A 56,932-nucleotide genomic window follows, 5' to 3' on the forward strand; every position below is an offset into this window, starting at 1 on the left:
GACCGGCTCATGGGTATCCCAAACACAGCGCCCAGCGGTGCCCGGGCGTGTGGTGTCAGTGCGCGACGGGTGTTCTCGGCGTCGTGTGCGCGGTCTTGGTCGAGCGCGCCGCGCTACGTGCGGCGAGCACACGACGCCGCTGGCGCTCATCGCGGTTCATGCGCCGGCAGAGCGCGCGCAGCTTGCCCGCGGACAGCCCCCGGTGGCGGTCCACCAATTGGTCGAGCTGCTCCCAACTCAGGCCGTCCAGATCGCCGTCGGCATCATGGCTGGCGATCACCACGGCGCCACGGAGCAGGGGCACGTTGCCGGCGCCCAGTGCGGTGGTGGCCATCAAAAGCTCGGTGGCGGTGCGGTTGACGCGCCGTTGGCAGCCGCCGGCCGAGGGGCTGAACCAGAAGTCGAACTGATGATCGGCGCTGGTCAGCGCCTGAAGTCCCTGGGCGTTGACGAGTTCGGTGATATCGGCGGTGGTGTAGGCGCGGGTCTCATAAATGGCGCCACTGGCGCTGAGGAAGAGGACTGTGTTCATGGTGGTGATCCATTCGGCTCTTTCGTAGTTACCGGTGTGACGCTTTGCTGCGCCTGTTACCAAAGTTACCCGTGTGACAAACGGGCCAAACCTTGATAACAATCCGGTTGCCGAGAAATTCCGCTGCCGGGCGGCGGTCAGGGCACGGGGCCGGTGAGCGTCGCGGGTCGGCACAACACCGCCACCGTCAGGGTGAGCGCGGCCGCGACCGCAAAGGCCGCCTGCACATTGACCGCATCTGCCGTTCCGCCCAGTACCGCCGCCGCGATCGGACGTGACCCCAGGAAGCCGACCATCCAGAGCGCCATGATCCGGCCGCGCAGATCCTGTGGTGCGCGCTCCTGCACAACCGTGGTCAAACCGGTCAAGGCCCAGCCGAAGCCCAGCCCGGCGAGAGCGAAGCCGCCCATCGCGACGGCCGGTATCAGACTGCCGGCCAGTACGGCACACCCCAGTCCCAGCCCGGTCAAACCGAGGAATGACACCCGCGCGGACGGGAGCCGGCCGCCGATGATGGCGAGTGCGCCCATACCCACCGCTGCACCGACTCCGAAGATGGCCGAGAGCATTCCGACGAGCTGGGTGCCTCCGCCGAGCGCATCGGCCAGCGCGGGTGCCAGCGTGATCGACGGATCGGCAGCGACGCCGACGGTTGTGACCGCCAGCAGGGCCATCAGCAGCGGGCGATCACGCCAGACGTGCCGCACCGCGGCCCGCACCCGGCGGTCGGCGTCGGCGGCCCGTGCCGGGGGTGCGGGCAAGCGCACCGCGATGATGAACACCGCGAAGACCAGGTGCAGGCCGGCGCTCACCGCGAATCCGGTCGCTGCACCGAAATGGGCCGCCAGGTACGCCCCCGCGGCCGGCCCGGCGATGCGACCGATGGTCATCGGAATGCTGTTCAGCGCCATCGCCGTCGACAGCTCGCCCGGCCGGATGAGGTCCGGCACGATCGACTGCATCGCCGGCCCACCCACGACGAAACCGACGCCCACGATCAGCGACCCGAACAGGACCGCCACCGCCGCCGGCGTGCCCTGTTGCTCTGGTTCCAGGAACATCCAGCCCGCAATCGAACCCGATCCGGCCATGCACAGCACCCGGCCGAGCAGGATCTGCCTGCCGGGATTGCCGGAATCGGCCCAGCGGCCGCTGACCGGGCTGAGCAGCAGCTGCGGCCCGAATTGGAAAACCCCGACCAGACCCACCATCAGGGCCGATTCGGTGGCCTCGTACACCACGACGGCCGCGATGATGCTGTGCGTCCACACCGCGACGATGGAGAACATCCGGCCCCAGAACAACGTTCCGAAAACCGGGTCCAGCAGCAACCGGACCGGTCCGCGCGGGCGCGCTTGCGCAGCAGGGTCGGTGAGCTGTGGCACCAAACATGTTTAGCAAACGTAGCTAAATTCACACAGTCGGTGCGATGGCCCTGGTCGGCCCGGATACGCAGTGACCCCGCGCCGTGCGGGATTCGCCGGCATAGCTTGGCGATCGGCCAACATGGGTATTCGTGGCCGGCCATGCAATCCCCGGAAGGATCTATGACCGCTTCGCATCTGCAGCCCTCCGACGGGGCGATCGGTGATGCCAGAGATGTCGCCGCTGCGGTGGCATCCGAATTCTCCACCAAGGTCGTCGGGCAACATCAGCTACGGGAATCCCTGCTGCTCGCCCTACTTGCCGGCGGTCACCTGTTGGTCGAAAGCGTCCCCGGCTTGGCGAAGACCACCGCTGCCCGGGTGGTCGCGGAATCCATCGACGGCAGCTTCCGGCGCATCCAGTGCACCCCCGACCTGCTGCCCAGCGATATCATCGGTACCCAGATCTACGAGGCCGCCAGCAACTCCTTCACCACCAGACTCGGCCCGGTACACGCCAATATCGTGCTGCTCGACGAGATCAACCGGTCCAGCGCCAAGACCCAGAGCGCCATGTTGGAGGCCATGCAGGAACGCCAGACCACCATTGCCGGCGTGGAGTATCCGATCCCGGCGCCGTTCGTGGTGATAGCGACCCAGAACCCGGTCGACCAGGAAGGCACCTATCCGTTGTCGGAGGCGCAGACAGACCGGTTCATGCTCAAGGAACTGGTGCAGTACCCCTCGGTCGCGGACGAGGTCGAGATCATCGAGCGGATGGATGCCGGACTCTACGACCGCGACCACCCCGCCCGTGCCGTGGTCACCGTCGATGACATCCGCCGCGCTCAGACCGCCGTGCGCGCCGTGCACATGGATCGGGTGCTCGTCGAATACGCGGGCCGGCTCGTCGGCGTGACCCGCGACCCGGACGGCCACCTCCCCGCGAGCGTGGCCCGGCTGATCGAATACGGTGCCAGTCCGCGTGCCACCATCGCATTCTGCCGCACCGCAAGAGCTTTGGCGGTCCTGCGCGGGCGCAATCACGTGCTTCCCGACGACATCGCCCGGCTGGCACACCGCGTTCTGCGACATCGGATGGTCCTCGGGTTCGAGGCGGCCAGCGCCAGGGTCACCCCCGATGCCGTGGTGGACGCGGTGTTGCGAGCCGTCCCGGTGCCCTGAGACGGCAATGGGTAAACATCTCGATGCGGCCAAGGCGTTCATGGGTAGGGACGCGGCGGGCATGCTCGCCGGTGGCCGGTACGCCCTGGTGCACACCAGGAGCCTGGAATTCGACGAGCTGCGGCCCTATGTGCCCGGCGATGACGTCCGCGATATCGATTGGAAGGCCACCGCTCGTTCGGGGCAGCCGCTGGTCAAACAGTTCGTCACCGAGAAACACCACAAGATCCTGGTCGTCGCCGACGCCGGCCGCAATGCCTGCGCCGACACGCCGACCGGCGAGCCGAAATCACAAGTGACGTCCCACATCATCGGTGCCATCGGATTGATCACCTTGCCGCGCTCGGACGAGATCGGGCTGGTCACCGGCGACCGCCGCGGTTGCGTCGACATCCGGCTGCGGCGCGGTGAAACCCATATCGAACGCATGCTGCACCGCTATCACCAGCATGTCGGCGCCCAACCGGATGCCAGCGATATCGTGGTCCAATTGCGGTGGGTGGCCAGCCATCAGCGACATCCGCTGCTGATCATCGTCGTTGCCGACGAGCCCGATATCAGCGACCGGTTACGGGACGTGCTGCAGTCACTCGGTGCGCGCCACGATGTGCTGTGGGCCATGGTCGGCGACCGGCCCGCGGTCGATCCCGGCTATCCGGGCACCGGGTACGACGTCGCCGACGGTCGCCGGGTGCTCGGCGCCGATGTCCTCGGTGATCGCGTTGTGCGTGCCTACCAGCGGTCCGAAGAGCAACGCCGACAGGAGCTCTCGGAGTTCATGACAGAACTGCGGGTGCCGCATGCACGGATCGCATCGAGCGCGGGCATCGCTGCGGCGCTGGCGGCGATGACAGGGGTGTACGCCCGTGCCGGATGACCTGTTGAGCTACCTGATGGATGCGCCGCCCGCGTCGGTGGGATGGCTGTGGGGTGTCGGGAGCATCGTCGCCGCGGTCGCCGCTTGGTACCTGGGCGTGCTGTGGTGGACCGCACCGGGGCGAAGCGAACCCGCCGTCGTGGGCGCGGCGCGGGCGGCGATCATCCGGCGCCGGGCGTTGCGAGCCATCGCTGATACCAAGATGCGTTACCGCGCAGCCGATATCAGCGCACCTGTCGCCGCATCGCACCTCAGCGGACACCTGCGCCGCTTTCTGCGGGAGACCACCGGGCAGCGAGCAGAGTATCTGCAGCTCCCCGAGATCGCCGAGGGCGCGCTGGCCCCCGCGGCGCCCGTCCTCACTTCCCTCGACGACATCCAGTTCAACCGGACCACGATCGCCGATGTCGAGGTCGCGGCCTCTGCCGCCGAACGGCTGGTGCGCGAATGGATCTGACATGGTGGGCCGTCGTCGTCATCGCGTGCGTCGGACTGGCCGGATGCATCGGCGCCGCGCTGCTCCGGCCGTCCAAGACGCCCGAGCGTCCGCCGCGTGCGCTGGCCAACACCCGGCGGCTGACCGCCCTGCCCGAGTACGTGCGGGCCGCACGACTGCAGGCCATCTCGGCCGCGCTGAGCATCCTGTTGCTGTTGGCGGCCTTCGCCGCAGCGGCGCTGGCCGCCGCGCGACCGAACGGGCTGCCCATACCGCAACGCCAGGTCGCGGCAGACCAGCCCGAGGACATCATGGTGTGCGTCGGTGACGCACGCGATGATGCCGCGGTGCAGGCGACCATGCGGTATTTCGCCGAGACGGTGCGCGGATTCGGTAGTGAGCGCATCGGTCTGACCTCGGCCAACCGACGGGTCATCCCGTTGACCCGCGACTATCAGTACGCCGCAGCACGGTTCGCCGATCAGGCAGCGCTGACCTCCAATGTGTCCTATGTCGACTATGCCCCGACGGTATCGGACATCCTGGCACTCTGCCTGACCGGTTTCCCGGACTTCGGATCTGCCGCACCGCAACGCCGGTCGCTGATCTATGTCGGCCCCGCGGCGCTGCCGGACGATCCTGCACCGGCACTGTTCAGTGATACCGCCGTGCGCGCGCTGGCTCGCGATGGTGCCGTACAGGTCAACGCCATCAGCACGGGTGCGGGTCTGCCCGCCGAGCTGGCCGAGGCCACCGGGGGACGCGCGTATCCCGCAACGACCGATGTGGGAGCCCGGCTCGCCGAGATCCGCCGCAATCAGCCACCGCCGGTGCCCGCTGCCGACGGTGCGGCAGCGTACGCGTCCGAGACCCCGGACCCGGCGGTCCTTGCCGCGCTTGTCGCGATAGCCGCCGTGCTCCTGATGCCGGTGGTGATCCGGCGATGACGTTGCAACCCGCGCTGCCGGTATGGCTTCTCATCACCGCAGCCGTGCTGGTGATCGCCGTGGGCGTGCTGGGCGTGCGGGGCAGGCGCCGGGCATTGGTCGCGGCGGCACTGCTGTTGTTGTGCGCACTGCTGCGACCGGTCATCGGTGGATCCGAGCAGGCGGTCACCAGCGTCGCCGGTGACCGTGACCCGAACATCTTCCTGGTCGTCGACCGGTCGCCCGATATGGCCGGACCATCGGTCATCCAGGCACGCAACGATATCGAGGCACTGATCGACCGCTATCCCGACGCCCGCTTCGCGGTCATCGGCTTCGCGGCCCGGCCATCCCTGGACTGGCCGCTGTCCGCGGATACGTGGAGCCTGCGCCCGGTTGTCGCCGATATCGGCGTCGATGACACCGCAACCGCCGACTCCGCCAATGCCGGCGCCGCGGCGACGGTGTTGCGTTACCAACTCATCGCAGCGACCCAACAGTTCCCCAGGGCTCGCAATCTGGTGTTCTATCTCGGTGCCGGGGCGCCCGGATCCGATTTTCCGGCACGGGAATTCGCGCTGCCCGAGAACTCCGTGGACGGTGGTGCCGTGCTGGCCTACGGGATCGCGGGCCGATCGACCCTGCAGACCGTCGCCGATCAGCTCGGGGTGCCCTACCTGCCACGCGAACCCGGCAGTTCCGTCGCCGATCAGCTCGATGCCGACGATGTCACGGCGAGTGTGCCCGCGGCGACCAAGCAAACGGCATCGGGATTCGAACTGTACTGGGTGCTCAGTGGTGCCGCGGCGATCCTGCTGCTCGGTGCGCTTTACCACGTGCTGCTCGAGCTGCGCCGCACCAGGCTGGACCGGGTGGAGGTGGGTCGGTGACCCCCCTACGCAGGCGAGCGTTGCTGTTCTCGGCCCCGGTGGTGCTGATCCTGCTGCTCATCGCCTGTCGACTGGCGTGGACCGGCCTGGCCGAAGACGCGGCGGCGCAGAGGTTCTCGGCGGGTGTCGCCGCGGCGCGTGATGACCGGCTCGTCGAGGCCGAGGAGGACTTCGTCTCCGTGCTGGATCGCGTCGATGACGGTAGATCCTGTGCGCTGAGAGTCGATCTGGTCCTGGTGCGTGAGACCCTCGGCGACCGGGCGGTCGTGGATGCCGAGGCCGATGACGCCCGCGAGCACTACCGCCGCGCCCGCGAGGTCGTCGTGCAGGCGCCGCGGGGATGCTTTGCCGAGAACACCGATGCCGATCCCGGTCGTCGGGAGGTTCGGGCGCAATCGGCGGCCCGGCTCGATGCCAAGATCGCTGCGCTGTCGCAACCGCTACCACCCGCTCCGCCGCCGCCTGCCGGTGCGCCGCCGCCGCTGACGACAACCCCGGGCAGCGCATCGACCCCCGATGTCCAGGAGCGCCGACTGAATCCCGACGAGGGCGATCCGCTCGACCGTCTCGGTGACATCTTGCGCGATGCCTGGTCCTGATGGGGTACGCACCCATCGGGCGGGCGTGACACCGAAGGCCATGTCTGTAATGTTCATGAGCTACCGTCGAGTGATGGATACGGTAGCGGTGATCACCGGTGGGGCAGGCGGTATGGGCGTGGCGACGGCGAGGATCGTCGGACGCAACCAACACGTGGTGCTGGCTGACGTGAGGGCCGACCGACTCGACGCTGCGACGGCAGCACTGGCGGAACTCGGTATCGCCGCGACCGGTGTCCATTGTGACGTGACGGACCGACAGGCCGTCGACGCGCTGTATGCCGCCGCGACCGCCCTGGGTCCGGTGACGGCCGTCGTGCACACCGCAGGGGTCAGTCCTGCGATGGGCGATGCCGAATACATCATGCGCACCAACGTGTTCGGCACCGTTCACGTCAACGAGAAGTTCTATGCTGTCGCCGGATCGGGAGGCGCGATAGTGAACGTCGCATCGATGGCCGCGCACATCCTGCCCGAGTCCCTCATCCCGGTGGACCGGTTCCCGCGTGCGCTGCAGGATGAGCAGACGTTCCTCGCCGATGTGCTGCCCTCCTGCGATGTTGCCGGTGACAGCAGGCGTTCCGGCATCGCCTACGGCATCAGCAAGAACTTTGTGAAGTGGTACAGCAGTGCCAACGCCGAGCGCTTCAACGGCCGCGGTCTGCGCATCGTGTCGGTGTCTCCGGGATCGGTCGACACCGAGATGGGCAGGCTGGAGGAGGCAGGCGGCGCCGGCGCTTTGGTCGCCGATGCCGCGGTGCCTCGGTGGGGCACGGCCGAGGAGATGGCGGAGCTGTTCGTGTTCTGCGTCAGTGACCGTGCGGGCTACCTCACCGGAACCGACATCCTCAACGACGGCGGTGTTGTTGCCTCGATCCGGGAGCGGGCTCGGGTCGGCGTACCCGGCACCTGAACAGGTGTAAAGCGCTCACTGCCAGGGTAATAGGACGCATGCGGTTGCGGCGGAGTGTTCTCGACGGTCCGGGTATCACCCGGCTGCGCAAGGGCAAGGGCTTCACCTATCGGGGGCCCGACGGTGAACCGCTGGCGGACGCCGACCACTTGGCCCGCATCAAGGATCTGGTCATCCCGCCGGCCTGGCGCAAGGTGTGGATCAGCCCGTACGACAACGGTCATATCCAGGCGGTGGGCACCGATGCCGCGGGCCGCAGGCAATACCTGTACCACCAGGCATGGCAGGAAGAGCGTGCCGAGGAGAAATTCGACAGGGTGCTGGAGATGTCGACCGCGCTGCCCGCGTGGCGGGAGCGGATTGCCGCAGACCTCACCGGGCGGGGACTGTCCCGCGATCGGGTGTTGGCCCTGGCGTTGCACCTTCTCGACCTCGGCTACTTCCGCGCCGGTGGCGAGCAATACGCCGAGGAGCATGAATCCTACGGACTGGCGACCCTGCAGTGTGAGCACGTCACCCTGCGAAAGGGCGCTGTGGCCTTCGATTTCCCGGCCAAGAGCGGTGTACGCCGGATATGGGAGATCGACGATCCGGAGGTACTGCGTGCCGTGCGCGCGCTGTTGCGTCGGGACGGCCGCGCCGATCGGTTGCTGGCGTGCCGCAACGGTTCGAACTGGGTCGATATTCACGCATCGGACCTCAACACGCGGTTCAAGGAGCTGGTCGGTGACGAGTACAGCGTGAAGGACCTGCGTACCTGGCACGGTACGGTCCTGGCGGCAGCCGCTTTCGCCGAGGCCGATCCGGGTGAGACCGAACGCAAACGCAAGCGCGCGGTGTCTGGGGTGATGAAACAGGTATCCGAGGAGTTGGGCAACACCCCGGCGGTGGCGCGTAGCTCATATGTCGACCCGCGCGTGGTCACCGGTTACGAGCACGGCGTCACGATCGCCGCCGCGGCCAGACGCGCAGCGCGAGAAAAGGACCGGGCTGCCGGTGTGGCCATCCTGGAGAAGGCGACCCGCAGCCTGGTCCGCAAGGTCGCCAAGGGCTGACGGTCCCGTTTCACCCGGCTTGTCGCCGGGAATCCCACCGCATGCCGAATTCATCGATCAAGAACGAGAAAATGTACGAAGACCTGCGAGATCAGGGAAATTCGAAGGAGAAAGCGGCGCGGATCTCCAATGCGGTCGCCGCGCGGGGTAAGTCCGCGGTGGCACGCAAAGGGGGCAAGTCCGGGTCCTACGAGGACTGGAACGTCGCCGATCTGAAGAAGCGCGCCAAGGAGCTGGGTATGACCGGATACTCCAAACTGACCAAGGACAAGCTGGTCGACAAGCTTCGTAATCACTGACCGGTCAGGCCGAGACGGTCGGCAAGGACGAGGAAGGCGACCGCGTAATCGTTGTGCGCCGTCGCGTCACGCAACTCGCTCCAGCACACCTGCTCGCGCACCGCACGAACCGGTGGGAGCAGTGCTGCGAAATCGCAATGATGTTCGTTCAGGGCACGCAGCTTCTGGGTGAGCACGACGGTGACCGGCAGGACGGGCATCCGGATCGCCAGCACATCACACGGCTCGGCACGGTGGAGCAGCTCGGCGGTCACGGGTTCGGCGTTGACGCGGTGCAGCACGTCGACCAGCGCGCCGCCCAGGTACGCCTTGAACAACCAATCCTCGGGCGGACGTTCGATGTCGAAACCCGCCTTGTCGAGGGTGTGCGCCGCGGCGTCGGCATCCTTTTCGGCTACCACGAAGTCGACATCGTGCACGGGCTCCGGCCCGCCTGCCACCCACAGCGCGAAACTTCCCGCCAATGCGAAATCGGGTCCCTGCTCCTTGAGCGCCGACCCGGCGGCACGCATGGCCGCGCGCAGCTCCTCATGTGTCGACATGCGATGCTGGGTACCCATTGAACATGCGGATCGCCACTTTCAACATTCTGCACGGGCGCACCGTCGGAGACGGCGTACACCCGGAGCGCCTGGCTGAGTGCATCAAACGCCTCGACCCGGACATCCTGGCGCTGCAGGAGGTCGACCTCGAACAACTTCGATCAGGCCGCTCCGATCTCACTGCGGTGGCCGCGGAGGCGATGGGTGCGGTGGCGCACCAGTTCGTCGCCGCGATCGCGGGCACTCCAGGTGCGACGTGGATGGCGGCCGACGGTGCCGAACAGCCTGGGACCGCGGCGTACGGTATCGCCTTGCTGTCCCGATACCCGGCCATCAGTTGGCAGGTGGTCAGAATGCCCCGCATCCCGGTGCGATTTCCGCTGTACCTTCCGGATCCGAAAAAGGTCGTGCTGGTGAAGGAGGAACCGCGCGCTGCCGTGATCGCGGCGCTGGACACGCCGCTGGGGCCGATATCGGTTGCCAATACCCATCTCTCCTTCGTCCCGGGATGGAACCGTCGGCAGCTGCGCCGCTTGGTCCGTGATCTGCGGGGTCTGCCCGGCCCGCGGATCCTGACCGGCGACCTGAACCTGACTCCCGAAGCGGTCGCCCGCAGCACCGGCTTCCGATCGTTGGCGAGTGCCGCGACGTTTCCCGCGGACGCCCCGACCAAGCAGCTCGACCACATCCTCACCGACGATGCCGCACTGCGCGCGCACTTTGCCGACGCCCCGGCCGTCGAGCTGTCCGATCACCGTCCGCTGGTCGTCGATATCGCCCTCGGTTAGTCGTCCTCGCTGCGCGCTTCGGCTCCGGTCTGCCCGGAGTCGAAATCGTCATCGGAAAAGGTGCGTCCCACATAGGAGCCGCCGTCATCGCCGTCGGCGCGTGACCCGGCAACCTTGGGGTCATCGTCGACGTCGGACTCGCCGTGCTCAGACTCGCGCTTTTCGGGATCTGGGGCTGTCATCGGCACCGGATACCCCCTATGACGTAGGCCAATCGGCAGCTGCCAACCAGGGTTAACGGGAGCAAAAACGGGAACGTAAGGCGCTATGGCTACTTATCGAGTTCTGAACCCACACGGCGACGTGGTCGACACCAAAGACATCGAGAGCGCGCAGGATGCACACGCCTGGTTCGTCGATTCCAAGGCAGACAATTCCGAACTCGGATGGCGCATGGAGGTCAAATCCGATGACGGCTGGGCCTTCTTCGATGACAGTGAGGGCTCGCCGGACTGATACGGAGCGGCAACGCCGTTTGCGTCTCGCGTCTTCGGGTATCGCGGCCCGATGACATCGCTATGGTTGGACGGCCGCGTCGAAGCCGTTGATCCGAACGTCCCGCTGAAAGATGACACATTCGACGTCGCGGTGGTCGGCGCCGGTATCACCGGCCTGACCACCGCGCTGTTGTTGGCGCGGGCAGGCAAGAAGGTGGTGGTGCTCGAAGCCCGCCACGTCGGGGCCGCCACCACCGGGAACACCACCGGCAAGGTCAGCCTGCTGCAGGGCACCAAGCTGTCCAGGATCAGGTCCCAACACGACGACCGGGTGCTGCGCGACTATGTCGAGGGCAACACCGAGGGACGCGACTGGCTACTGCACTACATGGACGCCCACGGGCTCAGCGTGCAGCGCGAGGACGCCTACACCTACGCTCAGTTCGAAGCCGGAATCGACTCGGCCCGAGCCGAACTCGCTGCCTGCCGAGCCGCCGGACTACCGGCCGAATGGGTGGACTCTGCCGATGTGCCCTTCCCGTTCGCCGGTGGGGTGCGGCTGCCGGAGCAGGCCCAGATCGATCCCATCCCGCTGCTGGACAGCTTCGTCGTCGAGCTCGAGCAGCACGGTGGCACGCTGGTTCAGGGCGCGCGGGTGCGATCGGTGTCGGTGGGCACACCGGTCCGGCTGCGCATCGACCGCGCAGGTGAATCCTCGATGGTGACCGCTGCGCACTGCATCCTGGCGACCGGCGTTCCGATCCTGGACCGCGGTGGCTTCTTCGCAAAGGTCAGTCCGCATCGATCCTATTGTGTCGCTTTCGACGTGCCCGGTGACATCACTCGCCCCATGTTCCTGTCCACGGACTCGCCGTCCCGATCGGTGCGCTATGCCCCGACCCCGGGAGGAGATCTGCTCATCGTCGGCGGCGGTAGCCACACTGTCGGCAGGGCCCGGGACGCGGCCGGTGGGGTGAGCGAGCTGGTGCACTGGGCCAAACAGCATTTCCCGGGTGCCGTGCAGACCCACTATTGGTCTGCACAGGACTATTCGCCGATCGACGAATTGCCCTATGCGGGACCGATTCTTCCCGGCACCCGGCATATATGGGTCGCCACCGGATTCGACAAATGGGGTATGACGAACGGGATCGCTGCGGCACTTGCACTGTCCGGACAGATTCTCGGTGGGCACATGCCGTGGGCCGGCGCTTTCGCCGCATGGAGCCCACACGAACTGACCGGACTGTCGACCGCGCTGAAGCACAACCTCTCGGTGGGCTATCACCTGGCCAAGGGGTGGGTCGAACCCGTTACCCGGCATGCCGAGCCCGACGAGGGCCACGGCGTGGTGTCCGGACCGCCATGGCGCCTGCACGCCGACAGTGTCGTCGACGGGATTCGGCGAACGGTGTCGCCGGTGTGCCCGCACCTCGGCGGCATCGTGTCCTGGAACGACGCCGACTGCGCATGGGAATGCCCCCTGCACGGATCCCGATTCGCGCCGGATGGAACCCTACTTGAGGGTCCGGCCACCCGAGGCCTGACAGCACAAGGGCATTCTTGAGACCTGACCCGTTTCGGGCGGTGGCTCCCGGGTATCGCCTGCTGCATGAAAGCTGTCACCTGGCAAGGAAAACGCGATGTTCGGGTCGAACAGGTACCCGACCCGAAGATCGAACAGCCGACCGATGCGATAATCGAGGTCACCTCCACCAATATCTGCGGCTCCGATCTGCACCTCTACGAGGTGTTGGGCGCCTTCATGAATCCGGGTGACATCCTCGGCCACGAGCCGATGGGGATCGTGCGGGAGGTCGGCGCCGATGTCCCCAATCTCAAGGTCGGCGACCGGGTGGTGGTGCCGTTCCAGATCTCGTGCGGCTCCTGCTACATGTGCGATCTGGACCTCTATACACAGTGCGAGACAACTCAGGTACGCGAGCACGGCATGGGGGCGGCACTATTCGGGTACTCGGAGCTCTACGGGCAGGTACCGGGTGGTCAGGCCGAACTGCTGAGAGTGCCGCAGGCACAGTTCACCCACATCAAGGTGCCCGAGGGGCCGCCGGATTCGCGGTTCGTGTATTTGTCCGACGTCCTGCCGACCGCCTGGCAGGCGGTGGCCTATGCGGGCATCCCTGAGGGTGGTTCGGTGACGGTGCTCGGCCTGGGGCCCATCGGAGACATGGCTGCCCGGATCGCAGCCCACCTGGGTTACGACGTCATCGCGGTGGATCGGGTGCCCGAACGTCTCGCGCGTGCCCAACAGCGTGGGCTGCGGACTCTCGACCTCGAACAGAACCCGGATCTGGGTGAAGCCATCCGGGAGCTCACCGGTGGTCGCGGCACCGACTCGGTGATCGACGCCGTCGGTATGGAAGCGCACGGTTCGCCGATAGCCAAAGTGGCACAACAGGTCAGCGGGCTGCTACCGGATGCTTTGGCCAAGCCGCTGCTGGAGAAGGCGGGCGTCGATCGGCTGGACGCGCTGTTTTCCGCGATCGACATCGTCCGCCGCGGCGGCACGATATCGCTGATCGGTGTGTACGGCGGCATGGCCGACCCGATGCCGATGCTGACGTTGTTCGACAAGCAGGTCCAGCTTCGGATGGGCCAGGCCAATGTCAAGAAATGGGTGGACGACATCATGCCGCTGCTCGACGACGAGGACCCGCTCGGCGTCGACACCTTCGCCACCCACGTGCTGCCACTCGATCAGGCGCCGCATGCCTATGACATCTTCCAGCGCAAGGCCGACGGCGCGGTGAAGGTGATTCTCACGCCCTGAGTAGTGACAACACATCGGCCCGGCGCACCCAGCGCCGGGCCGATTTGTGTACGCCGGTGCCGATGTGGGTACGGTACGGCTGTCCGGGGGATCGATGACCACTGCGAAATCGAAGGACGACAACTTGGTACGTGATCTGAGACACACCAACGGGATTCGGTCAGATCGAACGGTGCGCCGCAGAACACTCCTCAAGGTTCCGTTGCTCGCGGCACCTGCGGCCGCGGCCCTGTCGGCGACGCCCACCGCCTCGGCGGCAATGGCGGGCCGATGGTCGACCGATCGTGCGCACCGGTGGTTTCGCGCACAGGGTTGGTTGGTCGGCGCCAACTACATCACCTCGAATGCCATCAACCAGCTGGAGATGTTCCAGGCAAAGACCTTCGATCCGGCGCGCATCGACAACGAGCTGCGGATGGCCCGCTCGATCGGATTGAACACGGTGCGGGTATTCCTGCACGATCAGCTGTGGACGCAGGATCGGGTCGGATTTCACCGTCGCCTCGGTCAATTCGTCGATATCGCCGCAAAGCACAGAATTCGGCCGCTGTTGGTTCTTTTCGATTCGTGTTGGGATCCGCTGCCGCGCAGCGGGACGCAACGCGCCCCCGTCCGCGGGGTGCACAACTCCGGTTGGGTGCAGAGCCCCGGTGCTGAACGCCTCGACGACCGGCGCTACCGGCAGGTTTTGCAGGAGTACGTCATCCGAGTGATCAGCCAGTTCCGCAACGACGATCGGGTGCTGGGCTGGGATCTGTGGAATGAGCCGGACAATCCCGCCGCGGTCTATGCGAAGACCGAACGCAAGGACAAGCCGGAACTGGTGGCCGAGCTGCTGCCGCAGGTGTTTCGCTGGGCCCGCACGGTGGATCCGGTCCAACCGCTGACCACCGGCGTCTGGGAAGGCGAATGGCGTGACGCCGCCCGGCGTAGCGAAATGGCGTCCATTCAACTCGATCTCGCCGATGTGCTGAGTTTCCACAGTTATGACAACCCTGCCGGCTTCGAGAGGCGAATCGAGGAACTCCAGCCATGGGGCAGACCGATGATGTGTACCGAATACCTTGCGCGCACCGAAGGCAGCACCATCGAGGGCGTGCTGCCGGTGGCGAAGCGGCGCCACGTCGGCGCATACACCTGGGGGCTGGTGGCGGGTAAGACGCAGACCTACCTGCCCTGGGACTCCTGGGACAAACCCTATCTCGACCCACCACGGGAGTGGTTCCACGATCTGATATTCGACGTCGGTCGGCCATACCGACCGCGGGAGATCGACACGCTGCGCAGCCTCACCGGATCTCCGTGAGCTCCGGCGGCTAGTCCGTCCCCACGCTGATCAGGCGGACCACCGCTGCACCCTCCTCGTCGGACGCAGCCAGGTCGATCTCGGCAATGATCGCCCAATCATGTTCGCGTGCAGGATCGTCGATGATCTGGCGCACCTCCCATCGGCCGGGTTGGCGATCGATGATCACCATGGCGGGTCCGCGTGCGTCCGGACCGATGCCGATATCGTCGTGTTCGTCGAAGTAGTCCGCGCCGGCCTCCGCCCAACGCTGGGCGTTCCATCCGGAGCCGGAATCGAGTTCACCCAGTTCGGTCCAGTTCCGCCGCGCGAAAAGCTCCACCCGGCGGAAGAGGGCATTGCGCACCATGGCGGTGAAGGCGCGGTCGTTGCCGGTCAGCGGCCGCGGCCGCGCCGGTACCGCCACCGGGACGTCATGGGGTAGTTCGGGGCTGGTCAGCTGCTCCCACTCGTCCAGGAGGCTCGAATCGACCTGGCGGACAAGCTCACCGAGCCACTCGACGATATCGTTGACCTCTTCGGTGCGCGCCGCCGTCGGCACTCCCGAGCGCAGCGCCTTGAACGCATCCGACAGGTAACGCAACACCGCACCCTCGGAACGGGTGAGCCCGTACTGGCTGACGTACTCCCGGAACGTCATGGCCTTTTCCCACATCTCGCGGACCACGGACTTGGGCGACAGCGCCCCGTCGGCGGCCCATGGATTGGTCTGCAGATACACCGCGAAGGTGTGCTCCAACAAGTCGGCCAGCGGCTTCGGATAGCTGATCTCATCGAGCAGTTCGATACGCTCGTCGTACTCGATGCCCTCGGCCTTCATGGCCGCGACCGCCTCGCCCCTGGCCTTCTTCAGCTGTGCGGCCAGGATCTGGCGAGGATCCTCCAGTGTCGCCTCGATCACCGAAACCACATCCAGGGCATAGGTTTCGGCCTTTGCGTCCAATACGCCCACCGCGGCGAGAGCGAAGGTGGACAGCGGCTGGTTCAGTGCGAAGTCGGCCGGTAGATCGACTGTCAGCCGGTAGCGTCGTCCGTCGGGCTCCGGGGTGTCGAGACGCTGCACGATACCGGCCTGTAGCAGGGAACGGGCGATGCCCAGCGTCTCGCGGATCAGTTTGAGCTGCCGCTTGCGCGGTTCGTGATTGTCGGTCAGCAACCGGCGCATCGCGGTGAATGGATCACCGGGCCGGTCGACGATATCCAGCACCATGGCCGTCGAGACCCGCATGCTGCTGGTGAGCGCCTCGGGGCTGGCCTCGACGAGTCGGGTCATGGTTTTCTCGCTCCATGGCACCATCCCCTCGGGAACCTTGCGCCGCACCAGCTTTCGTCGCTTCTTGGGATCATCGGCGACCTTGGCGAACTGCTTCAGGTTCTCCACCTCGTGCTCGGGCGCCTGCACGACCACATTGCCGACGGTGTCGAATCCGGCGCGTCCGGCGCGACCTGCGATCTGGTGGAACTCGCGGGCGTTGAGCAACCGGGTCCGGGTGCCGTCGTATTTCGACAGTGCCGAGAACACCACGGTGCGGATGGGCACATTGATCCCGACACCGAGGGTGTCGGTGCCGCAGATCACCTTCAACAGACCCGCCTGGGCGAGTTGTTCGACCAGCCGTCGGTATTTCGGCAACATGCCTGCGTGATGGACGCCGATACCGTGGCGCACCAGCCGCGATAGTGTCGACCCGAACGACGTGGAGAACCGGAAGGCGCCGATGTGTTCGGCGATGGCGGCCTTCTCCTGCTTGCTGGATACATTGACGCTCATCAGTGCCTGCGCCCGTTCCAGCGCCGAGGCTTGGGTGAAGTGCACCACGTAGATCGGTGACTGCCGGGTGTCCAGCAGCTCGCCGATCGTCTCGTGCATCGGCGTGGTGGCGTAGGAGTAGAACAGCGGCACCGGACGCTCGGCGCCGGTGACGAGCGCGGTGGGTCGACCGGTGCGGCGGGTGAGGTCCTCGCGCAGGAACGTGACATCGCCGAGGGTGGCCGACATGAGCAGGAACTGGGCCCTCGGCAATTCCAGGAGCGGGACCTGCCAGGCCCAGCCGCGGTCGGGGTCACCGTAGAAATGGAACTCGTCCATCACCACCAGACCGATATCGGCAGCGGCGCCCTCCCGCAGGGCGACATTGGCCAGGATCTCCGCGGTGCAGGCGATGATCGGGGCATCGGCGTTGACCGCCGCGTCCCCGGTCAGCATGCCGACATTGTCTGCCCCGAACACCTCGCACAGGGCGAAGAACTTCTCACTGACCAGGGCCTTGATCGGGGCGGTGTAGAAACTGACCCGGTCGCCGGCCAACGCGGCGTAGATGGCACCGGTGGCCACCAATGACTTACCCGATCCGGTCGGCGTCGCCAACACCACGTTGCTCCCGGAGACCAGCTCGATCAGCGCCTCCTCCTGCGCTGGATAGAGCTGGGTGCCGTTGGCCGCCGCCCACTCGCCGAAAGCGGTGAACAGTGCGTCTGGGTCGGCATCCGGGTCGGGCGAAAGGGGAGGTGTAGTCATGTCGACCACCAGCCTGCCGGACGGGGCCACGACGGCGGGGCTGGGGGTTGTTCCGGTTCAGGTGGGCAGGCGCATCGTCTGGCTGTCACCGGGCCAGGTCAGCGCGCTGTCGGCGATCAACAACAACTCATCGCCCGCGGCGAACACGTCGTCGGGCCGGGGTACCAGCACGGTGCCGGCGCGCACCAGTGTCACGAGTGCGGTGTTGGCCGGCAGATCGAACTGGTCGACTCGACGTCCGACCAGCGGATCGAGCTGGGGCAGTGTGATTTTCGTCAGCGCCGCGCGGCCCTCGCGCAGGCCCATCAGGCGGACGAGGTGTCCCACGTCGATGGCGCCCTCGACGGCGGCGACCAGGGCGCCGGGCGTCGATACCGCGACATCGACACCCCATGCGGGACCGAAGAGCCACTGATTGTCGACATCGTTGATCCTGGCCACCACCCGGGGCACGCCGAACTCCGTCTTGGTCAGCAATCCGATGACGAGGTTGGCCTTGTCGTCACCGGTCGCGGCGATCACCACATCGCAGGAGTGGACACCGGCCTCCTCCAGCGTGGACAGCTCACAGGAGTCCCCGAGCAGCCAGTCCGCGGCAGGCACCGAATCCGGTTCGAATCGGCGTCGCTCCCGTTCGATCAACAGCACCTTGTGGCCGTAACCGGCGAGCTCGCCCGCCACGGATCTGCCGACGTTGCCCGCGCCGGCCACCCCGATCCGCATCTTGCGCACTGCCACCCCGCTAGTTTGACTTATCGCGGTAAGGGGGCGGGGGTGAAATGACGCTGCACGAGCTGTACCTGGCGCTGCTCATCGGCGGTCTGGTGCTGCTGGCCAGCATCGTCGGCACCCGGGTGGCCACCCGGGTCGGTTTCCCGGCCCTGCTGTTCTTCCTGCTGGTGGGCGTGGTACTCGGCGAGGACGGGCTCGGCCTGGAGTTCGACAGCGTCGAAGCCGCGCGCAATATCTGCACCGCGGCCTTGGCGGTCATCCTGGTCGAGGGCGGCTTGACCACCCGATTCGCCGATATCCGAAAGGTGTTGGCACCCGCCGCAGCGCTGGCCACGGTCGGGGTTGTCGTCAGCACCGCGCTCACGGCGGCCGGAGCCCACTTCCTGCTCGGCTTCGATTGGCAGCTGGCACTGCTGCTCGGGGCGATCGTGTCCTCCACCGATGCGGCCGCGGTGTTCTCGGTACTGCGGGTGCTACCGCTGCCCCGCAGGCTGGCCGGGCTGCTGGAGGCCGAGTCCGGATTCAACGACGCCCCCGCGGTCATCCTGGTGCTGATGTTCAGCGTCGTGCCGTTCGTTTTCGAACCGGGCGGCACCCTGTGGGAGATCGTCTTCGAACTTGTCGCGGGCGCGGCGATCGGGCTCGCCACCGGCTTCGTCGGCGCGGTGACACTGCGCCGGATGGCGTTGCCGGCGTCCGGGCTGTACCCGATCGCCACCTTCGGATTGGGTGTGGTGGCCTTCGCCGCCGCAGGCAGCGTGCACGCCAGCGGTTTCCTGGCCGCCTACCTGGCCGCGGTCGTGCTGGCCAATTCCGGGCTCCCGCACCGGTCGACGACGAGGTCCTTCGCCGAGGGTCTTGGCTGGCTGGCCCAGATCGGGTTGTTCGTACTGCTGGGTCTGCTGGTCGACCCCAGCGAGTTGGGCCGGGACCTGCTGCCGGCGATCGTGACCGGTCTGATCCTGCTGTTGGTGGCCCGCCCGGTCTCGGTGGCGGCGTCACTGGTGGGCTTCGGAATCCCGCTGCGCGAGCAGCTCTTCCTGTCCTGGGCGGGGTTGCGCGGCGCGGTGCCGATCGTCCTGGCGACCTTCCCGATCGTCGCCGGCGTCTCCGGCAGCTCGCGGCTGCTGAACATCGTGTTCGTCCTGGTGGTGATCTTCACCCTGATCCAGGCGCCCAGCCTGCACCTGGTCGCTCGGCTGCTGGGGCTCACCGATTCCGGCGCCACCCGCGAGATCCAGGTCGAGGCGGCGCCGCTGGACGTTCTGGATGCGGAGCTGTTGACGATGACGGTGCAGTCACCGTCACGTCTGCACAATGTCAGCATTCTTGAGCTGCGGTTGCCCGATCCGGCCGTGATCACCCTGATCATCAGGGACGGCAACACCTTTGTCCCACTTCCGGACACCCGCATCGCCACGGGTGACGAACTGCTGATCGTCACCACCGCAAGGATGCGGGCCGCCGCCGAGGCCCGGCTGCGCGCCGTCTCCCGCCGGGGCAAGCTGGCCCACTGGTTCGACGAGTACGGCGAGCAGTAGCGGACCGCCGGACCCGGGTGACCACCGGCTGTTGGCCGTCAATTACGTCCACCGACGGCGCGTCGGGTGGCCGAAACACACCCGTGCATGGTCAGCTGGAGTCGATGTCCGCCACGCCCGCTATCCGACTGTCCGCCGCCGCCGCCGCGGTGGCCGGTGCCGCGCTGCTGGTGTTCTCCGGTCCGGCCGGCGCGGCCCCCGAATCCGACGACCAGGGTTACCTCGGTTCGTTCGCCCGCTGCGCGTCCCCCGACACCGCGGTGATCTTCGGGGCCACCGAGACCTCCCGGGTGGCCATCTGCGCAGAGCCCGACGGTGGCTTCGAATACCGCGGCGTCCGGGTGCGCGACGGTGCCCGACTGGTGCTCTCGGCCACCCGCTCCGGCACCGGATACGTGGCCTTCAACGAGGGACAGTCCTACACCGTGACGCCGGAATCGTTGGTGTTCAGCATCGGCGACGATGTCATCCGGGCAGAGCCACTGACCGACGTGCACGAACCCGGCACCTCGGGAAGCTCGTCTTCCACGTCCACGACATCCACGTCGACATCGTCCGCCCCGACGTCCTCCACATCGACGTCGTCGGCCCCCACCACCACGGCGACCACCCGGCCTACGACGACGGTCACGGTGACCACCCCGCTGCCGCCGCCGGGACCCGCAGAGGTCGGCGGACAGCTAGGTGAGATTTTCGGCGGGTCGTGACGACTGCAGCATCCGCTGCGCACAGTCCAGCAGGATCCGGTGCAGGTCCGCGTCGGCGATGTCCTGCAGGCGCGGCTCTGCCGTGCTGCCGAAGATGCCGGAGGTGATCATCCCGATGGTCACCCGGGTTTCGGCGTCATGGGTGGTACCGATCAGCAACTCGCGCAGACTGTCGGTGATCTCCTCGAACTCACGATGCGACTGCACCAGCGTCAACACGGCCGGGTCGCCGTAGAACATCGACCCGATGCGGCGGTGCCGGACGGCGAGTTCGACGAATCCACTGATCGCGGCGTCGCGCCGGGAATCCGCCGAGGAGATCGACTCGGCGATGCGGACCAGGCGCTCCATATCGTCGAACACCGGGCGCACCACTGCCAGCACGATGTCGTCCTTGGTCTGGAACTGGTAATAGATCGCGGCTTTCCGGACACCGAGGTGATCGGCGATCATCTGCAGCGAGGTGCCGTTGACGCCCCGCTCGGCGAAGAGGTGCAGCGCGGCCTCGATGACCCGCTCGCGCGCGAACCCGCGCTGCGACACCGGCTTGGCCACTGGGCACCTCCTCCTTTCCCGGACACTCTGGCATGTCGCTTCCAGCGTTGCGGCAGATGAGTAGCGCTCGTCACATTTTCTAGCCGTGCGACTTGTAGAAGCTTAGCCGCATGGCTAACCTGACCGCAGTCGGACAAGGCTACTCTGACCGGCGTCCGGGCGTGGGCCCCACGCGGTATGAAAGGTCACAGAGCGAATGGCATCTCAGCAGTGAACGTGCTGAAGAAGATCTGGATCCCGCTGGTGATCCTTGCGGTCGTGTTCGTCAGTACGTTCACGGTGATGCGGGTGCGGACGTTCTTCGGGACCGGTCCGGGATATGTGTCCACCGAGAACAGTGCCGCCGACGACACCGAGCCGTTCGATCCCAAGGTCGTCAAGTACGAGGTCTGGGGTGAGCCCGGCGCGACAGCCAACGTCAACTACATGGACCTGGACGCCAAGCCGGTACGCGCGGACAACGTCACGCTGCCCTGGGAGATCACGCTGAGCACCACCGCGCCGTCGGTGTTCCCGACGATCTCTGGCCAAGGTGACGGCAGCACGCTGTCGTGCCGGATCACCGTCGATGACGAGGTGAAGGACGAACGCACCGTCAACGGCGTCGGCGCGCACACCTACTGCCTGGTGAAGTCGGCATGACCATGACCGACGGCGGTGGCGAACCCCGTACCGACGCCATCCCGGTCGCGAAGGCCCACCGCGGCGACGGTATCGCCCGCTGGATCCGGACGCTGGCTCTGCCGATCATCATCATCTGGGCGGTGCTGATCGGGCTGCTGAACGTGGCTGTCCCACAGCTCGAAGAAGTCGGCCAGATGCGGTCGGTGTCGATGAGCCCGTCGAACGCCCCGTCGGTGATCGCCGTCAAACGTGTGGGCACCGTCTTCGACGAATTCACCTCGGACAGTTCGATCATGATCGTGCTGGAGGCCGATCGTCAGCTCGATGAGGCCGACCGCGACTTCTACAAGGAGATGATCGGCAAGCTCGAGGCAGATCCCGAGCACGTCCAGCATGTCCAGGATTTCTGGGGTGACCCGCTTACCGCGGCCGGCGCTCAGAGCAGCGACGGCAAAGCCACCTACGTGCAGGTGTACACCGCGGGCAACCAGGGTGAGGCGCTGGCCAACGAGTCCATCGAGAAGGTCCAGGACATCGTCTACGGTATGCAGCCGCCGCCTGGGCTGAAGGTCTTCGTCACCGGCCCCGCAGCGTTGGCCGCCGACCAGCAGATCGCGGCCGATCGCAGTCTGAAGATGATCGAGGGCCTGACGTTCCTGGTCATCATCGTGATGTTGCTGCTGATCTATCGCTCGTTCGTCACCATGATCATCACCCTCGTCATGGTGGTGATGTGTCTGCTCGCCGCGCGCGGGGTCGTGGCCTTCCTTGGCTACCACGAGATCATCGGCCTGTCGGTCTTCGCCACAGGCCTGCTGGTGACGTTGGCGATCGCCGCGTCCACGGACTATGCGATCTTCTTGCTCGGTCGTTATCAGGAGGCCCGCGCCGAGGGTGAGGACCGGGAAGCGGCCTACTACACGATGTTCCACGGCACGGCCCATGTCGTCATGGGATCGGGTCTGACCATCGCGGGTGCGACGTTCTGCCTGCACTTCACGAACATGCCGTACTTCATCACCCTGGGGATCCCGCTGGCGATCGGCATGATCGTCGTGGTGCTCGCCGCGCTGACCCTGGGGCCGGCGATCGTCAGCATCGCCTCACGGTTCGGCAAGACCCTGGAGCCCAAGCGCGCCATGCGTACCCGCGGGTGGCGCAAGATCGGTGCGGCCATCGTGCGCTGGCCCGGCCCGATCCTGGTGAGCGCCATCGCCATCACGATGGTCGGGCTGCTGGCACTGCCGGGGTATGAGACCAACTACAACGACCGCAATTACCTGCCAAAGGATCTACCGGCGCAGGAGGGTTACGCGGCCGCCGAGCGGCACTTCTCGCAGGCGCGGATGAATCCGGAACTGCTGCTTGTCGAAAGCGATCACGATCTGCGGAACTCGGCGGACTTCCTGGTGATCGACAAGATCGCCAAGGCCATCTTCCGCACCGAGGGCGTCGGCCGGGTACAGGCCATCACCCGACCACAGGGCACGCCGATCGAGCACACCTCGATCCCGTTCCAGATCAGCATGCAGGGTACGACTCAGAAGATGAACGAGAAGTACCAGCAGGACATGATGGCCAACATGCTCAAGCAGGCCGATGACATGCAGACGACCATCACGAGCATGGAGAAGATGAACTCCATCACCGTGCAGATGGCGCAGACGACGTCGTCGATGGTGGCCAAGATGAAGAACATGTCGCTCGACATCGCCGAATTGCGGGACAACATCGCCAATTTCGACGATTTCTTCCGGCCGCTGCGCAACTACTTCTACTGGGAACCGCACTGCTTCAACATCCCGGGCTGCTGGGCGATCCGGTCGATCTTCGACACCCTCGACGGTATCGACGTGATGACCGACAACTTCGAAGAGATCATCCCGGACATGGAGCGTCTCAACGCCCTGATGCCCCAGATGGTCGCGCTCATGCCGCAGATGATCGCGACCATGAAGAACATGCAGCGCTACATGCTGACCATGTACCAGACCCAAAAGGGCATCCAGGACCAGATGTCGGCGATGCAGGACAACTCGTCGGCGATGGGTGAGGCCTTCGACGCCGCCCAGAACGACGACTCGTTCTATCTCCCGCCGGAGACCTTCGAGAACGAAGATTTCAAACGCGGCATGAAGAACTTCCTGTCCCCGGACGGGCATGCGGTGCGCTTCATCATCAGCCACGACGGGGATCCGCTGAGTCCGGCCGGAATCGCCCGTATCGACGCGATCAAGAACGCCGCCAAGGAGGCGATCAAGGGCACCCCGCTGGAGGGCTCGAAGATCTACCTCGGCGGTACCGCCGCCACCTACAAGGACATGCAGGACGGCGCGAACTGGGATCTCATCATCGCCGGGATCGCCTCGATCGCATTGATCTTCATCATCATGCTGCTCATCACCCGCAGTGTGGTGGCCGCCGCGGTGATCGTGGGAACCGTCGTGATCTCGCTCGGTTCGGCATTCGGGATCTCGGTGCTGATCTGGCAGCACATCATCGGTATCCCGCTGCACTGGATGGTCCTGCCGATGGCGGTCATCATCCTGCTCGCGGTGGGCGCCGACTACAACCTGTTGCTGGTGGCCAGGCTCAAGGAAGAGATCCACGCCGGCCTGAACACCGGGATCATCCGCGCCATGGGCGGGAGCGGTTCGGTCGTGACGGCCGCGGGCCTGGTGTTCGCCTTCACGATGATCTCGATGGCGGTCAGCGAACTGACGGTGATGGGACAGGTCGGCACTACGATCGGTTTGGGTCTGCTGTTCGACACCCTGGTGATCCGGGCCTTCATGACACCCTCGATCGCCGCGCTGTTGGGTAAGTGGTTCTGGTGGCCCCAGCAGGTCCGCCGGCGGCCGCCACCTGCCCCGTGGCCGACGCCGCCGACAGAACCGGTGTCGGCCGGTGCACCGGAGAAGTGAGGAGTTCGTGATGGTGATGACGAGATTCACCGCAGTGATGGTCGCGGCACTGGCGGCCGGTTCGCTGGCCTTGGCGGCGCCCGCGCAGGCCGACCCGGACAGTGACTTCGCCAAGGAACTGCACACCTACGGCATCTACGGGCAGAAGGACTTCAACGCCTGGATCGGCAAGATCGCCTGCAAACGTCTCGATCGGGGTGTCGATGCCAATGCCCAGGACTCGGCGAAGTTCGTCTCCGACCAATTGGCGCGTGGCACCAGCACCCAACAGACCTACCAATTCCTCGGCGCCGCGATGAACTACTACTGCCCCGACAAGCGCGTCCTGCTCACCCAGTAAGGGAGACAACGATGATCAAGAAGCTGACATTGGCCGCGCTGGCCGCCGCGGCGGCGCTGACGCTGGCACCGGTCGCCTCCGCCGATGCCACCGACGAGTACCCGATTCCCAGCAAGATCCTCAAGACCCCGTGCACCGCCGAGCAGATCCTGGCCGCGACCCGCGACACCAATCCGGTCTACTACGAGCGTTACATGATCGACTACAACAACAAGTCCCCCGAGGTGCATCGCGCCGTCCAGGACCGCATCCACTGGTTCTTCGCCATGGACTATGCGGGCCGCCGCCAGTACTCGGAAGACACGGCCACCAACGCCTTCTACGAGCAGCTGGCCTGGAACTGGCCGAACTGGGCCAAGATCTTCTTCAACAACAAGGGCGTCGTGGCGGCGTCGACCGCGGTCTGCCAGAACTACCCGCCCGACGATATGTCGGTCTGGGTCTGGTAGCCCGTTCCTTCTCCCTTGTGCCGAGTGTGAAACCTCATCGGCCCGCCGGCCGAACCGCCGCAGCGGATTCACACTCGACGTCGTCACGATAGATTGGCGGCCGTGCAGAAGCAGCGGGCCGCCCTCCTCCTGACCATCGTCGGGGCCCTGCTGTGCGCGGCCGCGGTCGGTGGTTTCGTGTTCTACCGCTTCTATCTGTTGCGGCCCTACCTTTTTCACCCGCTGGCGTTCGCGGCCGCGGGTGGTGCGGCGCTCGCCGTGGCCTGTGTGCTGGGACTGCGCAGACCGTCGGTGCGCTGGGGCGGGGCGCTGGTGTGCGCGCTCGGCGCCGGGGCGGTCGCCTTCGCCGGGTGGTTCGCCACGGCGTTCCAGTCCGATCTGACGGTGGATTCCCGACAGGCCGCCCCCACCGGTGGGATGGAACTCGTCGTCCTGCGCGGTAACGCCTTGATGGCGCCGGACCCGGTGTGGGAGCTACGGGTCCGCACCGACGCCGGCCTGCTGTCCCGCGAGTACGACCTGGGTTGCGTGAACGCGGATATGGTGTCGCTCAACGGGATCGGGTGGGCCGGGCCGGGTGTCATCCGGGCGGTGCTGTCCGACGGGATCGTCGACATCGCCGTCGACGATGCGGGCCGGCCGGCCCGCACCGTCGACGGCGGTTGTTAGTCTCCCCCGCAAGCGGGAGGTACCCCCAGCTCGCCGAGGAAGGGAGCGGTCAGGACAGGTGGTGCACCTCCTGTAGCCCGTACACCGGCGTCGGCAGCCCCTCGTAGCGGGCCTTGAGCTGCAGCGCCAGGTACAGCGAATAGTGCCGGGACTGATGCAGATTGCCGCCGTGGAACCAGAGGTTGGGCTGCTGGGTGGGCTTCCACATGTTGCGCTGCTCGCCCTCCCACGGGCCTGGATCCTTGGTGGTCTCGCTGCCCAGGCCCCACACCTTGCCCACCCTGTCGGCGACATCCTGGCCGATCAGGTCGGCCGCCCAGCCGTTCATCGAGCCGTAACCGGTGGCATAGACCACCACATCGGCCGGTAGTTCGGTGCCATCGGCGAGGATCACCGAGTCCGCCGTCAGCCGCTCGACGTCGCCGTGGGCGAGTTTGATGCTGCCGTCGGCGACCAGATCGCAGGCGCCGACGTCGATGTAGTAGCCCGACCCGCGCCGCAGGTACTTCATGAACAACCCGGAACCGTCGTCGCCCCAGTCCAATTCGAACCCGGCCGCCTCCAGACGCTGGTAGAACTCCTTGTCGCGCTCACGCATCTGGTCGTACAGCGGGATCTGGAACTGGTGCATGATCCGGTACGGCAGGGAGGCGAATGTGAGGTCGGCCTTCTCGGTGGTCATCCCGTCGGCCAGCGCCTGCTCGGAATACAGTGCGCCCAAACCGATCTCCATCAGCGAGTCCGATTTGACGATATGCGTGGAGGATCGTTGCACCATGGTGACGTCGACACCGTTCTCGAACAGCGCCTTGCAGATATCGTGTGCGGAGTTGTTCGAGCCGATCACCACGGCCTTCTTGCCGACATAGGCGTCGGGACCGGGATGCGCCGAGGAGTGGTGCTGATCGCCGCGGAACTCGTCCTGGCCAGGGAACACCGGCACATTCGGCTTACCGGACATGCCGGTGGCCAGCACCAGCTGGGTGGGATGCAGGGTGAGCCGCTCGCCGTCGCGATCGACCTCCACCGTCCAGGTCTGGGACTCGTCGTCGAAGGTGGCGGACAGGCACGTCGTCTTCGACCAGTACGGCACCTCCATGACCCTGGTGTAGAACTCCAGCCAGTCGCCGATCTTGTCCTTGGGTGCGAACACCGGCCAGTTCTGCGGGAAGGGCAGGTAGGGAAGGTGGTCGTACCAGACCGGATCGTGCAGACACAGCGACTTGTAGCGCTTGCGCCATTGGTCGCCCGGCCGCTCGTGCTTGTCGACCACGATCGCCGGAACACCGAGTTGACGCAGCCGCGCGCCGAGCGCGATACCGCCCTGGCCACCGCCGATCACCAGCGTGTACGGCTGGACGGTGCGGCCCAGCTCGGCGTCCTCGGCGGCCTTGCGCTCGGCCCATGACCGCGGATCCGGATCGCTGCCGTGCACCGCGCCCATGACGCGACGTGTTCCCTTGGGTTCCTCGTATCCCTTGAGCTCCTGCAGCGCGGTCAGCAGCGTCCAGGCGCGGTCGGTGCCGTCCTCGTCACGAAGCCGCAGATGTCCGATGCCCCGGCCGGCGGCGGTCTCGAACTCGATGAACGCGGTGACGACGCCGTCCTCCTCGGTGGGCGTCTCGCGGGTACGCCACCGCGCCGGATCGGTGTCGGCGAGGCGTTCGGTCAGCATGGCGGCGATGTGTTCGCGCCCCTCGAGCGTCTTCAGGTTCCAGGTGAAGGACACCAGGTCACGCCAGAAGCTGTCGACGGCGAACAACCCCACGGTGCGATCGATATCGCGAGTGGCCAGCGCGGCCTCGAATTCGGCGAGCCAGGCATCCACCCGGTCTTGCGGTGAGCGGACTGGGGTGGGCGCATCAATCATCTGAGTCATGTGCGCCAGCTCACACCCGAGGCTCGCGGCGGCGCAAGGGCTGCAACCCCCTGCAACCCTTTCGGCTGTGCGCCAGCTCACATAGGAATGTGAACATGAAAGCAGCTGTGTACTACGGACCCAACAAAGTGGATGTCACCGACGTTCCCGAACCGGACCCCGGGCCGGGAACGGTGAAGGTGCAGGTCGGTTTCAACGGCATCTGCGGTACCGACCTGCACGAGTACTACGCGGGCCCGATCTTCGTGCCGACCGAACCGCATCCGTTGACCGGTGCGCAACTGCCCATCGTCATGGGCCACGAGTTCTCCGGGACCATCACCGCGCTCGGCGACGGGGTCACCGGGTGGGCCGAGGGCGACCGGGTCGCCATCGAGCCGATCTACCGCTGCGGACGGTGCGGACCGTGTCGGGCCGGTACCTACAACATCTGCGCCCAGATCGGATTTCACGGTCTGATGTCCGACGGCGGGATGGCCGAGTACACGGTGGTGCCGACCGACATGCTGCACAAGTTGCCCGACAATGTTTCGCTCGAACTCGGGGCCCTGGTCGAACCGATGTCGGTGGCCTATCACGCCGCCACGCTGGGAGATCCCGACCCCGACCGCACGGCCATGGTGTTCGGTGCCGGACCGATCGGGATAGGCCTCTGGTTCGCGCTGCGCGGCAAGGGAATCGAGGATGTCTTCGTCGTCGAGCCCTCGGCGACCCGCCGCTCGGCCATCGAGGCGCTCGGTGCCCGCACGCTGGACCCGACGGCACTGGACGTGCCCGCCTTCATCGCCGATCACACCGACGGGCGCGGCGCCGGCGCGGTATACGACGCAGCCGGTGTCGCACCGGCGGTCGAGACCGCGCTGGCATGCGTCGGGGCGCGCAAGGCGATGGTCAGCGTCGCGATCTACGAGAAGCCGTTGACCACCCCGCTGCTGAACCTGGTGATGAACGAATCCCGGATCCAGGGCTCATTGTGTTACACCGCAGCGGATTTCCAGGCCGTCATCGGCCTGATGGCCGAGGGCGCCTACGACACCGCCGGTTGGGTGACCGCCATCGGCATCGACGATGTCATCGACGAGGGCTTCGAGGCCCTGCATGCCGGAACCAAGATGAAAGTACTGGTGCAACCATGACGCAGACAGATATGACACGCACGATCCCCGCCCCGCTGCTGGGCGAGGTGGCCCTGGTGACCGGCGCGGGCCGCGGCATCGGCCGCGGTATCGCCCATGAACTGGCAGGCCAGGGCGCCGATATCGCGCTGGTCGACATCCATGCGGACGCGCTGGCCCAGGTCGCCGACGAGATTACCGAAATCGGTTCCAAGGTGACCACATTCGTCGCCGACATCGCGGACCGCGATGCGGTGTTCGCCGCCGTCGAGCATGCCGCCGCAGCGCTCGGCGGATTCGACATCATGGTCAACAACGCCGGTATCGCGCTGGTCGGGCCGATCGCCGAGGTGACCCCCGAGCAGCTCTCCCGGTTGTGGGCCATCAACGTCGACGGTGTGCTGTGGGGTATCCAGGCCGCCGTCGCCAAGTTCATCGCGCTCGGTAACAAAGAGCGCGGCAAGATCAGCCGGATCATCAATGCCTCGAGTATTGCGGGGCACGAGGGTTTCGCGATGCTCGGCCCCTACAGCGCGACGAAGTTCGCGGTGCGGGCGCTCACCCAGGCCGCGGCCAAGGAGCACGCAGCCGACGGCATCACCGTCAACGCGTACTGCCCAGGCGTGGTCGGCACCGATATGTGGGTCGAGATCGACAAGCGGTTCGCCGAGTTGACCGGCGCGAAGGAGGGGGAGACCTTCGAGAAGTTCTCGGCCACCATCGCCCTCGGGCGGCCGGAAACCCCGGAAGACGTCGCCGGATTCGTCGCCTACCTGGCCGGACCCGGCGCGGACTATATGACAGGTCAGGCCGGGTTGATCGACGGAGGCATGGTCTACCGGTGACCCGCACGTGACAGCCCGTGTGACGGGGAGCACAATCGAAAGGGTGGCAGGCGTCTCGAACCCCGAGCCCGCGGTCGCCGTCGGTGACGACCCGCGTCGCTACGCCATGCTGCTCTCCGAGGTCTACGACGCGACAATGGCCGGCGGGCGATCGCCGGCCAAGCCTCGTCCGGTGATCGCCGAATCCTGGAACCGGTTGCTGGACAGCGGGATCGATCCCGAGCGTCACGACCCGCCGGATATCGACCGCAGCGGATTGGATCTGCTGCGCCAGTCCTCGGGGCTGGTGACGGTGTTGGAGGACATCACCCGCGGGTTGGAATCGGTGATCGCCGACGGCAGCAACATCCTGGTGGTCGCCGACGCTCGCGGCCGGGTGTTGTGGCGGTCCGGGACACCGCGGGTGCTCGGCAACGCCGACCGGCTGGGGTTCGTGGAGGGTGCCGACTGGGGTGAGTCGGCGGTCGGCACCAACGCCATCGGCACCGCCCTGGTGTCGCGGCGTGCGGTACAGATCTTCTCCGCCGAGCATTTCCTGCGCAGCCATCACGCGTGGACCTGCGCGGGTGCGCCGATCCGGGATCCGCGCACCGGGCATGTGATCGGCGCTGTCGACGTGTCCGGCCCGGCATCGACGGTGCACCCCACCACGATCGCACTGGTGGACCTGGTGGCGCGGCTGGCCGAATCGCAGCTGCGGGAGGCGCACGCCAGGACACTGGACCGGCTGCGGGCGGTGGCGGCCCCGATGCTGGCCCGGTTGGGCGAGCCGGCGCTGGCCGTCGATCCGGAAGGGTGGGTGGCCGCGGTCGACTCGATGCCGCCGCACAATCGGATCATGTTGCCGCAGAAGGCCGGACCGGGCAGGACATGGATACCGGCGCTGGGGGCGTGTGAGTTGGAGCCGCTGTCGGGCGGGTGGTTGGTGCGCCCGGTCTCCGATGCGGCCCACGACGAAGGCGCAGCCGCCGCCGAGTTGACGCTCGACCTGCGCCAACAGCCGGTGCTGGAACTGGCCGGGCCGTCGGGGGCGTGGCGGCAGGACATCTCGCCCCGGCACGCGGAGATCCTGCTGGTGCTCGCCGTTCATCGGGCGGGACGTACCGCGCCGGAGCTGGCGGCCGACCTCTACGGTGACCGGAGTCGGGTGGTGACGGTGCGGGCCGAGATGTCACGTCTGCGTAAGCAACTCGTCGGCATCATCGAGGCGCAGCCGTATCGCTTCGGTGACGGCATCGGGGTCCGGGTGCATCGCCCGGCGGACCCCGCGGCGTTGTTGCCGTCCTCGACCGCCCCGGCGGTGCGGCTGGCCAGGGGTCAGTCCGCGACGTAGGACGTCATCGACAGCGAGCCGTAGCTGTATCCGTCCACCAGCACCGATGCCGGTCGGGCGCCGGCGATGCCTGCGAAGTACAGCATCGGGATGAAGTGATCGGGCGTCGGGACCGCGATCGGGTAGTCCGGATGGTCGCGAAGCCGCAGTACCTCGGCGGGGTCGGTGGTGAGCAGCTCCCGCGCCGAAGTGTCGAACCGGGCTGCCCAGTCGAATCCGGTATCGGCAAATCCGGAGTCCATCAGGCGCAGGTTGTGCACGATGTTGCCGCTACCGAGCACCAGCACCCCGGCATCGCGCAGCGGCGCCAGGCGCGCCCCGAGATTGAGGTGGTACTCCAGCGGTTGTTCGGCGTTGATCGACAGCTGGACCACGGGGATGTCCGCCTCGGGGAAGGCGTGCACCAGCACCGACCAGGCCCCGTGATCGATACCCCAGCTGTCCTCGTCGGCACCGATCCAGGTGGGTTGCACGATCTCGGAGATCTCACCGACCAGATCGGGTAAACCCGGTGCGGGATAGCGAATGTCGTAGAGCTCGCGGGGGAAGCCGTAAAAATCGTGGATGGTGCGCGGCCAGGACATCGCGGTGACGGCGGTGGCGTTGATGTACCAGTGCGCGCTGATGACGAGGATGGCCCGCGGCCGGGGGACCGACTGCCCGAATGCCCGCCACGAAGCGGTGTATCGGTTGTCGTCGACGGCGTTCATCGGGCTGCCGTGCCCGATGAACGCTGCGGGCATGGCGTTCATGAGTCGACGCTACCGCCGGATGCCTACGGCCGCCCGGGCTGTGTGACCGAGGTCTCGGAGGTAGGTCTTGCGGTACGCACGTACCAAGTTAGGGTCACCTTACCTACGTCTGGAAGTGAGGGCTCGATGCGGAAGATCCGTGTGGCGGTCATCGGAGCCGGCCCGGCAGGCATCTATGCCTCCGACATTCTGACCAGCGAATACCCGGACGCTCGGGTCGATCTGTTCGACCGGTTGCCCGCCCCGTACGGGCTGGTCCGCTATGGCGTGGCTCCTGATCATCCGCGCATCAAGGAGATCATCAAGGCGCTGCGCAGAGTGCTCTGCCGTGACGAGATCCGGTTCATCGGCAACGTGCACTACGGCACCGACCTCTCGCTGGCGGACCTGCGCAGTCACTATGACGCCGTCATCTTCTCCACCGGAGCGCGCCACGACCGACCGCTGGACATCCCCGGTATCGACCTGCCGGGCAGCCATGGCGCGGCGGACTTCGTGTCCTGGTACGACGGTCATCCCGACGTGCCGCGCGACTGGCCGCTGGATGCCCGCGAGGTCGCGGTCCTCGGCGCGGGCAATGTGGCCCTGGATATCGCCAGGGTGCTGGCCAAACCTGCCGACGAACAGCTCGGCACGGAGATCCCCGGCAATGTCTACGCCGGGCTCGCGCTCAACCAGGCCACCGATGTCCACGTCTTCGCACGGCGTGGTCCGGCCCAGATCAAGTTCTCGCCCATGGAATTTCGTGAACTCTCGCACTCGCCGAGCGTCGACGTCATCGTGCACCCCGAGGGTTTCGAGATCGACGAAGCGAGCCAGAAGGCCATCAACTCGACCAAGGCGACCAAGCTCGTCGTCGACACCATGATGAAGTACATGGACAGGGAGCCCACCGGCGCCCCGCACCGCATCCACATCCATCTGTGCCAGGCTCCCGTCGCGGTGCTGGGCACCGATCAGGTGGAGGGACTGCGCACCGAACGCACCGAACTGATCGGTGACGGCACCGTCCGTGGCACCGGCGAATTCACCGATTGGCCGGTGCAGGCCGTCTACCGTGCGGTGGGGTACATGTCCTCGCATCTGGCCGATCTGCCGTTCGACCACCACGCCGGCGTGATTCCCAACGATGCCGGCCGGGTGCTCGATGCCGATTGGATGGTGGTCGACGCCACCTATGTCACGGGATGGATCAAGCGCGGACCGATCGGGCTCATCGGGCACACGAAATCGGATGCGGCCGAGACGGTTTCCAGCCTGCTTGCCGACCTGCCCGCCATCACCCCGCCCGAGGTCACCGACCCCGACGCCGTTCTGGAGGTGTTGGCCGGCCGAGGTGTGGACTACACCACCTGGGCCGAATGGGAACGTCTCGACGCCCACGAGATCGCGCTCGGCGCCGAGCAGGGCCGCGAGCGGGTCAAGGTGGTGCCGCGCGAGGACATGATCGCGGCAGGGCGCGCCTGATTCACCCGCCCAGGTAGGCGTCCGCCCAGGCGCCGATGATCCGGCCGGCACGCTTGGCCTGGCCGGGACCGGTCAACAGATGCTCGGAACCCTCCAGGGAGACGAAGCTGCGCGGATGCCGGGCGGTCTGGAAGATATCGCTGGCGTTCTGGATGCCGACGGTGTTGTCGGTCGGGGAGTGCAGGATCAACAGCGGCAGCTTCAGGTCCCGGATCTTGTCGCGCAGATCGGCACGGCGGACATCCTCGACGAAGGCCCGCTTGAGGGTCAGTGTCTTGCCGCCGACCATCCACTGCCCGCTGCCCTCGGCGAACACCTGCTCCAGGCAGGCGTCGTACTGATGCTCGACATGGGTGGGGTCGAACGGCGCACCGACGGTCACCACCGCACGCACCCCCGGGCAGTCCCGGGCCGCCGCGATGGCGGCGGCCCCACCCCAGGAGTGGCCCACCAACAGGTCGGCGGGGGTGCCGCGGTCGGCCATGAACCGACAGGCTTCCATCAGATCGTGCACCTTGACGGTGAACGAACCGTCACCCCAGTCGCCCCGCGAACCGCCCAGCCCGAGTGCATCGAACCGCAGCATGCCGATGCCGTCGGCGGCCAGCTGTTTGCAGATCCGGGCCGCCGCCGGTGAGTCCTTGCCAAGGGTGAACCCGTGCGAGAACACTCCCCACCCGCGCACCGGCCCCTCGGGCAGGTCGATGATCCCGGCTAGCTCCGGACCCGTCGCGCTGGGGAAGATGCAGCGTTGTGCCATGGGTGGAGGTGTATCACGCGGGCACCGCGCCGTTTAGGGTGGCGGTCGTGCCGCTTCACACCATCGCACTCGAACTCGTCCCACCGAACGTGGAACGGGGTGCGCAGTACGCCGTCGACGAGGCGGCCAAGGTGCGGGCACTGTCCGCCGAATCGGGCGTGTCCCTCGGACACATCATGATCCCCGGGATGATCGACGAGGACGATGACCGTCCCGTCGAGATGAAGCCCAAGATGGATGTGCTGGAGTACTGGTCGCTGATCCAGCCCGAACTGCCGCAGGCGCGCGGACTGTGCACCCAGGTGACGTCCTTCCTCGACGAGAGCGCCCTGCGCGGCCGGCTCACCGAACTGAACGCGGCACACTTCGACGGCATCGCCTTCGTGGGCGTGCCGCGCACCCTCAAAGACGGCGAGGGCGGCGGCGTCGCCCCCACCGATGCGCTGTCGACCTTCGCCTCGCTGGTGCCCAACCGCGGTGTCATCCTCATCCCGACCCGCGAGGGTGAGCAGGGACGTTTCACGTTCAAGCTGGACCAGGGTGCGACCTACGGCATGACCCAGCTGCTGTACTCGGATGCCATCGTGGGCTTCCTCACCGAGTTCGCCGCGTCCACCGACCACCGCCCCGAGATCCTGCTGTCCTTCGGGTTCGTGCCCCAGATGGAGTCCAAGGTCGGCTTGATCAACTGGTTGATCCAGGACCCCGGTAATGCGGCCGTGGCCGCCGAGCAGGAGTTCGTGACGCGTATCGCCGGGCTGGACCCGGCCGAGAAGCGCCGCGAGATGCTCGATCTGTACAAGCGGGTGATCGACGGCGTCGGCGCCCTCGGTTTTCCGCTCAGCGTGCACTTCGAGGCGGCCTACGGTCCGTCGCGGCCGGCCTTCGAGACCTTCGCCGCGATGCTCGACTACTGGTCGCCGGGCCGCTCCGGCTAGCCTCGTGTGAGTGTCCGACCCCGCCATCCGTGAGCTGTACGCCCGTCTGGACGGTCTGACCTACCGCGACGCGTCCCGGTTGGGCCGCCGGCTCAAGGGCCTGCGCGGTGACCCGCCGGAACAGTTGCTCGCCCAGTTCGCCGCGGCCGAGGCCCTGGTGCACACCCGGACGTCCGCGGTACCGCAGATCACCTACCCGGATCTGCCCGTCTCCGACAGCCGCGACGAACTGGCGAAGGCGATCAGCGAGAACCAGGTGGTGGTGGTGGCCGGCGCCACCGGATCCGGCAAGACGACGCAGCTGCCCAAGATCTGCCTGGAGCTCGGCCGCGGCATCCGCGGCACCATCGGGCACACCCAGCCGCGCCGGCTGGCTGCGCGCACGGTCGCCCAGCGCATCGCCGACGAACTGGGCACCCCGCTCGGGTCCACGGTGGGCTACACGGTGCGCTTCACCGATCAGGCCGGCGACGCCACCCTGATCAAGTTGATGACCGACGGCATCCTGCTCGCCGAGATCCAGCGCGACCGCCGGCTGCTGCGGTACGACACTCTGATCCTCGACGAGGCCCACGAGCGCAGCCTGAACATCGACTTCCTGCTCGGCTATCTGCGCGAGCTGCTGCCGCGCCGTCCCGACCTCAAGGTCATCGTCACCTCGGCCACCATCGCGCCGGGGCGCTTCGCGGAGCACTTCGCGATCGACGGGGTGGCCGCCCCCATCGTCGAGGTGTCGGGGCGGACGTATCCGGTGGAGATCAGGTATCGGCCGCTGGAGGTGCCGGTCCTCGCCTCGGACGAGGACGGCTCGGGTGACCCGGACGATCCCGACCACGAGATCGTGCGTACCGAATCCATGGTCGGCACCGCCGAGGTGGTGCGGGACCCCACCGAGGCGATCGTGGACGCGGTCCGCGAGCTGGAAGCCGAACCGCCCGGCGATGTGCTGGTGTTCCTGTCCGGGGAACGCGAGATTCGCGATACTGCCGATTCTCTGAAGGATCTACCCAACACCGAGGTGTTGCCGCTGTATGCGCGGTTGCCGACCGCCGAGCAGCAGAAGGTGTTCACCCCCGGCCGCTCCGGCCGGCGGATCGTGCTGGCCACCAACGTCGCCGAGACCTCGTTGACGGTCCCGGGTATCCGCTACGTGGTCGACCCGGGTACCGCGCGCATCTCGCGCTACAGCCGGCGCACCAAGGTGCAGCGCCTGCCCATCGAACCGATATCGCAGGCCTCGGCGGATCAGCGGGCGGGCCGGTCGGGCCGCACCGCGCCAGGCGTGTGCATCCGGCTGTATTCGGAGGCCGACTTCGAATCACGGCCGCGCTATACCGATCCGGAGATCCTGCGCACCAATCTGGCCGCGGTGATCCTGCAGATGTCGGCACTCAAACTCGGTGACGTGCAGGACTTTCCGTTCCTGGACCCGCCGGATGCGCGCAGTATTCGCGACGGCGTGCAACTGCTGCAGGAACTCGGTGCCTTCGACTCCAGCGGTGCGCTCACCGAAGTAGGCAAGCGCCTGGCGAGGCTTCCGCTGGACCCGCGCATCGGCCGGATGATCCTTGCCGCCCACGACGAGAACTGCGTGCGCGAGGTATTGGTGATCGCCGCCGCGCTGTCCATCCCCGATCCGCGTGAGCGGCCTGCCGACCGGGAAGAGGCGGCGCGGCAGAAGCATGCCCGCTTCGCCGACGAACAGTCGGACTTCGTGTCCTATCTGAATCTCTGGCGGTATCTGCGGGAGCAGCGCAAGGAGCGGTCCGGCAGTGCATTCCGCCGGATGTGCCGCGAGGAGTTCCTGCACTACCTGCGGATCAGGGAATGGCAGGATCTGGCCGGACAGCTGCGCAGCATCGCCGGGGATCTGGGCATCCGCGAGGTGTCCGAGGATGCCGACCCGAGTCGTATCCACGCCGCGTTGACCGCTGGATTGTTGTCCCACATCGGATTACGCGAGGGTGACGGTCGTGACTACCAGGGGGCCCGCAACACCAAGTTCGTGCTGGCGCCGGGCTCGGTACTGACCCGCAAACCGCCGCGCTGGATCGTCGTGGCCGATCTGGTCGAAACCAGCCGCCTGTTCGGCCGGACGGCGGCCCGCATCGATCCCGACGCGATCGAACGGGTCGCCGGGCACCTGGTGGCGCGTACCTACAGCGAACCGCACTGGGACGCCCGCCGCGGCGCGGTGATGGCCTTCGAACGCGTCACTTTGTACGGGTTGCCTTTGGTGCCGCGCCGGTCCGTCGGATACGGCCAGATCGACCCTGAAGTCTCGCGGGAACTGTTCATCCGCCATGCCCTCGTCGAAGGTGACTGGCAGACCCGGCATCACTTCTTTCGGGACAACGCGAGGCTGCGCGCCGAGTTGGAGGAGGTCGAGGAGCGGGCACGGCGCCGCGACCTGCTGATCGGTGATGACGAGCTGTTCGCCCTCTACGACGCCCGAATACCGCCGGAGGCGGTCTCGGCCAGGCACTTCGACGCCTGGTGGAAAAAGCAGCGGCACAAGACACCGGATCTGCTGACCTTCACCCGAGATGAACTGCTGCGCACCGAGCAGTCCGACGAGCATCCCGATACCTGGCGCACCGAGGATCTGGCACTCCCGCTGACCTATCGCTTCGAGCCGGGTGCGGCGGACGACGGTGTGACGGTGCACATCCCGGTCGAGGTGCTGACCCGCATCGGTGGTGACGGATTCGCCTGGCAGGTGCCCGCATTGCGTGAGGAGCTGGTGACCGCGCTGATCAAGTCACTGCCCAAGGATCTGCGCCGCAACTTCGTTCCGGCACCGGATACCGCCAGGGCGATCTTGGACGACCTGCACCCGGAAAACGGGTCGCTGTTGACCGAGGTCGCCAGGGAATTGCGCAGGCGCAGTGGCGTGGTGGTGCCGGTAGAGGCCTTCGACGCGGCCAAGGTGCCCGCGCATCTGCGGGTTACGTTCGCCGTGGAGACCGCCGAGGGTGCCGAGGTGGCGCGCGGCAAAGATCTTGCCGCGCTGCAGGATCGACTGGCGGCACCGGTTCGGCGGGCGGTCGCCCGCGCGGTGGCGGGCTCGTGGGAGCGCAGTGGCCTCACCGGTTGGCCCGCCGATCTGGACGAGTTACCGCGCAGCGTGGAGCAGGTCAGCGGCGGGCACACCGTGCGCGGGTTCCCGGCCTTCGTCGATACCGGGGCCGCCGTGGATGTGAAGGTCTTCGCGCTGGCGGCCGAACAGGCCGCCGTGATGCGTCCGGGGCTGCGCCGACTGGTGCGGCTGTCGGTGCCCTCGCCGGTCAAGGCGGTCGAGCGCGGACTGGACATGCGCGCCCGCTTGACGCTGAATACCAGCCCCGACGGGCCGCTGGCCGCATTGCTCGACGATTGTGCCGATGCCGCGGTGGACGCGCTCGCCCGCGAAGTGGTCTGGGCACGAAAAGATTTCGAGGCACTGACGGCACAGGTCGGGAGGTCGTTGGCCACCACGACGATGGATATCGCGCGACGGGTCGAGAAGGTGCTGGCCGCCGCGCACGAGGCGCAGGTGGCCATTCCCGACAAGCCCGTGCCAGCCCAGGCCGATGCGGTCGCCGATGTCCGCGCACAACTGGATCGTCTGCTGCCCAAGGGTTTCGTGACGCTGACCGGTGTGACCAAATTGGCAGACCTGACCCGTTACCTGCTGGCGATCGGCAGGCGGATGGAACGACTGCCGCACGGACTGGTGGCCGACCGGGAGCGGATGGACCGGGTACACGCCGTCGAGGACGCCTACGACGACCTGCTGCGCAGCCTCTCCCCGGCTCGCGCCGCCGGGCAGGATGTCGCCGATATCGGTTGGCAGATCGAGGAATTGCGGGTGAGTCTGTGGGCTCAGCAGCTGGGGACCCCGCGGCCGGTCAGTGAACAGCGGATCTACAAGGCCATCGCGGCGATCCGGTAGCGGGGCCACCGGGTATCGCGTCGAATGTTTTATTTGTCGCGCATATCGCTATTCGCATTTATTCGAATTCTTGTGCCGAATAACTAATTCAAATTAATCAATATTGCTATCAAAACGTGTTGAATATGTGCACGGAATTTCAAATTCGGCGGGTTATCTTTTCTGCGTTCCGCCGCGGCGTTGCTTTCCGGCCACGCCGTAACCCTCACCGTTTGGGAGAAAGTAATGCGATCGAATACGTCCACGATGCTTCGCGTCGGTGCGGTAACCCCGATGGCGCTCGCTGCCGCCATGTGTTTCGTCGGAGTCGCGAACGCGGCCACGACTGTCAACTGGAGTTGCCAGGGGACCGTCCTCGGTGTGTCTCAGACCTCCAGCATGAACACTTCGGTCGACGGCGCCGCGCCGGCATCGGTGACCGCGGGATCGCCCGTGGCCATCACCCTCACGCCGGGTTCGTCGAGCGTGCCGTCGTCGGCCTCCGGTTTCACGGTGACGAACATCAGCAATCTGAAGATGATCATCCCGGTCCCGGCGAACTCGACATTCGTCTCCACCAGCACATCTGGTGGAACCGTGTCCGGCTCGGCGGCTCTGGTGGGCTCTGATGTGGTGCTCACCGTTCCCGGGCCGATCAGCGGTGGCAGTAGCTTCACGCCACCCGCGGTGACCATCAACGTCACGGCCAATGCTCCCGGAACGATCACCAGCAAGTACGCCGGCACGAGCTACTCCAGTCCCGGCATGACCATGACCACTCGGGTGTCACCCGGTATCAACGTTGCGACGTCGTGCTACCCGAATCCGTCGCCGACGCTCACCACCACCAACGTCACCTGATCGCCTGACCGCACAATTCTGCGGCTATACATGACGGAATAGTTGTGCAATGGCCCTCGGTCGGAAGAATTCCAGCCGAGGGTCATTGTCGTCCTTTCTCTGCGAAGATCTATTTCGATGAGGTGAAACTCCCGTGCCGCGGGACCGCACAAAGTGGGCCCCGCTCGTTCAGGAGCGGGGCCCACGAGTCGTGACGGCGCGGTCGTTATGCCGCGGCGCCGGAGGACCCACTTGCCGACGTGCCACCGCTGGACTCCGGGCCGCTGTTGCTGCCCGACTTGCTGGTCTCCGAGCGATCCTCGCGGCTGCTCGGCCGAGCGGAATCGGTGGACTCCGTCGGCCTGCTGCTGCGGGCATTTCCGGTGCCGAGGTCGCCATCAGTGCTCTCAGCCGACGGAGACCGCAGATCCTGGTATCCGGATTCGCGCTCGGACTCGGCCTCGGTGTCGGTGGGCTCTGCCGAGAGGGACTCGGTCTGGTCGGGCACGGTCAGGTCGGGTTCGGTGATCTCCGGCTCGGTCAGGTCGGGTTCGCTGGCCTCCGGTTCTGCTGCCAGCGGCTCGGCGGGAGTAGTGCCGTCGATTGCAGGTTGCTCGGCGCCGGGTTCGACGGCGGCGGAGCCTTCGGTGTTCTCAGGGCTCGCTGCGCCCTCGGTGCGCAGGACCACCGTCGTCACGTTCGACTCATCCGCAGGCAATGCCGACGGTCCCAGGTCTGACCCCTTGGCCACCAGCGGCGCGGCCATCGCCGCCGCCGGGGGTGCGGCGCCGAGCGCCTCAGCGATCGAGTTCATGGCTTTGAGGGCCATGTCGATCAATCCGTCGGGGCTCAACAACCCGGGGTTGAAGCCGAATCCGTTGAAGAAGGCGCCGACCATCGCGCCGGGTACGCCGAATGCGTCGTTGATCGCACCCAGCCAGTCTCCGGTTTGTACGGCGTTCAAGACGGATTGGAACTGGACCGCAGTGGCCTCGACGATGGCTGGAGGAATGGCGAGAGCGCCGAAGACCAGCCCAAGAGCGCCCCGCACCCCGGCCTCGACGGCATTCGCGAAGTTCTGTGCCATCGTGGAGGGAATTTCCAGCAGATTGATCAGCGGGAAGGCGCTGAAGAGTACGTAACCCGCCACCGCTGAGTAGATTGCGGGCAGACCATTGGCGATGTCACCGGCCAGGATCTGATCCCAGGCGTTCTTCAGATTCATCGGCAGGCCGCTGGGGTTGTCGAAGCGCAGGTTGTCGATCAACGCGGTCACGGTCGATTGCAGCGCGGTGAACGTCTGCTCGCCATAACCGATTCCGTTCAGAATCAGCTGCCGCAGGATGGGTGCGGGATTGGCCAGGTAGGTCTGGGCGAGCGCACCACCATTGGCGACGGCGGTGTTGATGATCTGCAGCCACTGCTCGATCGGGTTGGTCGTCGCGCTGAGCGCTACCGCCGCCGTGGACACCGAACGCGCCAGCGGCTCCGCGATATCGGGCATCGGCTGAATGATCGGGGCGAGCGCTATCGCGCTGGCACCTGCCACCGCAATGCCGATCTTCAGACGTGGTTGTACGGTCGCGCTCATGCATTCTCCTGGTAATTGTCGGGCTTGGTAGCTGGAAGTTACCTGAGAAAATCGGCAGCAAGTAAGGAATGGTGATATCCCGAGCATGAACCGCATTAAGCAAAATCTTTGAGGTGAAAAGTACCAGGTTAAGCCGTATCAAATAGCATTCTGGCAAATCCTTTATATGTGTTCGGTACTTACCAAATAACAACTAAATGTGCTTAATTAATCATCGAAAGTATTTGCACGAAATTCCGCCCTGCGTTGTGTGTTTTGGTCACGCCGAAATAGGGGCGGCGTGCGGTGCTCGACCATGGCCACCCCGAGGGTGCGTCGCACGGAGGGAAGGGATACCGCGGGGCGTGTGTCAGCGCGGTGGTGTTCATGCGGACGTGTCTAGTGTGGGTAGGGGTCCAACTCGCGCAGATGGTCGAGATGCTCTTGCTGGAGTGCGATGGTGCGATTGAGGAACTCGACGACGAAGGCGATCTCCCGCGCGTCGTAATCGCTGGCCAGCAGCTTTCCGCCACGGTCGAGTAGCGGGTGGAGGAGTTCGGAGATCCGGCGCGCTGCCAGGTCGGTGGCCAGCACGATGACGCGCCGCCGATCGGTGGGATGCAGCGATCGGCTGACATAGCCCATCTTCTCCAGGCGGTTGAGCACGATCGTGGTGCCCGCGGCGGTGAGGCCGAGCCTGTCGGCCAGTATTCCCGGGGTCATGGACTTCTCGCCGGCCAAGATGATGAGTTCGAGGGCCCGCCGATCCGTCTGGTTCACCCCGAGTACTCGAACCAGTTCGCGTGCCAAGTCGTCGATGGTCCCGAGGAGCGATTCCATGGTCGTCCGCAGGTCCGCGGAGATCCGCGTCAGTTCCGTTGCCATCGGACGAAAAGACCTCCCCCGGTGTGGTCTTGGCTCCATTCTTGCGGACGCCGGTCGCACAGCAGACATCCCGTGGACAGCGCCCTTGTTTTCGATCGTGACGGATTTTGACTATACCGATGTACCGGTGCCTCGCGGGGCGAATATCGGCGCTTTGCTTCCGCTTTGCTCCGGCTACCGTCGATATATCCTTGCCAACAACGTATCTCGATGCCATCAGATGGGATCAGCTGGCGTTCAGCCCGATTGACGCATGTTGCTGTTCGAACACGTCGGCAAGGCCGACGGTGGTGTCGTGGTGCGGGACACCCGGTCTGCACCGATTATCTAACCGCGGAATATAACGAAAAGCAGAAAGCTAATTGGAGAAAGGCTTTGTTTCGCCTTGAGTGCATTATTGCCGCTCGACGGTTCTAGGTGATGAGGTGCTCGACCCGGCCCACCCCGTCGAGGGTGAGCGTCAGCGTGTCGCCGGGACGTAACCAGTGCCCGGTTTCCATTCCGGAGCCACCGGTCAGGGTCCCGGTGGCGAACAGCTCGCCGGCATGCAGCTGTTCCGAACGCGACGCGTGCGCCAGCGCCGCACCGATCCCGTGCGCCATGCCTCCGCTACGGACGACACTGACGGTCGCGCCGTTGACGGCGACCGAACCGGTGAGCGAGTCGATGCGCGGTAGTACCTCATCGGCGGTGACGGCGGTATCCGACATCGAGCTCAGGAAGTGCTTGGACTTCTGGGGGCCGAATCCGCTGTCCATCTCGGCGCGCTGGACATCGCGCGCGCTGAAGTCGTTGACGACGACAAAGGCGCCGATCGCCCGCTCGGCTTCGGCGGGCGTGGCGTCGAGTAGAGGCGCCGACAGTACGAACCCGAGCTCCAATTCGAAGTCCAGGGCGGCGGAGTAACTCGGTGTGGCGACCGGCGTGCCGGTCGGAACAAATGTGTGGGCATTGCCCATGTAGTAGATCGGCTGGCGGTAGAACAGCGGCTTGGGCCGAAGCTGCGGAGCGGGGCGGCCGGTGACCTTCTCATATGCCGCCGCGGCCCGGTATAAACCGGGGTGGAATCGGCGGATCAGACCCCGGGCGGCATCGATATTGTGCTGTTCGTACAGCATGAAGTCGCGGAAGGACAGCGGCTGGAACGGCAGCAGAAATGGACTGTGCTGAAGGTGCCGGTCCGCCTGTTCGGTTTCCCAATCGGCGTCGAACACCCGCCCGCCCAGCGCGGTGTTGCTCGGCGCCGGCCGCCAGTCACCCTCGGGAGCAAGGTATTCGATCTGAAGGCCGGTCTGGGTGCGGGTGCGACGCAGCTTCACCTCCGCGATTCTACAAAAAGCGCCGCCGGCGGCCGGAACGACGATTTCTCCCGAACTCTCCGTGGTTTTCCCGACAACCCGCGGTCCGGCGGCGAAGATGACGGCATGCAGCGTGTTGTGGTCGCAGGTCTGGGCGACGCGGGAATACTGACCGCGATCAAGCTTGCGAAGCATTTCGACGTCGTCGGCGTCTCGTCGAAGCCCGGTGTGGTCAGTGGCCAGGAGCTGGGGATCCGCCTGGCCCGTCCAGAGGAGTGGGCTCGGCACTATTGGATCGATTTCCACCGATACCGAGCGCTCGACCCGGTACGCACGGTGCACGGCACCCTGACCGGGGTTGACCTGGGCGCACGCACCGTGTCCGTCGATACCGGTGCGGCGACCATCATGGAGCCCTATGACGCGCTGGTCATCGCTACCGGCGTGCGCAACGGCTTCTGGCGGCAGCCGCGACGGCAGTCCAACGATCAGATCGACGCCGAGCTGCGCGCCGCCCATGCGCGGTTCGCCGCGGCGTCGACCATCGCGGTGCTCGGCGGGGGTGCGGCCGCGGTCAGCGCGGCGGCAAACCTGGCCGCGGCGCTGCCACGGGCGAACGTCGCGCTTTACTTTCCGGGCGACCGCGCGCTGCCCCAGCATCACGACCGGGTGTGGCGCCGGGTGCAGCGCCGACTGCTCGACGCGGGCGTTGCGCTGCATCCTCGGCATCGTGCCATGGTGCCCGAGGGATTCCAGTGCGACGAGATCACCAGTGGCACAGTTCAGTTCAGTACCGGCCAGTCGGATACGCACGCCGATGCCGTGTTGTGGGCGATCGGTCGGGTGCGGCCGAATACCGAATGGTTACCCGAGGAGTTGCTCGACGAGGCCGGATTTGTCGATGTCACCGATGAGCTCCAGGCTCCTGGTCACCCAGAGATCTTCGCCATCGGTGATGTTGCGGCCAGCGATCCACTCCGGTCCTCGGCACGTAACCGCGCCGACGGTTTGGTCGCCCACAATGTCCGGGTCCAGCTCGACCGCCGCGGTACCCCGCGCCGGTTCCGCCCGGCGGCGCGGCGGTGGGGCTCGGTGCTCGGCGCGCAACCCGACGGTCTGGAGGTGTTCACCCCGACCGGACGCGCGTTCCGATTCCCGGCCTGGTCGATCGAGCGGGTACTCCAGCCGTGGATCGTCAAGCGGGGCATCTACGGCGGTGTCCGCGACCGCTGAGCGGTTGGGTCCAGATCCTGGACCGAGGCGATAGCCTGATCGCGTGCACCGCCTGCTGCTCCGGAGTGTGCCACTGATGTTGACGCCGGTGCTGCTGGCGGTGAGCACCTTTCCCGGGCAGTTCCGTGTCTCGTTGCCCTTCTGGTTACTGGCCTGCGCGTCGGCGGCGGTCTTCCTCTGCGGTGAGCGCCGGCCGTTACCGGTATCGCTGATCCTGTCGGTACTTGCGGTGCCGATGTTCGCCGATCAGGCCTGGGGCCTGTCCGGAGTGGTGCCCTATCTCGGTGCGATCGCCCTGGCCGACCTGACCGCCCGAGTGGACAGCAACCGGGTCGTGGCGGTGGCAAGTGCGGCCTGGCTGGCCGCGCTGCTGCTCGGTGTGGAGCTCGATGAGCACGCGCAGCGCTGGGGTGCGGCCGATCTGACCACGGTGGCAGCGGCTTTGGGACTCCCCCTGCTGCTCGGCCTGTATCTGCGCAGCCAACGTCAGATGCGGGCGGCCGCCCAATCGCAGGTCCGTGCCCAGGAGCGCACCGCGATGGCGCGTGAACTGCATGACCTCGTCGCGCATCACATGGCATCGATCGTTCTGCGCACCGGAGTCGCCGAACACGTGATCGATGGTGCCGATCCGCGGGTCGCCGAGGTACTCGGCGACGTGCACCGCACGGCCACGGACGCATTGGCCGATATCCGCAGATGGCAGAGCGCGCTTCGCGATCCGGACCTGCACGAGGTCGCCATGGTGGAACCCGAGGCACTATGGACTGAGATCGACGCCGCAGTAGAACGCACCCGCGCCGCGGGTTTCGCGGTGACCGCCGATATCGACAGGGACGGCACGGGTCTGGATGCGATGGCCAGGCTCACGGTGCTGCGAGTGATCCAAGAATCGCTGACCAACGTGATGAAACATGCCGAGCCCGCGGGCCCGGTGACGCTGAACATGACACGACGCGCTGGTGGCATCGATATCCGGGTGGACAACGCCGGTGGTGACGAATCGGCGGGCGGGCTGGGGATCGTCGGGATGTCGGAGCGGTTGGCACTCATGGGCGGTGATTTCCGCTCCGGTCGCGGTGAGCGGGGATGGGAGGTGCGGGCATGGTTACCCGTGTCGTGATCGCCGACGATCAGCGCCTGGTGCGAGCGGGTCTGCGGATGCTCTGCGATTCGACCGAGGACATCGAGGTGGTCGCGGAAGCTTCCGATGGGGCGCAGGCCGTCCGTTCCACCGCTGAACTGATGCCGGACGTCGTGCTGATGGATCTCCGCATGCCAGGGGTGGACGGCATCACCGCGACCGAGCAGATCCGCTCGGCACGGGCCGATTCCAAGATCCTGGTGTTGACCACATTCGATGACGACGAGCACCTGTACCCGGCGCTGGCCGCCGGCGCGTCGGGGTTTCTGGTCAAGGACACCGAACCGAGTGAACTGCTCACCGCGGTGCGACGAGTGGCCGCCGGGGAACTGGTGTTGTCGGCGCATGTGCTGCAGCGCTTGGTACTTCGGGCCGTTGACACGCGCGGCACCGCGGGGGAACCGGTCCAGCTGACCGAACGCGAAGAGGATGTGCTGCCGCTGGTGATCGAGGGCTTGTCCAATCAGGAGATCGCGGCACGCCTGCATCTGGGGGTGACGACGGTCAAGACCCATGTTGCGAACCTGATGACCAAGCTGGGCGCCCAGAATCGGGTACAGCTCGCGGTGTACGGATATCAGCGCATGGCGTGACCCGCCATCGGGGTCGCCGGCGGACCCGCCGGCTGCTGCCCGGGGCCGAGGACGAGGAACTGTCCCATCATCCCCTGGTCCTCGTGCCAGGCAAGATGGCAGTGGTACATGTACGGCCACGTGGGATCGGTGTAGTCGGTGAAGCGAACGGCGATCCGTATCCGTTGCGCCGGAGCGATGTACACGGTGTCCTTGAAGCCGGCAAGGTGTGCCGGTGGCGCGGCACCATCGATGTCGATGATCCGGAACTGGGTGTCGTGGACGTGGAAGTTGTGCGGCCAATTGTCGACGTTGCGCACGGTCCAGATCTCGTCGGTATCCACCGTCGCGTGAAAATCGATGCGGTTCATGTCCATCCGATTGCGGTTGATCATGAACCATTGCAGGTCGAACTGCCGCCGCACCGCCGCCGCATCATCCGGCAGCGCCGGTAACGCGGCCAGCGTCGCGGGTAACACCGGACTGCGACCGAGCGTGTCGTCGGCATGGATCGTCAGGACGGTGAAAGCATCGTCCACGCCGAAGCGGGCCGCTTCGTCATCGTCCAGTCCGGCCCGGTTCTCGATGGGGAACGACTGCAGCGCAACGGATTCACCGGGCCGGAAACCGACGACGATTTCGGCGCGTTCCCCTGGGGAGAGCTGGACGCGGGAGGCCTCGACGGGAGCCCCCAATAGTCCGCCGTCACCGGCGATGATGTGGAACCGGCGATCATCGCCGAACCCGAAATTGTAGAGCCGCCCGCCCGACCCGTTGAGCAGGCGCAACCGCACATGCTGCGTGGTCACCGGAAGATGGGCGCCGGTCATGCCGTTGGTCAGGATCGTGTCACCGAGAAGTCCGATATCGGTGGGGTCGGACTCGTCGAGCGCTCCCGCAGCGGTGAACCTGCGGTCCTGGACGATCAGCGGGATATCGTCGATACCGTAGTCCCGCGGCAGTCCGTCGACGGTGTCGTCATCGATCAGGAACAGCCCGGCCAGTCCTCGGTAGATGTGCTTCTCGGTCGCACCGTGCGGGTGCGGGTGGTACCAGAGCGTCGCCGCGGGTTGTTTTATCTGCCAACGGGGTTCCCAAGAACCACCGGCCGGCACGGTCTGATGCGGCCCGCCGTCAGACTGCGCGGGAACGTGCATGCCGTGCCAATGCACGGTGGTCGGCTCGGCCAACTCGTTCTGCACGCGCACCGCGACCTGTTCCCCACGGCGCGCGCGCAGTGTCGGGCCGAGGATGGACCCGTTGAATCCCCAGGTCGCCGTTCGCACGCCCGGTTGTATCTCGGTGTTCCCGGACATCGCCCGTAACACGAACATGCGGGTCCCGTCGACGACGGTGGACTCCGCCTGCGGCGGTATCGGCAGCGGACGGGTCGAGCGTTCGGCGGCGGTGGTGCGCGAGCACCCCATGCTCAGGACGAGCGGGGCCGCGGCGATACCGAGCAACAGTTGTCGGCGGGTCGGTGAGAGCACCCCCTGAGTCTTCGGAATTGGGCATCCGCTGCACTCAGCCGTCCGGTCCGAAAACTCGGCCCGCCAGCACCTTGTTTCGGTCGTGAATGTCTGCTAACGCCCGGTCGCGACCCGCGGCGGCTTCGGCTCGGCGGTGTCGAGCACCAGTTCGGCAACCCGATTGCGATGCGCCTCCGCGCTTCCCAGCAGGGCGGAATCGGTGGTCGCCCGCTTGAGATAGAGGTGTGCCTGGTGCTCCCAGGTGAAACCGATGCCGCCATGGACCTGAATGGTGTCCGCGGCGATACGACTGAAGGCCGCCGAGGCGACGGCCTGGGCGATGCTGGCCGCCAACGCCGGGTCGTCGGACCCGTCCCCGATGGCCCATGCCGCGTGATAGGCGGCCGAGCGGGCATGCTCCAGGTCGACCATGCCCTCGGCCAACCGGTGCTTGACCGCCTGGAACGAGCCGATGGGCCTGCCGAACTGCAGCCGCGACGTGGCGTAGGCCACCGACAGATCGAGCAGATGCTGCGCGGCGCCGACCTGCTCGACGGCCAGCAGGGCCGAGCCGACCTGCAGGGCATGCGATATCACCCGGTCGGCCTCGTCGGGTCCGGCGAGTAGCCGTGCCGGGGCGTCCTGCAATGCAATATCGGCCTGCGGTCGGGTCAGGTCGAGGGTGACCAACGGGGTGCGTGACACACCGTCGGCGTCGGCATCGACGGCATACAACGACACCCCGCCGTCGCCACGCGCCGCGACGAGCAGTTCGTCGGCGGCGGCACCGTCCACGACGCGTGCGACGGTGCCGGTGAGGCGATCGGCCCCCGAGACGGTGACGGCGGCCGGATCGAAGGCGCCCGCCCGGTCGGGCACGGCGAAGGCAGCGGTGCGGGTCCCCTCGATCAGGGCGCCCAGCAGCTCGTCACGCGCGGCCCCGGCCGGTGCCGCCACCAGCGCCGGGATCGACAGATAGACCGTCCCGAACAATGGCCCGGTGGCCAGTGCGGCACCCAATTCCTCGACCGCGATGGCCTGGTCGACGAGCGTGCCGCCGAATCCGCCGTCGGATTCGGGCACCGTGAGGCCGAGCACGCCGAGTTCGGCGCCCAGCCGTCGCCATACCGCGCGGTCGAACCGCGGCTCGCGCTCCATCTGTGCCCGAGCGCCGGCCTCGCCGAAGTTGTCCGCGGCGAACTTCTTTACCGCGGAACGTAACTGGTTCTGCTCATCGGTGAACACGAACTCCTGATCCGTAAACTCCTCAGCCCTACTGTTGGGCTGATCCGTGAACTCCTCAGCAGTCTTGTCGGGCTGATCCGTGAACTCCTCAGCAGTCTTGTCGGGCTGATCCGTAAACTCCTCAGCAGTCTTGTCGGGCTGATCCGTAAACTCCTCAGCCACGCGGAATCTCCTTCCACGGCATGCCCGCGTCAGCTCGCAGATCCCCGGGCAACCCCAGGATGCGTTCGGCCAGGATGTTGCGCATCACTTCCGATGTCCCGCCTTCGATCGTGTTGGCCTTGCTGCGCAGGAAACGCTGCTGGACCGGACCCCGCCAGTCACCGTCGTCATCGCGTTCGAGCGCGTAGCTGTGGTACAGGATGCCCTCGGCGCCAAGCAGATCCATGCACCACGTGTAGATGTGCTGATTGAGCTCGGCGCCCACGAGCTTGCCGATCGACCCCTCCGGGCCGGGGCCGCCCACGCTCGCGGTCGCCCGTGATCGCTGCGCGGTGAGACGCTGGGCCTCCGAGCGCAACCACAGTTGGGTCAATCGGTCGCGCAGCACCGGGGTCTGCAGGTCCGGACGGGCCGCCCACAGCCCGACGGCCTCGGAAATGGTGCCCGCGCCGCGCCGCGATCCGCTACCGCCCAGCGCGCTGCGCTCGTTCATCAGTGTCGTCATCGCGACACCCCAACCGTTGCCGATCGCCCCGAGCCGGTGGGCATCCGGGATGCGGGCATCGGTGATGTAGACCTCGTTGAACTCGGCCTGCCCGGTGAGCTGTCGCAGCGGTCGGGTTTCGACGCCGGGGGCGTGCATGTCCAGGACGAAGTAGGTGAGCCCCTTGTGCTTGGCGACCCCGGGATCGGTGCGGGCCAAGAGCAGGCCCCAGCGCGCGCGGTGCGCCAGGCTGGTCCACACCTTCTGGCCGTTGATCACCCACTCGTCGCCATCGGGCACCGCCGAGGTGGCCAGGCCGGCCAGGTCGGATCCGGCGCCGGGCTCGGAGAACAGTTGGCACCAGATGTCCTCGGTGCTGGCCAGCGGCCGCAGCCAGGACCGCTTGAGTTCCTCGGATTGCGCGTGTTCCCGCACCGTCGGTGCGGCCATCCCGTAGCCCATCGGGTTCAACCCCAGCGGCATCGGCCCGCCGGCACCCTGCAGGACGGCGTCGGCAACGGCCTGCAGGCCCCGAGACACCCCCATCCCGCCCAGACCCTCGGGGAAGTGCACCCACGCCAGACCGGCGTCGTAACAGGCGGCCAGGAACTCCGGGATGGGCACCACCTTGGGGTCGTGCTCCTCGACGACTCGCCTGGCACGGTCGGCGACCCGTTCGGCATCTGCTGTCGCACTCATGCAGTCACCCTAGGCAAGAGTGATCGACGTCACGTATGCGGGTCTACCAACCGGTGGGGCAGGATGGCGTTCATGCATGTGACCGCGCACGCCACCGTCGACACCGATATCCAGAAGGTGTGGGACACCCTGACCGACCATCTCGGCATGGCCGGCTGGGGGCCCGGAATCAGCGTCACCCTGGGCCGCCCGGGCGCTCCCGAGCCCAATGGCCTCGGAGCCGTGCGCCGGATCAGCACACCCGGGCCGGGACCGGACATCGTCGAAGAGGTCACCACCTTCGAGGCACCCCATGTCTTCGGCTATAAGGCGCTGTCGGGCACGCCGTTCCCCGGCTACACCGGCGAGGTGCGGCTGAACCCGTCCAGGACCGGGACGCGGATCGACTACACGATCGGCTCGACCGCCTCGTTCCCGCTCGTCAAGGCGCCGCTCGCGGTCATCGCGCAGGTGCTGCTGCGGCTGCTGGTGCGCGCGGCGTCGCGCGCCTGACCGCGAGGCAGCTACCGGTTCGGCGGACCGTTCACGCCGTAATCGAACACGCGGGTGGCTTCTCCGACCGCAGCCGTGGCGGCGGTCATGTCCAGCGGCTGCAAGGCCACCTCGATGAACACCAGGCGATCGGTGTCCGCCGCCGCGGCGAGTGCGTCCTGTAGTTCAGAACGCGTGTTGCAGACCGCGGTCAAGAGCCGGTCGTCGTCGATACCGAATGCCCGCGGCACATCCGGGTACGCCCAGTCGGCGACGTCGTTGTAGGCCGAGGTGGCCCCCAGGATCGATCGTTCGATGGTGTACCCGCGGTTGTTGAGCAGGAATATCACCGGTGCGAACCCGTGCCGGATCACCGACGACAACTCCTGGACCGTCACCTGGAACGAGCCGTCGCCGGTGCACAGCACATGCCGTCGGTCCGGGCGGGCGACCAGGGAACCGAACAGGGCGGGGAGCGCGTACCCGATTGAGCCCCAGCTCGATTGGTTGATATAGCTGACCCCCTCGGGCAGCGACATCCCGACGGTGTTCTGGGCCGAGGTGCCGGTTTCGGCGACCAACACATCGCCGCCGCGCAGGAACCGTTGCAATTGCCCGAAGAAGAATTCCTCGGTGAGTTCGCCACCGCCGGGCTCTACGGCCCGGCCCCGTGCCGTGGTGGGCCACCACCGCGGGCCGGCGGCGCTATCGACCGAATCCAGGACCGCGTCGATGGTCGTGCCGTAATACACGGTGCTATCCGAGAATTGGATGTACGTGGGCTCCAGCCGCACGACCGACCTGCCCGCGAAGTCCAGTGTGAAACACGCGGTGGTGACATCGGATCTGGTGAAGCCGCAGGTGATCACCAGATCGCTGTCGTCGAAGATGGGCTGACCCGCGGAACCAGGCAGCATGCCCTGATACTGCTCGGCCGTGGGGTCGGCGTAATGCACGGCGGGCAGGGTGCAGAAGTACGGAATGTCCCGCTGGGCACAGAACCGCTCGATCGCGGGCAACGCACCCCAACGCACGGCGGCCGCATCGAACACCAACACGGGCCGGTGCGCCCGGGACAACATCTCGGACAGCTGTCCGGCCGCGGCGAGAACTTCCCGGTGCGCCGGTTCGGCGTCACCGATGGCCAGTGCGTCCTCGGGTGTGGCGATGTCGACGTGGGTCAGATCCGAGGGCAACTCGAGGCGGACTGGCCGACGTGACCGGAACGCCGCCCGCAGGGCGTGGTCGATGACCTCGACCGCATTGTCGGTCGAGATCGTCGCCGAGTACTCGGTGAACTCGGCGAACGCCCGGTGGACGTTGCGATAACCCCCGTCGAGCAGGCTGTGGTGCAACGACTTACGGTCGCGTACCGCGTGCGCGGGTGGCGCGCCGGAGATGTGGATGAGCGGGATGTGTTCGCAGTACGCGCCGGCCACCCCGTTGAGCGCACTGAGGCAGCCCACGCCGTAGGTGGTGATCAGCACGCCCGGCTTTCCCGAGCGTGCGTAACCGTCGGCGGCGTAGGCGGCGTTGAGCTCGTTGCAGTTGCCCATCCAGCGCATCGTCGGATGTGCCTCCAGCTGCTCCAGGAACGACATGTTGTAGTCACCCGGCACACCGAAGGCGTGTGTGGTGCCGACCTCGGCCAGCCGACGAAGCAGGAACTCCCCGATGTTCATCCGACACTCCTTGCGATGCTGCGGCCCGCGGCGCGGCCGGTGAACAGGCAGCCGCCGACGAATGTGCCCTCCAGGGAACGGTGGCCGTGGACCCCGCCGCCACCGAACCCGGAAACCTCGCCCGCGGCGTAGAGGCCCTCGAGCACGGTCCCGGTCTCGGTCAGCACTCGGCCCTGAAGGTCGGTTTGTACCCCACCCAACGTCTTCCGAGTCGTGATGTGCAGCTTGACCGCGATCAAGGGACCGGCCTGCGGATCCAGGATGCGCCCCGGTTTGGCGACGCGGAAACGGTCGGGCCAGTAGCGGCGGGCGTTGTAGATCGCGGCCAGCTGGGGATCCTTGCTGTAGCGGTTACCCACCTGGGAGTCGCGGGCGGTGATCTGGCGTTCCAGGACAACCGGGTCGACGGACATCCGGGCGGCCAGTTCATCGATGGTGCTGGCCTGCACGAAATCAGCTCCGCGGTCCAGGAATTTCTCGGCGAAACCGCCCAATCGGGGAAGCAGCAGACCGCGTATCACCCCCAACGGGTGCTTACCGGTGATCGCCGGGTTCAGTTCCTGACCGGACATCGCGAACTCCTTGGCGAAGATCTCGGCGTTCATCACCAGCCACGAGTGGGTGTGGCCGGAGGCCATCACATACCGGACGGCTCCCACGGTGTCGAAGTTGGGGTACAACGGCGGAGGTAGCCGGATGCCGCTGCCGTCCAGCCACAGCGCCGACGGGCCTGCGGTGACATGGATTCCGTGGTTTGGCCAGACCGGATCGATGTTGGTTACGCCATCGGGATAGAACCAGAGCCGGTTCTCGTTGGCGATCTTCGCCCCGGCCCGTTTGGCGACGGCGATCATGGATCCGTCGACGTAGGCGGGATTGCCGCAGAGCATGTCGTCGGGAAAGGTGCCGAAGCTCTCGGTGAACAGTCGCCGCACCATCGTCGGACTGCCACCGACGCCGCCGGTCGCCAACAGCACAGCGCTTGCGGTGGCGCTGAATTCGCCCACCGCGGTCTCGCTCGAACGCGCGCCACGCCGATGTGGGGATGGCTCGAGCAGTATTCCGTGGACACCGGTGATGCGGCCGGCGGTGGCATCCAGACCCGTCACGCGGTGACGGAACAGCCGGGTGACCAGACCGCGCGCCTGGGCGTCGAGCACCCGGCGGGCGAAGACATCGACCAGACCCGGGCCGGTACCCCAGGTGATGTGGAAGCGCGGCACGCTGTTTCCGGAGCCGAGTGCGCCGTGCCCACCCCGTTCCGGCCAGCCCGGGAGCGGGAAGGCGCGCCAGCCCAGACCGCGCAGCCAGCGGCGCTTCTCGCCGGCGGCGAAGTCGACATAGTGCGCGGCCCACTGCCGCGGCCAATGATCATCGTCGCCTTCGGAGAACTGCGCCGAACCCAACCAATCCTGCCACGCGAGATCGCGCGAATCCCGGATCCCACACATCCGCTGTTCGGGGGTGTCGACCATGAACAAGCCCCCGAACGACCAGTAGGCCTGACCGCCGAAATCGACGGGCCCCTCCTGGTCCAGCAGCAGAACGCGTCTACCCGCCTCGACGAGCTCGTGGGTGGCCACCAGACCTGCCAGTCCGTGACCGACCACGATCGCATCGGCGGACGGCGGCGTCATGGGGATACGGGTCTCCGGTCTGTTGTCTGTTCCCGGGACAGTACCGACCGCGATGCCCCGGTGCGGGTGGAATGCGACGCACGCCTGTGCCACGCGTCCCGCTGCTGCCGCCGGACCGGGTGTCTGCACCGACATAGGCGTGGCGTCAAGAGTGTGTCCGCCGACATTGTCGGCCGGGCCACGTCACCCGCATCGTGTTCTCGTGACGACCATCACAGGAATCAGACTCGCCAGGATCACCGCTGCGCTCACCTCCGTGCTCACCATCGCCGCTGCCACGGCATGCTCCGCAGGCCTCGGCGGTCCGGCCTCGTCCCGCTCGGCCCAGGACGGTGTCATCCGGTTCACCTTTGCCCCCGACCCGATCTGGGACTACATGCATGACACCGGGGTCATCGACGAATGGGAACGCGCCACCGGCTACTCCATCGAAACCAGCGCCACCTGGGACGAATTCGGGTTGTTCGCCGGCGGGCACGCCGACATCATCTCCTCGGCGTCCTTCGAGGTCCCGGCCCTTGAAGAGCAGACCCGCCGCGAGACCGTCATCATCGGCCGCTACAACGCCGAGCGCAGCCGCATCCTGGTCCGTGCCGACGATCCCGCCCGGTCGCTGGAGGACCTGCGCGGTCGACGGCTCGGTGTCTTCACCACCGTGTCGGGCACGTTGGTGTGGAGTGCACTCGCCCAGCAGATGCACGGTATGAATCTCGTCGCCGCGGGTGAGCGCCCCGGCGATGTCGACGTCGTCGTCGCCGATATCCAGAACCTGTCGAATCTGTTGGCGCGCGGCGAGATCGACGCCTGCATCTGCTATCCCGACCTGTCGGCTGGTGAACTGCGCGACGGTTCGGTGCGGGCACTCTACGACGGCAAGTCCTCGGCCGACCTCTTCGCAGAACTGCAGGCACCCGGCCACGACGGTCCGATGGGCAACGTCTTCGTCGCCCGCCGGGACTGGGTGGACGGGCACCCCGGTGAGGTGGCGGCATTCCTGGACCTCTGGGACCGCGGACTCGCCGAATGGCAGGCGCACCGCGACGACATGATCGAGCAGTACCCACAGCACTTCGCCGTCTCCTCACCCGAGGACATCGAGTTCATGAAGGGCTATGTCGCCCAGCATGACTGGGTGGTCGACGACGTCCGCTTCGACGCGCAATGGGCCGATGACGAGAGTTCGATATTCGACCTGATGCGCAGCACCGGCGTCATCGGCGACGACATCGCCGACCCGCGATTCCACGCAACCCAAGGAGCTCCGCAGTGACCCAGACCGTGACCCCGCCGATGCGGCCCGTCGTCCGGCGACCCGTCCGCGTGCCGCCCCAGCATCGGCGTTGGCTGGTCTCCGGTCTTGCGCTGCTGTGCGCACTGGGCCTGTGGGCGCTTGCCGCCGTGATCGTCGACGATCCGATCCTGCCGAACCCGGCCGATGTGGTCGTTCGCGTGATGGACATCATTGCCTCCGGTGAGGCATTCACCAACTTCGCCGCCAGCATCGCCAAGATCGCCGCGGGCTTCGCCATCGCGATGGTGGCCGGTCTGCTCATCGGATTCACGATGGGCCGTTCGCGATTCATGACTGCTTATTTCTCGCTGCCGCTGTTCGTACTGGGCAATATGCCGGGCCTGACCTATGCGGTGTTCGGCCTGCTCATCTTCGGCGTGGGCTCCGGTGGTCCGATCGTGGTGTCCGCGCTGGTGGCCACCCCGTTCATCGCGATCAACGTCGCCGAGGGCGTGCGCTCGGTGGACGGCAAGCTGCTCGCCATGTGCGGGGCGTTCGACCGTGGCCGCACCGATATCCTGCGCCACCTCTATCTGCCGGCGCTTACGACCTTCGTCTTCGCCGGTGTCCGATATGGATTCGCGATGGCGTGGAAGGTGGAGGCGCTCACCGAGGTGTTCGGCGCCAGCAATGGCGTCGGCTTCATGATCCGCAGGGCCTACCAGGAGTTCCGCGTCGACGACATGCTCGCCTGGACCGCACTGTTCATCGTCACCATGGTGCTGATCGAGCGCGGTCTTGCCCACCTGGAAACCCGGTTCTTCGCATGGCGCAAGGAGATCGCATGACCACCATGACCGTCCGGCAGTTGCGCGCCCAGACCGGCACGGCCGCAGCGGTACTCGCCGCCATCGTCACCATCATCGGTGCCTGGCAGCTGGCCGTGGTGGTCGGCAATCGGGTGCCCTCGTTGGCCGACAGCATCGGCCGGCTCCGGTCCGAGGCCGCCATCGGTGAGTTGTGGACCAATCTCGCCATCAGCATGAACCGCTTCCTGCTCGGGCTGGCCGCGGCGCTGATCGTCGGTGCGGCGATTGGGGTGCTGATGGGCCTGTCCCGGGTCGTCGATCTGGCCTTCTCCGATCTGAATGCCGCGGCCCTTGCGATTCCTGCGGTGATCTGGGCGCTGCTGACCACGATGTGGTTCGGCTTCGGCTGGTTGACCCCGGTGGTGACGGTGTTCCTGTCCGGATTACCGTTCGTGATCGTCAACATCGCCAAGGCGACTCGAGCGGTACCGGCCGATCTG

The 56,932-nt window shown here is 66.5% G+C and carries 54 protein-coding genes (1 of these 54 cut by a window edge); 35 read left to right on the top strand and 19 right to left on the bottom strand.

Annotation, left to right across the window (positions count from 1 at the left end):
* Positions 1–55: 55 nt before the first annotated feature.
* Both IC40_RS0107100 and IC40_RS0107105 read right to left on the bottom strand, forming a co-directional pair.
* Complete coding sequence (locus tag IC40_RS0107100) at positions 56–532, bottom strand: hypothetical protein (RefSeq protein WP_030134043.1); 477 nt, start codon at positions 530–532, stop codon at positions 56–58.
* Positions 533–669: 137 nt separating this feature from the next.
* Positions 670–1,920 carry an MFS transporter gene (locus tag IC40_RS0107105; RefSeq protein ID WP_042509597.1) on the bottom strand — a complete coding sequence of 417 codons (1,251 nt, stop codon included), beginning with the start codon at positions 1,918–1,920 and terminating at the stop codon, positions 670–672.
* A gap of 159 nt (positions 1,921–2,079) precedes the next feature.
* Between IC40_RS0107105 and IC40_RS0107110 the strand changes: the two genes are divergently transcribed.
* From IC40_RS0107110 to IC40_RS0107150, 9 genes are all read left to right on the top strand, one after another.
* Complete coding sequence (locus IC40_RS0107110; protein ID WP_030134045.1) at positions 2,080–3,081, top strand: AAA family ATPase; 1,002 nt, start codon at positions 2,080–2,082, stop codon at positions 3,079–3,081.
* Between the two features lie 7 nt (positions 3,082–3,088).
* Positions 3,089–3,958 carry a DUF58 domain-containing protein gene (locus tag IC40_RS0107115; RefSeq protein WP_030134046.1) on the top strand — a complete coding sequence of 290 codons (870 nt, stop codon included), beginning with the start codon at positions 3,089–3,091 and terminating at the stop codon, positions 3,956–3,958.
* Positions 3,948–4,415, top strand: a complete 468-nt coding sequence (locus IC40_RS0107120; protein ID WP_030134047.1) for a hypothetical protein — start codon at positions 3,948–3,950, stop codon at positions 4,413–4,415. The genes IC40_RS0107115 and IC40_RS0107120 overlap by 11 nt, the downstream gene beginning before the upstream one ends.
* On the top strand, positions 4,406–5,341 hold the full coding sequence (locus IC40_RS0107125) for a hypothetical protein (RefSeq protein ID WP_030134048.1): 936 nt from the start codon (positions 4,406–4,408) through the stop codon (positions 5,339–5,341). The genes IC40_RS0107120 and IC40_RS0107125 overlap by 10 nt, the downstream gene beginning before the upstream one ends.
* Positions 5,338–6,210 carry a vWA domain-containing protein gene (locus tag IC40_RS0107130; RefSeq protein ID WP_030134049.1) on the top strand — a complete coding sequence of 291 codons (873 nt, stop codon included), beginning with the start codon at positions 5,338–5,340 and terminating at the stop codon, positions 6,208–6,210. Before IC40_RS0107125 ends, IC40_RS0107130 begins: the two co-directional genes overlap by 4 nt.
* Positions 6,207–6,809, top strand: a complete 603-nt coding sequence (locus tag IC40_RS0107135) for a hypothetical protein (RefSeq protein WP_030134050.1) — start codon at positions 6,207–6,209, stop codon at positions 6,807–6,809. Before IC40_RS0107130 ends, IC40_RS0107135 begins: the two co-directional genes overlap by 4 nt.
* A gap of 73 nt (positions 6,810–6,882) precedes the next feature.
* Positions 6,883–7,722, top strand: a complete 840-nt coding sequence (locus IC40_RS0107140) for an SDR family oxidoreductase (protein WP_030134051.1) — start codon at positions 6,883–6,885, stop codon at positions 7,720–7,722.
* A gap of 38 nt (positions 7,723–7,760) precedes the next feature.
* Positions 7,761–8,777 (top strand): DNA topoisomerase IB, encoded by a 1,017-nt coding sequence (locus tag IC40_RS0107145; RefSeq protein ID WP_030134052.1) that lies wholly within the window; start codon positions 7,761–7,763, stop codon positions 8,775–8,777.
* Positions 8,778–8,818: 41 nt separating this feature from the next.
* Entirely contained in the window at positions 8,819–9,076 is a 258-nt protein-coding gene (locus IC40_RS0107150; RefSeq protein WP_030134053.1) for a DUF7218 family protein, read from the top strand.
* Here the strand turns inward: IC40_RS0107150 and IC40_RS0107155 are convergent.
* Complete coding sequence (locus tag IC40_RS0107155) at positions 9,070–9,618, bottom strand: hypothetical protein (protein ID WP_030134054.1); 549 nt, start codon at positions 9,616–9,618, stop codon at positions 9,070–9,072. The two genes, IC40_RS0107150 and IC40_RS0107155, sit on opposite strands and share 7 nt — an antisense overlap.
* Positions 9,619–9,641: 23 nt before the next feature.
* Here IC40_RS0107155 and IC40_RS0107160 point away from each other — a divergent pair, with 23 nt between their 5' ends.
* Positions 9,642–10,406: an endonuclease/exonuclease/phosphatase family protein gene (locus tag IC40_RS0107160; protein ID WP_030134055.1), complete on the top strand. Its 765-nt coding sequence runs from the start codon at positions 9,642–9,644 to the stop codon at positions 10,404–10,406.
* Here the strand turns inward: IC40_RS0107160 and IC40_RS0107165 are convergent.
* On the bottom strand, positions 10,403–10,588 hold the full coding sequence (locus IC40_RS0107165; protein ID WP_030134056.1) for a hypothetical protein: 186 nt from the start codon (positions 10,586–10,588) through the stop codon (positions 10,403–10,405). The two genes, IC40_RS0107160 and IC40_RS0107165, sit on opposite strands and share 4 nt — an antisense overlap.
* An 85-nt stretch (positions 10,589–10,673) precedes the next feature.
* Between IC40_RS0107165 and IC40_RS0107170 the strand changes: the two genes are divergently transcribed.
* From IC40_RS0107170 to IC40_RS0107185, 4 genes are all read left to right on the top strand, one after another.
* A complete protein-coding gene (locus IC40_RS0107170) occupies positions 10,674–10,862 on the top strand; it encodes a hypothetical protein (protein WP_030134057.1) in 189 nt (62 codons plus the stop codon).
* Between the two features lie 51 nt (positions 10,863–10,913).
* A complete protein-coding gene (locus tag IC40_RS0107175; RefSeq protein ID WP_030134058.1) occupies positions 10,914–12,410 on the top strand; it encodes an FAD-dependent oxidoreductase in 1,497 nt (498 codons plus the stop codon).
* A 45-nt stretch (positions 12,411–12,455) separates the two neighbouring features.
* A complete protein-coding gene (locus tag IC40_RS0107180) occupies positions 12,456–13,634 on the top strand; it encodes a zinc-dependent alcohol dehydrogenase (protein WP_030134059.1) in 1,179 nt (392 codons plus the stop codon).
* Between the two features lie 172 nt (positions 13,635–13,806).
* Positions 13,807–14,940 (top strand): glycoside hydrolase 5 family protein, encoded by a 1,134-nt coding sequence (locus IC40_RS0107185; RefSeq protein ID WP_030134060.1) that lies wholly within the window; start codon positions 13,807–13,809, stop codon positions 14,938–14,940.
* A 10-nt stretch (positions 14,941–14,950) separates the two neighbouring features.
* On the opposite strand, the gene IC40_RS0107190 is transcribed toward IC40_RS0107185, so the two are convergent.
* Positions 14,951–17,458, bottom strand: a complete 2,508-nt coding sequence (locus tag IC40_RS0107190) for a DEAD/DEAH box helicase (RefSeq protein ID WP_030134061.1) — start codon at positions 17,456–17,458, stop codon at positions 14,951–14,953.
* Positions 17,459–17,515: 57 nt separating this feature from the next.
* Complete coding sequence (locus tag IC40_RS0107195) at positions 17,516–18,181, bottom strand: potassium channel family protein (protein ID WP_030134062.1); 666 nt, start codon at positions 18,179–18,181, stop codon at positions 17,516–17,518.
* Between the two features lie 56 nt (positions 18,182–18,237).
* Here IC40_RS0107195 and IC40_RS0107200 point away from each other — a divergent pair, with 56 nt between their 5' ends.
* Together IC40_RS0107200 and IC40_RS0107205 are read left to right on the top strand one after the other, a co-directional pair.
* Entirely contained in the window at positions 18,238–19,731 is a 1,494-nt protein-coding gene (locus tag IC40_RS0107200; RefSeq protein WP_030134063.1) for a potassium/proton antiporter, read from the top strand.
* A gap of 104 nt (positions 19,732–19,835) precedes the next feature.
* Positions 19,836–20,438, top strand: coding sequence for a hypothetical protein (locus tag IC40_RS0107205; protein WP_036469564.1), 603 nt, complete (start codon positions 19,836–19,838; stop codon positions 20,436–20,438).
* Here the strand turns inward: IC40_RS0107205 and IC40_RS0107210 are convergent.
* Positions 20,412–20,993: a TetR/AcrR family transcriptional regulator gene (locus IC40_RS0107210; protein WP_030134065.1), complete on the bottom strand. Its 582-nt coding sequence runs from the start codon at positions 20,991–20,993 to the stop codon at positions 20,412–20,414. The two genes, IC40_RS0107205 and IC40_RS0107210, sit on opposite strands and share 27 nt — an antisense overlap.
* 177 nt (positions 20,994–21,170) lie before the next feature.
* Here IC40_RS0107210 and IC40_RS0107215 point away from each other — a divergent pair, with 177 nt between their 5' ends.
* The 5 genes from IC40_RS0107215 to IC40_RS0107235 all read left to right on the top strand — a co-directional run bounded on the left by IC40_RS0107215 (position 21,171) and on the right by IC40_RS0107235 (position 25,999).
* Positions 21,171–21,635, top strand: coding sequence for an MmpS family transport accessory protein (locus IC40_RS0107215; protein WP_036464244.1), 465 nt, complete (start codon positions 21,171–21,173; stop codon positions 21,633–21,635).
* Positions 21,636–21,637: 2 nt separating this feature from the next.
* Positions 21,638–24,541: an MMPL/RND family transporter gene (locus tag IC40_RS0107220; RefSeq protein ID WP_030134067.1), complete on the top strand. Its 2,904-nt coding sequence runs from the start codon at positions 21,638–21,640 to the stop codon at positions 24,539–24,541.
* Positions 24,542–24,551: 10 nt separating this feature from the next.
* A complete protein-coding gene (locus IC40_RS0107225) occupies positions 24,552–24,881 on the top strand; it encodes a DUF732 domain-containing protein (RefSeq protein WP_030134068.1) in 330 nt (109 codons plus the stop codon).
* 11 nt (positions 24,882–24,892) lie between these two features.
* The gene (locus IC40_RS0107230) at positions 24,893–25,330 is read left to right on the top strand and encodes a DUF5078 domain-containing protein (RefSeq protein ID WP_030134069.1); all 438 of its coding nucleotides are present in this window, start codon (positions 24,893–24,895) and stop codon (positions 25,328–25,330) included.
* A 102-nt stretch (positions 25,331–25,432) separates the two neighbouring features.
* Positions 25,433–25,999 carry a hypothetical protein gene (locus IC40_RS0107235; RefSeq protein ID WP_030134070.1) on the top strand — a complete coding sequence of 189 codons (567 nt, stop codon included), beginning with the start codon at positions 25,433–25,435 and terminating at the stop codon, positions 25,997–25,999.
* A gap of 49 nt (positions 26,000–26,048) precedes the next feature.
* Here the strand turns inward: IC40_RS0107235 and IC40_RS0107240 are convergent, their stop codons facing one another.
* A complete protein-coding gene (locus IC40_RS0107240) occupies positions 26,049–27,878 on the bottom strand; it encodes an NAD(P)/FAD-dependent oxidoreductase (RefSeq protein ID WP_030134071.1) in 1,830 nt (609 codons plus the stop codon).
* 95 nt (positions 27,879–27,973) lie between these two features.
* Between IC40_RS0107240 and IC40_RS0107245 the strand changes: the two genes are divergently transcribed.
* From IC40_RS0107245 to IC40_RS0107255, 3 genes are read left to right on the top strand one after another with little or no spacing between them, the layout of a single operon-like run.
* Positions 27,974–29,014 (top strand): 2,3-butanediol dehydrogenase, encoded by a 1,041-nt coding sequence (locus IC40_RS0107245; protein ID WP_030134072.1) that lies wholly within the window; start codon positions 27,974–27,976, stop codon positions 29,012–29,014.
* An 11-nt stretch (positions 29,015–29,025) separates the two neighbouring features.
* Entirely contained in the window at positions 29,026–29,838 is an 813-nt protein-coding gene (locus IC40_RS0107250; RefSeq protein ID WP_030134073.1) for an acetoin reductase, read from the top strand.
* Between the two features lie 43 nt (positions 29,839–29,881).
* Positions 29,882–31,171 (top strand): GAF domain-containing protein, encoded by a 1,290-nt coding sequence (locus tag IC40_RS0107255; RefSeq protein ID WP_030134074.1) that lies wholly within the window; start codon positions 29,882–29,884, stop codon positions 31,169–31,171.
* Here IC40_RS0107255 and ygiD read toward each other — a convergent pair.
* Positions 31,156–31,914 (bottom strand): 4,5-DOPA-extradiol-dioxygenase, encoded by a 759-nt coding sequence (ygiD, locus tag IC40_RS0107260; protein ID WP_459166220.1) that lies wholly within the window; start codon positions 31,912–31,914, stop codon positions 31,156–31,158. The two genes, IC40_RS0107255 and ygiD, sit on opposite strands and share 16 nt — an antisense overlap.
* Before the next feature lie 135 nt (positions 31,915–32,049).
* Between ygiD and IC40_RS0107265 the strand changes: the two genes are divergently transcribed.
* Positions 32,050–33,390, top strand: a complete 1,341-nt coding sequence (locus tag IC40_RS0107265; protein ID WP_030134076.1) for an FAD-dependent oxidoreductase — start codon at positions 32,050–32,052, stop codon at positions 33,388–33,390.
* Position 33,391: 1 nt separating this feature from the next.
* Here the strand turns inward: IC40_RS0107265 and IC40_RS0107270 are convergent, their stop codons facing one another.
* The gene (locus tag IC40_RS0107270) at positions 33,392–34,150 is read right to left on the bottom strand and encodes an alpha/beta hydrolase family protein (protein WP_030134077.1); all 759 of its coding nucleotides are present in this window, start codon (positions 34,148–34,150) and stop codon (positions 33,392–33,394) included.
* Between the two features lie 47 nt (positions 34,151–34,197).
* Here IC40_RS0107270 and IC40_RS0107275 point away from each other — a divergent pair, with 47 nt between their 5' ends.
* Together IC40_RS0107275 and hrpA are read left to right on the top strand one after the other, a co-directional pair.
* Positions 34,198–35,088: a mycobacterial-type methylenetetrahydrofolate reductase gene (locus IC40_RS0107275; protein WP_023985029.1), complete on the top strand. Its 891-nt coding sequence runs from the start codon at positions 34,198–34,200 to the stop codon at positions 35,086–35,088.
* Between the two features lie 10 nt (positions 35,089–35,098).
* Positions 35,099–39,022, top strand: coding sequence for an ATP-dependent RNA helicase HrpA (gene hrpA / locus IC40_RS0107280; RefSeq protein ID WP_030134078.1), 3,924 nt, complete (start codon positions 35,099–35,101; stop codon positions 39,020–39,022).
* Between the two features lie 365 nt (positions 39,023–39,387).
* On the opposite strand, the gene IC40_RS28110 is transcribed toward hrpA, so the two are convergent.
* Positions 39,388–39,525, bottom strand: coding sequence for a hypothetical protein (locus IC40_RS28110; protein WP_159107598.1), 138 nt, complete (start codon positions 39,523–39,525; stop codon positions 39,388–39,390).
* Here IC40_RS28110 and IC40_RS28115 point away from each other — a divergent pair.
* On the top strand, positions 39,515–39,862 hold the full coding sequence (locus tag IC40_RS28115; protein ID WP_159107597.1) for a hypothetical protein: 348 nt from the start codon (positions 39,515–39,517) through the stop codon (positions 39,860–39,862). The genes IC40_RS28110 and IC40_RS28115 overlap by 11 nt on opposite strands.
* Positions 39,863–40,067: 205 nt before the next feature.
* Here IC40_RS28115 and IC40_RS0107290 read toward each other — a convergent pair whose 3' ends face one another.
* From IC40_RS0107290 to IC40_RS0107300, 3 genes are all read right to left on the bottom strand, one after another.
* A complete protein-coding gene (locus tag IC40_RS0107290) occupies positions 40,068–41,432 on the bottom strand; it encodes a hypothetical protein (RefSeq protein WP_030134080.1) in 1,365 nt (454 codons plus the stop codon).
* 378 nt (positions 41,433–41,810) lie between these two features.
* Positions 41,811–42,296 (bottom strand): MarR family winged helix-turn-helix transcriptional regulator, encoded by a 486-nt coding sequence (locus IC40_RS0107295; protein ID WP_019514307.1) that lies wholly within the window; start codon positions 42,294–42,296, stop codon positions 41,811–41,813.
* A 413-nt stretch (positions 42,297–42,709) separates the two neighbouring features.
* Positions 42,710–43,615 (bottom strand): fumarylacetoacetate hydrolase family protein, encoded by a 906-nt coding sequence (locus IC40_RS0107300; RefSeq protein WP_030134081.1) that lies wholly within the window; start codon positions 43,613–43,615, stop codon positions 42,710–42,712.
* A 105-nt stretch (positions 43,616–43,720) separates the two neighbouring features.
* On the opposite strand from IC40_RS0107300, the gene IC40_RS0107305 reads away from it, so the two are divergent.
* From IC40_RS0107305 to IC40_RS0107315, 3 genes are read left to right on the top strand one after another with little or no spacing between them, the layout of a single operon-like run.
* The gene (locus IC40_RS0107305) at positions 43,721–44,827 is read left to right on the top strand and encodes an FAD-dependent oxidoreductase (protein WP_030134082.1); all 1,107 of its coding nucleotides are present in this window, start codon (positions 43,721–43,723) and stop codon (positions 44,825–44,827) included.
* Between the two features lie 43 nt (positions 44,828–44,870).
* Positions 44,871–45,950, top strand: a complete 1,080-nt coding sequence (locus IC40_RS0107310) for a sensor histidine kinase (protein WP_030134083.1) — start codon at positions 44,871–44,873, stop codon at positions 45,948–45,950.
* Positions 45,932–46,564: a response regulator gene (locus tag IC40_RS0107315; protein WP_030134084.1), complete on the top strand. Its 633-nt coding sequence runs from the start codon at positions 45,932–45,934 to the stop codon at positions 46,562–46,564. The genes IC40_RS0107310 and IC40_RS0107315 overlap by 19 nt, the downstream gene beginning before the upstream one ends.
* Here IC40_RS0107315 and IC40_RS0107320 read toward each other — a convergent pair.
* The 3 genes from IC40_RS0107320 to IC40_RS0107330 all read right to left on the bottom strand — a co-directional run bounded on the left by IC40_RS0107320 (position 46,549) and on the right by IC40_RS0107330 (position 50,602).
* Entirely contained in the window at positions 46,549–48,033 is a 1,485-nt protein-coding gene (locus tag IC40_RS0107320) for a multicopper oxidase family protein (protein WP_042509595.1), read from the bottom strand. The genes IC40_RS0107315 and IC40_RS0107320 overlap by 16 nt on opposite strands.
* 93 nt (positions 48,034–48,126) lie before the next feature.
* Positions 48,127–49,257: an acyl-CoA dehydrogenase family protein gene (locus tag IC40_RS0107325; RefSeq protein ID WP_030134086.1), complete on the bottom strand. Its 1,131-nt coding sequence runs from the start codon at positions 49,255–49,257 to the stop codon at positions 48,127–48,129.
* A 154-nt stretch (positions 49,258–49,411) separates the two neighbouring features.
* Positions 49,412–50,602, bottom strand: coding sequence for an acyl-CoA dehydrogenase family protein (locus IC40_RS0107330; protein WP_030134087.1), 1,191 nt, complete (start codon positions 50,600–50,602; stop codon positions 49,412–49,414).
* 72 nt (positions 50,603–50,674) lie between these two features.
* Between IC40_RS0107330 and IC40_RS0107335 the strand changes: the two genes are divergently transcribed.
* The gene (locus IC40_RS0107335) at positions 50,675–51,094 is read left to right on the top strand and encodes an SRPBCC family protein (protein WP_030134088.1); all 420 of its coding nucleotides are present in this window, start codon (positions 50,675–50,677) and stop codon (positions 51,092–51,094) included.
* Positions 51,095–51,105: 11 nt separating this feature from the next.
* Here IC40_RS0107335 and IC40_RS0107340 read toward each other — a convergent pair whose 3' ends face one another.
* Together IC40_RS0107340 and IC40_RS0107345 are read right to left on the bottom strand one after the other, a co-directional pair.
* Positions 51,106–52,755, bottom strand: a complete 1,650-nt coding sequence (locus IC40_RS0107340) for an alpha-keto acid decarboxylase family protein (RefSeq protein WP_030134089.1) — start codon at positions 52,753–52,755, stop codon at positions 51,106–51,108.
* Entirely contained in the window at positions 52,752–54,392 is a 1,641-nt protein-coding gene (locus IC40_RS0107345) for an FAD-binding dehydrogenase (RefSeq protein ID WP_030134090.1), read from the bottom strand. Before IC40_RS0107345 ends, IC40_RS0107340 begins: the two co-directional genes overlap by 4 nt.
* Before the next feature lie 202 nt (positions 54,393–54,594).
* Between IC40_RS0107345 and IC40_RS0107350 the strand changes: the two genes are divergently transcribed.
* The 3 genes in view from IC40_RS0107350 to IC40_RS0107360 are tightly spaced (each overlapping or abutting the next) and all read left to right on the top strand, a layout consistent with a single transcriptional unit that may run on beyond the window.
* The gene (locus IC40_RS0107350) at positions 54,595–55,662 is read left to right on the top strand and encodes an ABC transporter substrate-binding protein (protein WP_234411552.1); all 1,068 of its coding nucleotides are present in this window, start codon (positions 54,595–54,597) and stop codon (positions 55,660–55,662) included.
* Positions 55,659–56,471 (top strand): ABC transporter permease, encoded by an 813-nt coding sequence (locus IC40_RS0107355; RefSeq protein ID WP_234411551.1) that lies wholly within the window; start codon positions 55,659–55,661, stop codon positions 56,469–56,471. The genes IC40_RS0107350 and IC40_RS0107355 overlap by 4 nt, the downstream gene beginning before the upstream one ends.
* Positions 56,468–56,932, top strand: the 5' portion of a protein-coding gene (locus IC40_RS0107360) for an ABC transporter permease (RefSeq protein WP_234411550.1). 309 nt of this gene lie beyond the right edge of the window; only the first 465 of its 774 coding nucleotides appear in the window; its start codon is at positions 56,468–56,470; its stop codon lies off the right edge, out of view. Before IC40_RS0107355 ends, IC40_RS0107360 begins: the two co-directional genes overlap by 4 nt.

This window comes from Mycolicibacterium neoaurum ATCC 25795, assembly GCF_000691525.1.
Lineage (GTDB): Bacteria > Actinomycetota > Actinomycetes > Mycobacteriales > Mycobacteriaceae > Mycobacterium > Mycobacterium neoaurum.

Excerpts from the sequence above, each read along its gene's own strand:
- IC40_RS0107100 (WP_030134043.1), bottom strand. The coding sequence starts at position 532 with ATGAACACAGTCCTCTTCCTCAGCGCCAGTGGCGCCATTTATGAGACC.
- IC40_RS0107110 (WP_030134045.1), top strand. The coding sequence starts at position 2,080 with ATGACCGCTTCGCATCTGCAGCCCTCCGACGGGGCGATCGGTGATGCC.
- IC40_RS0107115 (WP_030134046.1), top strand. The coding sequence starts at position 3,089 with ATGGGTAAACATCTCGATGCGGCCAAGGCGTTCATGGGTAGGGACGCG.
- IC40_RS0107125 (WP_030134048.1), top strand. The coding sequence starts at position 4,406 with ATGGATCTGACATGGTGGGCCGTCGTCGTCATCGCGTGCGTCGGACTG.
- IC40_RS0107130 (WP_030134049.1), top strand. The coding sequence starts at position 5,338 with ATGACGTTGCAACCCGCGCTGCCGGTATGGCTTCTCATCACCGCAGCC.
- IC40_RS0107140 (WP_030134051.1), top strand. The coding sequence starts at position 6,883 with ATGGATACGGTAGCGGTGATCACCGGTGGGGCAGGCGGTATGGGCGTG.
- IC40_RS0107145 (WP_030134052.1), top strand. The coding sequence starts at position 7,761 with ATGCGGTTGCGGCGGAGTGTTCTCGACGGTCCGGGTATCACCCGGCTG.
- IC40_RS0107150 (WP_030134053.1), top strand. The coding sequence starts at position 8,819 with ATGCCGAATTCATCGATCAAGAACGAGAAAATGTACGAAGACCTGCGA.
- IC40_RS0107155 (WP_030134054.1), bottom strand. The coding sequence starts at position 9,618 with ATGTCGACACATGAGGAGCTGCGCGCGGCCATGCGTGCCGCCGGGTCG.
- IC40_RS0107160 (WP_030134055.1), top strand. The coding sequence starts at position 9,642 with ATGCGGATCGCCACTTTCAACATTCTGCACGGGCGCACCGTCGGAGAC.
- IC40_RS0107165 (WP_030134056.1), bottom strand. The coding sequence starts at position 10,588 with ATGACAGCCCCAGATCCCGAAAAGCGCGAGTCTGAGCACGGCGAGTCC.
- IC40_RS0107170 (WP_030134057.1), top strand. The coding sequence starts at position 10,674 with ATGGCTACTTATCGAGTTCTGAACCCACACGGCGACGTGGTCGACACC.
- IC40_RS0107175 (WP_030134058.1), top strand. The coding sequence starts at position 10,914 with ATGACATCGCTATGGTTGGACGGCCGCGTCGAAGCCGTTGATCCGAAC.
- IC40_RS0107180 (WP_030134059.1), top strand. The coding sequence starts at position 12,456 with ATGAAAGCTGTCACCTGGCAAGGAAAACGCGATGTTCGGGTCGAACAG.
- IC40_RS0107190 (WP_030134061.1), bottom strand. The coding sequence starts at position 17,458 with ATGACTACACCTCCCCTTTCGCCCGACCCGGATGCCGACCCAGACGCA.
- IC40_RS0107195 (WP_030134062.1), bottom strand. The coding sequence starts at position 18,181 with ATGCGGATCGGGGTGGCCGGCGCGGGCAACGTCGGCAGATCCGTGGCG.
- IC40_RS0107200 (WP_030134063.1), top strand. The coding sequence starts at position 18,238 with ATGACGCTGCACGAGCTGTACCTGGCGCTGCTCATCGGCGGTCTGGTG.
- IC40_RS0107205 (WP_036469564.1), top strand. The coding sequence starts at position 19,836 with ATGTCCGCCACGCCCGCTATCCGACTGTCCGCCGCCGCCGCCGCGGTG.
- IC40_RS0107215 (WP_036464244.1), top strand. The coding sequence starts at position 21,171 with ATGAAAGGTCACAGAGCGAATGGCATCTCAGCAGTGAACGTGCTGAAG.
- IC40_RS0107220 (WP_030134067.1), top strand. The coding sequence starts at position 21,638 with ATGACCGACGGCGGTGGCGAACCCCGTACCGACGCCATCCCGGTCGCG.
- IC40_RS0107225 (WP_030134068.1), top strand. The coding sequence starts at position 24,552 with ATGGTGATGACGAGATTCACCGCAGTGATGGTCGCGGCACTGGCGGCC.
- IC40_RS0107230 (WP_030134069.1), top strand. The coding sequence starts at position 24,893 with ATGATCAAGAAGCTGACATTGGCCGCGCTGGCCGCCGCGGCGGCGCTG.
- IC40_RS0107240 (WP_030134071.1), bottom strand. The coding sequence starts at position 27,878 with ATGACTCAGATGATTGATGCGCCCACCCCAGTCCGCTCACCGCAAGAC.
- IC40_RS0107245 (WP_030134072.1), top strand. The coding sequence starts at position 27,974 with ATGAAAGCAGCTGTGTACTACGGACCCAACAAAGTGGATGTCACCGAC.
- IC40_RS0107250 (WP_030134073.1), top strand. The coding sequence starts at position 29,026 with ATGACACGCACGATCCCCGCCCCGCTGCTGGGCGAGGTGGCCCTGGTG.
- ygiD (WP_459166220.1), bottom strand. The coding sequence starts at position 31,914 with ATGCCCGCAGCGTTCATCGGGCACGGCAGCCCGATGAACGCCGTCGAC.
- IC40_RS0107265 (WP_030134076.1), top strand. The coding sequence starts at position 32,050 with ATGCGGAAGATCCGTGTGGCGGTCATCGGAGCCGGCCCGGCAGGCATC.
- IC40_RS0107270 (WP_030134077.1), bottom strand. The coding sequence starts at position 34,150 with ATGGCACAACGCTGCATCTTCCCCAGCGCGACGGGTCCGGAGCTAGCC.
- IC40_RS28110 (WP_159107598.1), bottom strand. The coding sequence starts at position 39,525 with ATGTTCGTCACCGTGAAACCGGAGGCCGACGACGGCACGCTCGACGAA.
- IC40_RS0107290 (WP_030134080.1), bottom strand. The coding sequence starts at position 41,432 with ATGAGCGCGACCGTACAACCACGTCTGAAGATCGGCATTGCGGTGGCA.
- IC40_RS0107295 (WP_019514307.1), bottom strand. The coding sequence starts at position 42,296 with ATGGCAACGGAACTGACGCGGATCTCCGCGGACCTGCGGACGACCATG.
- IC40_RS0107305 (WP_030134082.1), top strand. The coding sequence starts at position 43,721 with ATGCAGCGTGTTGTGGTCGCAGGTCTGGGCGACGCGGGAATACTGACC.
- IC40_RS0107315 (WP_030134084.1), top strand. The coding sequence starts at position 45,932 with ATGGTTACCCGTGTCGTGATCGCCGACGATCAGCGCCTGGTGCGAGCG.
- IC40_RS0107330 (WP_030134087.1), bottom strand. The coding sequence starts at position 50,602 with ATGAGTGCGACAGCAGATGCCGAACGGGTCGCCGACCGTGCCAGGCGA.
- IC40_RS0107335 (WP_030134088.1), top strand. The coding sequence starts at position 50,675 with ATGCATGTGACCGCGCACGCCACCGTCGACACCGATATCCAGAAGGTG.
- IC40_RS0107340 (WP_030134089.1), bottom strand. The coding sequence starts at position 52,755 with ATGAACATCGGGGAGTTCCTGCTTCGTCGGCTGGCCGAGGTCGGCACC.
- IC40_RS0107345 (WP_030134090.1), bottom strand. The coding sequence starts at position 54,392 with ATGACGCCGCCGTCCGCCGATGCGATCGTGGTCGGTCACGGACTGGCA.